54 protein-coding genes and 1 tRNA gene (1 of these 55 only partly in view) are annotated in these 56373 nt (G+C 59.4%); 22 read left to right on the top strand and 33 right to left on the bottom strand.

Features of this window, described 5'->3' with window-relative positions; all coding sequences use genetic code 11:
• The 7 genes in view from J1G35_RS21590 to J1G35_RS21560 are tightly spaced (at most 47 nt apart) and all read left to right on the top strand, a layout consistent with a single transcriptional unit that may run on beyond the window.
• On the top strand, window positions 1-456 hold the 3' portion of the coding sequence (locus tag J1G35_RS21590; protein WP_223015960.1) for a beta-ketoacyl synthase N-terminal-like domain-containing protein. 762 nt of this gene lie to the left of the window's left edge; the window shows 456 of its 1218 coding nt (coding positions 763-1218); its start codon lies beyond the left edge, outside the window; its stop codon occupies window positions 454-456.
• Between the two features lie 42 nt (window positions 457-498).
• Window positions 499-3366: an aminotransferase class III-fold pyridoxal phosphate-dependent enzyme gene (locus tag J1G35_RS21585; RefSeq protein WP_223015959.1), complete on the top strand. Its 2868-nt coding sequence runs from the start codon at window positions 499-501 to the stop codon at window positions 3364-3366.
• 9 nt (window positions 3367-3375) lie between these two features.
• Window positions 3376-4113 carry a 3-oxoacyl-ACP reductase family protein gene (locus J1G35_RS21580; protein ID WP_223015958.1) on the top strand — a complete coding sequence of 246 codons (738 nt, stop codon included), beginning with the start codon at window positions 3376-3378 and terminating at the stop codon, window positions 4111-4113.
• Entirely contained in the window at window positions 4110-4874 is a 765-nt protein-coding gene (locus J1G35_RS21575) for an SDR family NAD(P)-dependent oxidoreductase (protein ID WP_053135870.1), read from the top strand. Before J1G35_RS21580 ends, J1G35_RS21575 begins: the two co-directional genes overlap by 4 nt.
• Before the next feature lie 2 nt (window positions 4875-4876).
• Complete coding sequence (locus tag J1G35_RS21570; RefSeq protein WP_223015957.1) at window positions 4877-6160, top strand: DUF1302 family protein; 1284 nt, start codon at window positions 4877-4879, stop codon at window positions 6158-6160.
• 47 nt (window positions 6161-6207) lie between these two features.
• On the top strand, window positions 6208-7038 hold the full coding sequence (locus J1G35_RS21565; RefSeq protein ID WP_053135864.1) for an outer membrane lipoprotein-sorting protein: 831 nt from the start codon (window positions 6208-6210) through the stop codon (window positions 7036-7038).
• Between the two features lie 35 nt (window positions 7039-7073).
• Window positions 7074-9683, top strand: coding sequence for an MMPL family transporter (locus tag J1G35_RS21560; RefSeq protein ID WP_223015956.1), 2610 nt, complete (start codon window positions 7074-7076; stop codon window positions 9681-9683).
• A 102-nt stretch (window positions 9684-9785) separates the two neighbouring features.
• Here J1G35_RS21560 and J1G35_RS21555 read toward each other — a convergent pair whose 3' ends face one another.
• From J1G35_RS21555 to J1G35_RS21460, 20 genes are all read right to left on the bottom strand, one after another.
• On the bottom strand, window positions 9786-10169 hold the full coding sequence (locus J1G35_RS21555) for a MerR family transcriptional regulator (RefSeq protein ID WP_048727012.1): 384 nt from the start codon (window positions 10167-10169) through the stop codon (window positions 9786-9788).
• Between the two features lie 162 nt (window positions 10170-10331).
• Window positions 10332-10910, bottom strand: a complete 579-nt coding sequence (locus J1G35_RS21550) for an NAD(P)H-dependent oxidoreductase (RefSeq protein WP_223015955.1) — start codon at window positions 10908-10910, stop codon at window positions 10332-10334.
• Window positions 10911-11101: 191 nt separating this feature from the next.
• Window positions 11102-11177 (bottom strand) — tRNA-Lys (locus tag J1G35_RS21545).
• 63 nt (window positions 11178-11240) lie between these two features.
• Window positions 11241-11918 carry a 7-cyano-7-deazaguanine synthase QueC gene (queC, locus tag J1G35_RS21540; protein WP_223015954.1) on the bottom strand — a complete coding sequence of 226 codons (678 nt, stop codon included), beginning with the start codon at window positions 11916-11918 and terminating at the stop codon, window positions 11241-11243.
• Window position 11919: 1 nt separating this feature from the next.
• Window positions 11920-12567: a 7-carboxy-7-deazaguanine synthase QueE gene (gene queE / locus J1G35_RS21535; protein ID WP_053135852.1), complete on the bottom strand. Its 648-nt coding sequence runs from the start codon at window positions 12565-12567 to the stop codon at window positions 11920-11922.
• 164 nt (window positions 12568-12731) lie between these two features.
• Window positions 12732-13580 (bottom strand): tol-pal system protein YbgF, encoded by an 849-nt coding sequence (gene ybgF / locus J1G35_RS21530; protein ID WP_053135850.1) that lies wholly within the window; start codon window positions 13578-13580, stop codon window positions 12732-12734.
• A 6-nt stretch (window positions 13581-13586) separates the two neighbouring features.
• Window positions 13587-14087: a peptidoglycan-associated lipoprotein Pal gene (gene pal / locus J1G35_RS21525; RefSeq protein ID WP_003209827.1), complete on the bottom strand. Its 501-nt coding sequence runs from the start codon at window positions 14085-14087 to the stop codon at window positions 13587-13589.
• A 55-nt stretch (window positions 14088-14142) separates the two neighbouring features.
• Window positions 14143-15423: a Tol-Pal system beta propeller repeat protein TolB gene (tolB, locus tag J1G35_RS21520; RefSeq protein ID WP_043293513.1), complete on the bottom strand. Its 1281-nt coding sequence runs from the start codon at window positions 15421-15423 to the stop codon at window positions 14143-14145.
• Between the two features lie 17 nt (window positions 15424-15440).
• Window positions 15441-16514: a cell envelope integrity protein TolA gene (gene tolA / locus J1G35_RS21515; RefSeq protein WP_053135848.1), complete on the bottom strand. Its 1074-nt coding sequence runs from the start codon at window positions 16512-16514 to the stop codon at window positions 15441-15443.
• Complete coding sequence (gene tolR, locus J1G35_RS21510) at window positions 16514-16966, bottom strand: protein TolR (RefSeq protein ID WP_161793227.1); 453 nt, start codon at window positions 16964-16966, stop codon at window positions 16514-16516. Before tolR ends, tolA begins: the two co-directional genes overlap by 1 nt.
• Before the next feature lie 23 nt (window positions 16967-16989).
• Window positions 16990-17685 carry a protein TolQ gene (tolQ, locus tag J1G35_RS21505; protein ID WP_053135845.1) on the bottom strand — a complete coding sequence of 232 codons (696 nt, stop codon included), beginning with the start codon at window positions 17683-17685 and terminating at the stop codon, window positions 16990-16992.
• 1 nt (window position 17686) lies between these two features.
• The gene (ybgC, locus tag J1G35_RS21500) at window positions 17687-18142 is read right to left on the bottom strand and encodes a tol-pal system-associated acyl-CoA thioesterase (RefSeq protein WP_034100165.1); all 456 of its coding nucleotides are present in this window, start codon (window positions 18140-18142) and stop codon (window positions 17687-17689) included.
• A 140-nt stretch (window positions 18143-18282) separates the two neighbouring features.
• Window positions 18283-19341, bottom strand: a complete 1059-nt coding sequence (gene ruvB / locus J1G35_RS21495; RefSeq protein ID WP_003175801.1) for a Holliday junction branch migration DNA helicase RuvB — start codon at window positions 19339-19341, stop codon at window positions 18283-18285.
• Window positions 19342-19953, bottom strand: coding sequence for a Holliday junction branch migration protein RuvA (gene ruvA / locus J1G35_RS21490; protein ID WP_003175802.1), 612 nt, complete (start codon window positions 19951-19953; stop codon window positions 19342-19344).
• A 68-nt stretch (window positions 19954-20021) separates the two neighbouring features.
• The gene (ruvC, locus tag J1G35_RS21485; RefSeq protein WP_024077147.1) at window positions 20022-20546 is read right to left on the bottom strand and encodes a crossover junction endodeoxyribonuclease RuvC; all 525 of its coding nucleotides are present in this window, start codon (window positions 20544-20546) and stop codon (window positions 20022-20024) included.
• A 158-nt stretch (window positions 20547-20704) separates the two neighbouring features.
• Window positions 20705-21451, bottom strand: a complete 747-nt coding sequence (locus J1G35_RS21480; protein ID WP_223015953.1) for a YebC/PmpR family DNA-binding transcriptional regulator — start codon at window positions 21449-21451, stop codon at window positions 20705-20707.
• 148 nt (window positions 21452-21599) lie between these two features.
• Window positions 21600-23375 carry an aspartate--tRNA ligase gene (gene aspS / locus J1G35_RS21475; RefSeq protein WP_223015952.1) on the bottom strand — a complete coding sequence of 592 codons (1776 nt, stop codon included), beginning with the start codon at window positions 23373-23375 and terminating at the stop codon, window positions 21600-21602.
• A 107-nt stretch (window positions 23376-23482) separates the two neighbouring features.
• Complete coding sequence (locus tag J1G35_RS21470) at window positions 23483-23704, bottom strand: zinc ribbon domain-containing protein (protein ID WP_053135830.1); 222 nt, start codon at window positions 23702-23704, stop codon at window positions 23483-23485.
• Between the two features lie 169 nt (window positions 23705-23873).
• Window positions 23874-24215: a ribbon-helix-helix domain-containing protein gene (locus tag J1G35_RS21465; RefSeq protein WP_223015951.1), complete on the bottom strand. Its 342-nt coding sequence runs from the start codon at window positions 24213-24215 to the stop codon at window positions 23874-23876.
• Window positions 24216-24395: 180 nt separating this feature from the next.
• Window positions 24396-24869, bottom strand: coding sequence for a Dps family protein (locus tag J1G35_RS21460; protein ID WP_003193874.1), 474 nt, complete (start codon window positions 24867-24869; stop codon window positions 24396-24398).
• 429 nt (window positions 24870-25298) lie between these two features.
• On the opposite strand from J1G35_RS21460, the gene J1G35_RS31190 reads away from it, so the two are divergent.
• On the top strand, window positions 25299-25901 hold the full coding sequence (locus tag J1G35_RS31190) for a cold-shock protein (RefSeq protein WP_053135824.1): 603 nt from the start codon (window positions 25299-25301) through the stop codon (window positions 25899-25901).
• Window positions 25902-25971: 70 nt separating this feature from the next.
• Here J1G35_RS31190 and J1G35_RS21450 read toward each other — a convergent pair whose 3' ends face one another.
• Together J1G35_RS21450 and J1G35_RS21445 are read right to left on the bottom strand one after the other, a co-directional pair.
• Complete coding sequence (locus J1G35_RS21450) at window positions 25972-26178, bottom strand: SlyX family protein (protein ID WP_027605535.1); 207 nt, start codon at window positions 26176-26178, stop codon at window positions 25972-25974.
• A 3-nt stretch (window positions 26179-26181) separates the two neighbouring features.
• Window positions 26182-26607 (bottom strand): HIT domain-containing protein, encoded by a 426-nt coding sequence (locus J1G35_RS21445; protein WP_053135959.1) that lies wholly within the window; start codon window positions 26605-26607, stop codon window positions 26182-26184.
• A gap of 742 nt (window positions 26608-27349) precedes the next feature.
• Here J1G35_RS21445 and J1G35_RS21440 point away from each other — a divergent pair.
• A complete protein-coding gene (locus J1G35_RS21440; protein ID WP_053135819.1) occupies window positions 27350-28642 on the top strand; it encodes an OprD family porin in 1293 nt (430 codons plus the stop codon).
• Window positions 28643-28831: 189 nt separating this feature from the next.
• Here J1G35_RS21440 and J1G35_RS21435 read toward each other — a convergent pair whose 3' ends face one another.
• Both J1G35_RS21435 and J1G35_RS21430 read right to left on the bottom strand, forming a co-directional pair.
• On the bottom strand, window positions 28832-29674 hold the full coding sequence (locus J1G35_RS21435; RefSeq protein ID WP_053135816.1) for a mechanosensitive ion channel family protein: 843 nt from the start codon (window positions 29672-29674) through the stop codon (window positions 28832-28834).
• A 135-nt stretch (window positions 29675-29809) separates the two neighbouring features.
• Window positions 29810-30295 (bottom strand): YajQ family cyclic di-GMP-binding protein, encoded by a 486-nt coding sequence (locus J1G35_RS21430; RefSeq protein ID WP_053135814.1) that lies wholly within the window; start codon window positions 30293-30295, stop codon window positions 29810-29812.
• 123 nt (window positions 30296-30418) lie between these two features.
• Here J1G35_RS21430 and J1G35_RS21425 point away from each other — a divergent pair, with 123 nt between their 5' ends.
• The 3 genes from J1G35_RS21425 to J1G35_RS21415 are packed head-to-tail and all read left to right on the top strand — an operon-like array spanning window position 30419 to window position 34000.
• Window positions 30419-31336 (top strand): putative 2-dehydropantoate 2-reductase, encoded by a 918-nt coding sequence (locus J1G35_RS21425; protein WP_223015950.1) that lies wholly within the window; start codon window positions 30419-30421, stop codon window positions 31334-31336.
• A 46-nt stretch (window positions 31337-31382) separates the two neighbouring features.
• Window positions 31383-33419: a HAMP domain-containing sensor histidine kinase gene (locus tag J1G35_RS21420; protein ID WP_053135807.1), complete on the top strand. Its 2037-nt coding sequence runs from the start codon at window positions 31383-31385 to the stop codon at window positions 33417-33419.
• 2 nt (window positions 33420-33421) lie between these two features.
• A complete protein-coding gene (locus J1G35_RS21415; RefSeq protein ID WP_053135803.1) occupies window positions 33422-34000 on the top strand; it encodes a cob(I)yrinic acid a,c-diamide adenosyltransferase in 579 nt (192 codons plus the stop codon).
• Window positions 34001-34066: 66 nt separating this feature from the next.
• Here the strand turns inward: J1G35_RS21415 and J1G35_RS21410 are convergent, their stop codons facing one another.
• The 3 genes from J1G35_RS21410 to secA form a co-directional block, all read right to left on the bottom strand.
• Window positions 34067-35011 (bottom strand): Nudix family hydrolase, encoded by a 945-nt coding sequence (locus J1G35_RS21410; protein WP_223015949.1) that lies wholly within the window; start codon window positions 35009-35011, stop codon window positions 34067-34069.
• An 18-nt stretch (window positions 35012-35029) separates the two neighbouring features.
• Window positions 35030-36247, bottom strand: coding sequence for a bifunctional glutamate N-acetyltransferase/amino-acid acetyltransferase ArgJ (argJ, locus tag J1G35_RS21405; protein WP_053135797.1), 1218 nt, complete (start codon window positions 36245-36247; stop codon window positions 35030-35032).
• 123 nt (window positions 36248-36370) lie between these two features.
• Window positions 36371-39106, bottom strand: a complete 2736-nt coding sequence (gene secA / locus J1G35_RS21400; protein WP_053135794.1) for a preprotein translocase subunit SecA — start codon at window positions 39104-39106, stop codon at window positions 36371-36373.
• A 294-nt stretch (window positions 39107-39400) separates the two neighbouring features.
• Between secA and J1G35_RS21395 the strand changes: the two genes are divergently transcribed.
• The gene (locus J1G35_RS21395) at window positions 39401-39856 is read left to right on the top strand and encodes a DciA family protein (protein ID WP_027605525.1); all 456 of its coding nucleotides are present in this window, start codon (window positions 39401-39403) and stop codon (window positions 39854-39856) included.
• Between the two features lie 4 nt (window positions 39857-39860).
• Here the strand turns inward: J1G35_RS21395 and J1G35_RS21390 are convergent, their stop codons facing one another.
• Window positions 39861-41339, bottom strand: coding sequence for a helicase HerA-like domain-containing protein (locus tag J1G35_RS21390; RefSeq protein WP_053135956.1), 1479 nt, complete (start codon window positions 41337-41339; stop codon window positions 39861-39863).
• 191 nt (window positions 41340-41530) lie between these two features.
• Here J1G35_RS21390 and J1G35_RS21385 point away from each other — a divergent pair, with 191 nt between their 5' ends.
• Entirely contained in the window at window positions 41531-43420 is a 1890-nt protein-coding gene (locus tag J1G35_RS21385; protein ID WP_223015948.1) for a methyl-accepting chemotaxis protein, read from the top strand.
• Window positions 43421-43452: 32 nt separating this feature from the next.
• Here the strand turns inward: J1G35_RS21385 and J1G35_RS21380 are convergent, their stop codons facing one another.
• Both J1G35_RS21380 and purU read right to left on the bottom strand, forming a co-directional pair.
• Window positions 43453-43626, bottom strand: a complete 174-nt coding sequence (locus tag J1G35_RS21380) for a hypothetical protein (RefSeq protein ID WP_172681503.1) — start codon at window positions 43624-43626, stop codon at window positions 43453-43455.
• A gap of 85 nt (window positions 43627-43711) precedes the next feature.
• Window positions 43712-44560: a formyltetrahydrofolate deformylase gene (gene purU / locus J1G35_RS21375; protein WP_015885632.1), complete on the bottom strand. Its 849-nt coding sequence runs from the start codon at window positions 44558-44560 to the stop codon at window positions 43712-43714.
• Window positions 44561-44908: 348 nt separating this feature from the next.
• Here purU and mvaT point away from each other — a divergent pair, with 348 nt between their 5' ends.
• The gene (gene mvaT, locus J1G35_RS21370; protein ID WP_053135788.1) at window positions 44909-45286 is read left to right on the top strand and encodes a histone-like nucleoid-structuring protein MvaT; all 378 of its coding nucleotides are present in this window, start codon (window positions 44909-44911) and stop codon (window positions 45284-45286) included.
• An 89-nt stretch (window positions 45287-45375) separates the two neighbouring features.
• Here the strand turns inward: mvaT and sbcB are convergent, their stop codons facing one another.
• Complete coding sequence (gene sbcB / locus J1G35_RS21365) at window positions 45376-46803, bottom strand: exodeoxyribonuclease I (protein WP_053135785.1); 1428 nt, start codon at window positions 46801-46803, stop codon at window positions 45376-45378.
• Window positions 46804-46970: 167 nt separating this feature from the next.
• Between sbcB and J1G35_RS21360 the strand changes: the two genes are divergently transcribed.
• From J1G35_RS21360 to J1G35_RS21335, 6 genes are read left to right on the top strand one after another with little or no spacing between them, the layout of a single operon-like run.
• Window positions 46971-47663, top strand: a complete 693-nt coding sequence (locus J1G35_RS21360) for an RDD family protein (RefSeq protein WP_053135782.1) — start codon at window positions 46971-46973, stop codon at window positions 47661-47663.
• Window positions 47660-48640, top strand: coding sequence for a stage II sporulation protein M (locus J1G35_RS21355; RefSeq protein ID WP_223015947.1), 981 nt, complete (start codon window positions 47660-47662; stop codon window positions 48638-48640). The genes J1G35_RS21360 and J1G35_RS21355 overlap by 4 nt, the downstream gene beginning before the upstream one ends.
• Complete coding sequence (locus tag J1G35_RS21350; RefSeq protein WP_223015946.1) at window positions 48627-50147, top strand: DUF4129 domain-containing protein; 1521 nt, start codon at window positions 48627-48629, stop codon at window positions 50145-50147. Before J1G35_RS21355 ends, J1G35_RS21350 begins: the two co-directional genes overlap by 14 nt.
• Complete coding sequence (locus J1G35_RS21345; RefSeq protein WP_223015945.1) at window positions 50144-51301, top strand: DUF4350 domain-containing protein; 1158 nt, start codon at window positions 50144-50146, stop codon at window positions 51299-51301. Before J1G35_RS21350 ends, J1G35_RS21345 begins: the two co-directional genes overlap by 4 nt.
• Window positions 51298-52293 carry a MoxR family ATPase gene (locus J1G35_RS21340; RefSeq protein WP_223015944.1) on the top strand — a complete coding sequence of 332 codons (996 nt, stop codon included), beginning with the start codon at window positions 51298-51300 and terminating at the stop codon, window positions 52291-52293. The genes J1G35_RS21345 and J1G35_RS21340 overlap by 4 nt, the downstream gene beginning before the upstream one ends.
• A 7-nt stretch (window positions 52294-52300) precedes the next feature.
• Window positions 52301-53632, top strand: coding sequence for a DUF58 domain-containing protein (locus tag J1G35_RS21335; protein WP_223015943.1), 1332 nt, complete (start codon window positions 52301-52303; stop codon window positions 53630-53632).
• Between the two features lie 74 nt (window positions 53633-53706).
• Here the strand turns inward: J1G35_RS21335 and J1G35_RS21330 are convergent, their stop codons facing one another.
• Together J1G35_RS21330 and J1G35_RS21325 are read right to left on the bottom strand one after the other, a co-directional pair.
• Window positions 53707-54066 carry a PilZ domain-containing protein gene (locus tag J1G35_RS21330; RefSeq protein WP_053135763.1) on the bottom strand — a complete coding sequence of 120 codons (360 nt, stop codon included), beginning with the start codon at window positions 54064-54066 and terminating at the stop codon, window positions 53707-53709.
• 223 nt (window positions 54067-54289) lie between these two features.
• Complete coding sequence (locus tag J1G35_RS21325; protein WP_053135760.1) at window positions 54290-54664, bottom strand: hypothetical protein; 375 nt, start codon at window positions 54662-54664, stop codon at window positions 54290-54292.
• A 175-nt stretch (window positions 54665-54839) separates the two neighbouring features.
• On the opposite strand from J1G35_RS21325, the gene pyk reads away from it, so the two are divergent.
• Window positions 54840-56291: a pyruvate kinase gene (pyk, locus tag J1G35_RS21320; protein WP_053135757.1), complete on the top strand. Its 1452-nt coding sequence runs from the start codon at window positions 54840-54842 to the stop codon at window positions 56289-56291.
• Window positions 56292-56373: the final 82 nt, after the last annotated feature.

Here is a 56373-nt window from a genome sequence, read left to right as displayed (position 1 = left end):
GCCCTGGTCCTGCGCCGTCGCGAGGATCTGGGGGATGGACCCAAGGTCTGCCTGCAGACAATGACCGCCGATGTCGCGATCGAGCACTTGAACCTGCCAGACCAGCAAGCCGACGTGCTGGTGTGCAGCGGTACCGGCACGCCCGATCAAGACCGACAGTTGAGCCTCACGCTGGCCCGAACCGGCGCCGCCCACATCACCAGTGGCGTGCCGCTGACCGGCCTGCTGAGTGCGGCTCCCAGCCTGGCGGACCTGATCCTGGCCCGCTGTGCCCTGCTCGCCCAGCGTGTGCCACCGATTGCCGGATTAAGCCAACCCGTGGCCGCGCAGTTGCCGTTTGTGATGGGGGCTCCCTGCTCGACGCGGCTCGACGATGGCCTGGTGCTCAACCGCGACGACAACGGTTTCAGCGCTTGCTACCAATTGAAGTACAGCGAACAGGCCAACAACGCCTGACGTGTGTGTACACCCCCTCCTCTTTTAAAGGACATGGCTGTGATGGATTACCGTGATTTTGTTCGCCCAAAGTTTGTCGACCTGCTTCAGGCCCTGGGGCTTGAGTGTGAGTTCAAGCGGGCACTGGGCAGCAAATTGTTCTACCACAACCGCCAGGGTGACGAGGTGACTGTCACCGATTTTCTCGGCGGCTACGGCGCCGCCTTGTTTGGTCACAACGACCCGCAGTTCGTCGACCAGCTCTGCACACTGCTGCGCAACGACGTGCCCTTTAACGCCCAGATGTCGATCCGCGCTACGGCCGGTACTCTGGGGCGCGCGTTGAGCGAAGCCTTCAACCGTGAGTTGAAGAACAACGAAGCGTACATCTCGACCTTTTCCAACAGCGGTGCCGAAGCGGTGGAAATTGCCGTCAAGCACGCCGAGTTCCGCCGCCAGAAAAACCTGCAACGCCAGTTCGACGAACTGGACTTTACCCTGGCCCAACTGACCTCCAGCGACCGCGCCTACCGCGAAGTGGATGTGGCTGACCTCGATTTGCCGGCGGGCCTGCTGCCTGCCCACCTGACCACGGCCACGGTGCGTCAGGTGGTTGAGGCAGTGCGTCAGCACAACCTCGCCGAGTTGCACGTCGAGCCGGTGTTCGTCGCGTTACGCGGCAGCTTTCACGGCAAGTTGGTCAACACCGTGCAACTGACCTATGGCCGACAGTATCGCCAGCCGTTCGCGCGCTTCGGCTTGAACGTGGAGTTCATTGACCCCCAACAACCCCATCAACTCCAGGAGCTGCCAGCGCGCCACACCCGCCATTGGCTGACCGTGCAATGGTGCGGTGATCAATTGCTGGTCAAGCGCGATGCGTTCAGCGCGATCACCGCCGTATTGATGGAGCCTATCCAGGGCGAAGGCGGCATCATCGAGTTCGCGGCCGATTTTTATAAAGCCTTGCGCCGCCTGTGTAATGAGCAGCAGTGCCCGCTGATCATCGACGAGGTGCAGTCCGGCTTCGGTCGTACCGGGACCTTCCTGGCCAGCAGCCATTTCAATCTGCAAGGCGACTACTACTGCCTGTCCAAGGCACTGGGCGGTGGCTTAATGAAGATTGCGGCCACCGTGATTCGCAGCAGTCACTATGAGAAAGACTTCAGCTATATCCACAGCTCGACCTTCGCCGAAGACGACGCCTCCTGCCATATCGCCCTGGCGGCGCTCAATCGTCTGTTCGCCGATGATCATGCGATGCTCAAGGACGTACACACCAAGGGCGAATACCTCAAGGCCTCACTGCTTGAGCTGAAGGCGGCCTACCCCGGGGTGATCGCCGACGTGCGAGGTCGCGGCCTGCTGCTCGGCTTCGAACTGCACGACCAGAGCGCCAACAGCTCGCTGGTACAGGCTTCGGCCCAGTACAACGATGCCTTGGGCTACCTGGTTGCCGGCTACCTGCTGCAATTCGAAGCCCTGCGCGTGGCGCCGTCGGGCAGCAACTCCAATGTGATCCGCCTGGAGCCACCCGCCTGCATCAGCTTCGCCGAGATTGACGCGCTGATCAAAGCCTTGCAGAAGGTCTGCGACCTGTTGCAACGCGGCGATGCATTCCCGCTGGCCGCCACCATTTGTCATGACTTGATCCCGGCTGTGGCGCCCCGCGACACCGGCTTCCAGGTCACCGCCCATGCCAATGCCCCAGAAGACACCCCCATCGTCGCCCGCGTGGCCTTTATCAATCATTTGATCGATGCCGACATCCTAGGTGATGTCGACCCTTCGCTGGGCCAACTGAGCACCGAGCAAAAACGTGTGTTCATGCAACGCACTGCACCGGAACGCCGGGCGGCCCCCGTGGGCCCGGTAGTGATCCGCTCGAAATTGGGCATGGCCGTAGAGTTCACGTTGTACCCGCTGTGCATGGACTCCAACGCCATGGCGGACTACATCATCAGCGGCGACCTTGAGGTGATCCGCAAGGAGGTCGGCAATCGCATCCTGGATGCTCGCGCCGATGGCTACCGCGTCGCGGGCCTGGGCATGTATACCTCCATCGTGACCAACAACTGCCAGGCCCTGAAAATCCCGGACATGGCGCTGACCTCCGGCAATGCCTTGACCATCGGCATGGGCCTGGAGGCCATCGAGCAAGGCTGCAAGCAACAGGGGCTGGAGCTGCATGCGCAGACGGCCGCCGTGGTTGGCGCGGCCGGTAACGTGGCGTCTACCTATGCGTCGCTGCTGTCCGCCACGGTCGACCACTTGATCCTGATTGGCAGCGGCCGCGATGGCTCGGTACGCCGCCTGGAAAAAACCGCTCAACTGATCTACGCCGACGCTGCCCGCTCGATTATCAAGGGCACGGCCGCCGAGGATCTGCTGGCGCAGCGCCTGCTCAAAATCGACGGCATCCGCGCACTGCTGCGCGAATACGGCAACAGCACACAGCTGGGGTTGCAGGTCTCGCGCCTGGTGCAGGAACGCCTTGGCGCCAACGCATTCATTACCGTCACCGATGACCTGCAAGCCCTCAAGCAGGCGCGCATCGTCCTGTGTGCGGCAAACGCGGCGCAGCCGTTTCTCGACGCCGGGCACTTTGCCGAACACAGCGTGATCTGTGACATCGCCGTGCCGTTGAACGTTGACCAGGCGATTAACACCCAGCGCAGCGACGTGCTGTACATGCACGGCGGCATCGTCCAGACGCCGTTCAACGATGGGTTGGCGCCGAATGTGCGGGCCTATCTGAAACAGGGCCAGTTGTATGCCTGCATGGCCGAGTCGGTGCTGATGGGCCTGGCGGGGATCACCCAGCATTACTCCTACGGCGACATCAGCCGCGAGCAAGTGCAGCAGATTCGTGCCTTGGCGGCGATCCATGGCTTTGGCCTGGCGCAGTTCAAGACCCACAACTCACTCTAAGGAACGGCCATGACCCCTAAAACAGCGGTAGTCACCGGAGGCAGTCGCGGCATCGGCAAAGCGGTCGTCCTGGCACTGGTCGAGGCCGGCTACCAGGTCGCGTTCAACTACGTGCGTGACGAAGCGGCGGCCCTGGCGGTGCGTGATGAAGTCGAAAAACTCGGCGGCGAGTGCTTCACGGCGCAGTGCGACATCAGTGACGCCCACAGCATCAAGGTGTTTTTCGAACAGGTTGAACAGCGCTTCGAGCGCATCGACCTGCTGGTCAATAACGCCGGCATCACGCGCGATGGGTTGTTGGCGACGCTCTCCACCGAGGCAATCTGCGAGGTGATCCAGACCAACCTGATCGGCACCCTGCTCTGCTGCCAACAGGTGGTGCCCGGCATGATGCGTCAGCGTCAAGGCTGCATCATCAACCTCAGTTCAGTGGCTGCGCAAAAGCCAGGCAAAGGGCAAAGCAGCTACGCCGCCGCCAAGGGCGGTGTGGAAGCACTGACACGCGCCCTGGCGGTCGAGCTGGCACCGCGCAATATCCGCGTCAACGCGGTCGCACCGGGCATCGTCAGCACCGACATGACCGCCGCCTTGCTGGAAACCCACGAGCAGGAAGTGCAGTCGCGACTGTTGATCAAGCGTTTTGCCGTGCCGGGGGACATTGCCGAGGCCGTGCTGTACCTCGCCGAGCGCGCGACCTATGTGACCGGCGAAGTACTGTCGGTCAATGGCGGGCTGAAAATGCCATGAATACACCCAGAACGTTTTTGATTACCGGTGCCGCCAACGGCATCGGCCGGGCAGTGGCGGAACATTTTGCCAACGACCCGGCCCATCGCCTGATCCTGGTGGACCGTGACGTGGCATCGCTGCGGGACTGGGTAGGCGCCGCAACCTTTGCCGCGAGCATCGAGACCCATGGCGTCGATATCGCCGACCTTGCCAGCGTGCAGGGCTTGTTCAACGACCTGTCGGCGCGCCTCGGCTTTATCGATGTACTGGTCAACAGCGCCGGGGTCTGCAACGAGAATGAACCGGAGGACCTGGACAACTGGCACAAGGTGATTTCCGTCAATCTGAACGGCACCTTTTATGTCACCTCGCTGTGCCTGCCACTGCTGGCGGATCGCGGACGCATCATCAACTTGTCGTCGATCCTTGGCCGCATCGGCAAGGTCCGCAACACCGCTTACTGCGCCTCCAAGCACGGCATTATCGGCATGACCAAGGCACTGGCACTGGACCTGGCGCCGCGCCGGATTACCGTGAATGCGATTCTGCCAGCCTGGATCGATACGCCGATGCTGCAAGGCGAGCTGGCGACGCAAGCCAGTATTGCCGGGATCAGCCAGGAGCAGATCCTGCGCAATGCCAAGAAAAAACTGCCCTTGCGCCGGTTTATCCAGGCCGACGAAGTCGCCGCCATGGTGCGTTACCTGGTCAGCCCTGAGGCCTCCGGGGTCACGGCCCAGAGCCTGATGATCGATGGCGGCGCCGGGTTGGGGATGTAGCCATGAACACAGCATTGTTCACGCGCAGCCTGTTGCTCGGCCTGGTCTCGCTGGCGCCGCAATTGGCCGGCGCAGACCTGTTGCCGGCCCATGCCGATGCGGAAGTAGGACTGGCCAGTGCCTTGCGCCTGCACGGCGACGATCCTGTCACCCAGAAGGCGGTGTATTTCAAGGCCAACCTGGAAGACAACTGGGACAGCGGCTACTACAAGGCCAAGGGCCGGGTGCGCTACGACGCGCGCTATGACGGGCACAACCCTTACAGCCAGGAGGCACGGGATGACTACCGCTTCAGTGCCGACTGGCGGCACCTGTACTGGGGCCAGTACCTGGGTGACGGTGAAGTTACCGTAGGTTGGCAGCAAGTGGTCTGGGGTCGCGCCGACGAGTTGCGGGTGCTGGACCAGATCAACCCCATCGACTATCGCGAAGGGGTGACGGCCTTGCTTGAAGACAGCCGCATCGCCGTGCCGATGGTGCGCCTGACCCAGCCCGTGGGCGAGTGGGAAGTGGAAGCCCTATGGATCACCGACTTCCTGAAAAACCAGGCGCCGGCCCAGGGCAGCGAGTTCGACGCGCCGTTGTTCGCAGTCCCGGACCCGGACCTGTTCGTGGTCGGTTCGAAGCCGGACTACCGCGGGCAGAAGGGGTTTTCCTATGGCATGAGCGCCAACGGCAGGATCGGCTCGGTGGACGCCAGCTTTGTGGCCCTCAACGCCCGCCAGCAGGACCCGGTGTATGCGGTCGAGGGCATCGCCGACGATCAGCGCGTCCTCCTGGAACGTCAGTTCCCGCGTTACAGCATGGGCGGCGCAGGCCTGGCGATTGATGCCGGCCACAGCTTCGTGGTGCGCAGCGAGGTGGCCTACTTCGATCGCTGGCACGTCACCAACCCCTACCGCACCCACGGCAGCAGCCAGAGCCCGATGATCAAGTCATTGCTGGGGGTCGACTACCTGCTGCGCAACTGGCTGATCTCTGTGCAATGGCAGGAGCAGCAGTTACTGGACTGGCAAATGGGCATGGTGCAGGACAAACGCCAGCCGCTGTTCACCCTGTCCGCCGAGGGCAACCACCTGCGTGACCGGCTCAAGTCGCGCCTGGTATTGGCCATGTCACCACCGGCCAAAGACGACGCCTTGCTGCAAGGCATCTTCACCTACACCCCGGTGGACTGGCTGAAGCTGGGCCTGGAGGTGGATGTGTTTTTTGGCAAGGAGGACCGCACTTTTGGCCAGTACCGCCAACGCGATCAACTGCGCGTGTCTGCCGGCTACCTGTTCTGAGCCCCGAACTGATCTCAATAAAAACCTCTTCAAGAAAAGGAAATTCTATGTTGCCGCCCCTCAAGGTCTTGACCGCCAGTCTCCTGATGCTGACCAGCATGGGGGCATTGGCCACCCCGAACGCCGACGACATCATTCGTCAGGCCCGTGACCGCAATGACGGCAAGAGTTTCATGTCGCAGGTGTCGTTGATCCTGCTCGACAAGCAAGGCAATAGCCGGGTGCGGGAGTTCAGCTACCTGCAAAAGGATTACCCGGACAGTGACAAGTTCACCATGTACTTCTCGGCGCCCAACGATGTGCGCAACGTCGCCTTCCACATCGAAAACCCCCACGAAGCGCTGAATGCCGAGGACAGCCAGTGGATGTACCTGCCGGTCAGCCGACAGACCCGTCGGATCTCGACCACCGACAAGCGTGGCGCGTTTATGGGCAGCGATTACTCGTACGCGGATCTGGACAAGATCCGCGCCGAAGACTATCGCCAGACACTGGTGGGCGAAGAGACCATGGGCGGGCGCGAGTGCTACGTCATCGAACGCACGCCGGTGTCTGCGCAGATTCTTGCCAAGACCGGCTACAACCAGCTCAAGGTCTGGATCGACAAGCAGAACAACCTGGTCATGCGCCAGGATTTCTTCGACGTCAAAGGCGTGATGTTCAAGCAGATGCGTACGCTGAAAGTCGAGACAGTCGATCAAATCGACAGCATCACCCTCAGCGAAACCGAAGACTTCATCGCCGGCACGCGCTCGCAACTGCGGTTCAACCAGTTGCAGTACAACGTCGAACTGGACGACTGGCTGTTCAACCAGACCGCGATCAAACGCGGCCTGAAAACCGGCGACCTGCCTGAATTTGCCGTATCCGCCCGCTGAATACTGCGCCTGCCTTTCGTGGAACCGATTGAACTATGGAACGATACCTGAACTTCGTTGAGCGCTATGCGCGCGCGATTGTATTTGTGCTGGTGGCGATCACGGCCTACTTCACCTATACCCTCGGCTCGCTGATGTCGGACACCAACCCCTACTTGCTCAAGGAAAGCCACCCAGCGCGCAAAACCATTATCGACCTGCAACACGAGTTCACCGGCACCTATGACTCGGTCATGGTGGCCCAGAGCAATGCGCACAGCGTGTTTAACACGCAGTCGCTGAACGCGCAGTTCGAAATCTCCCAGGCCCTTCGCCGGCTGATGCTGGCCAATGCCGATGATGAAGTCGAGTTGCGCCGTGTTGTCGGCCAGCACGAAGACGACAGCCGCACCCAACTGTTGGCCAGCGATATCCTCGCCGGCGGGTTTAACCAAAACGATTATGCCCAAGCCAAGGCCCTGCGCGATCACGCCCACAGCCAGGGCTGGGCAGAGCGCGACCAACAGTTTCTGACCTTCCTGGCGGAACGGATTAACCCGATCCAGGAAATGGCCTCGATGGCCGACCTGGAAAACATCAGCCTGAGTGCGGATGGCGAGCTGTGGATTCACAAGACCCTGCACGGCCTGGACATGAACCCGCAGGTGGTCGAAGCGCAGATCATGGGCAACGAGCAAATGGTCGGCGGGGTGGTTTCCCCGGACAAAAAAGTCGCGGTGGTGGTGGCCGAACTGGGCACCAAGCAAGACGACGCCCAGGCACAACTACGGGCTTACCAGCAGGTTCGCCAGATCGTCGCTGACTATCAAAGCAAACACCCGCAGTTCACCGATGAAGTGTTTATTGCCGGGACGCCGATTTTCATCGCCGCCCAACAAGAGATCATCGATCACGACCTGGCGCTGCTGTTTCCTATCGTGTTCCTGCTCGTGACCTCCATGCTGGTGTTTTTCTTTCGCAAGCCGCTGGGTGTGTTCCTGCCGCTGTTCAATATCCTCTTCTGCACCATCTGGACGCTGGGGCTGATGGCGTTGTTAAAAGTGCCCATCGACCTGCTCACGAGTGTGCTGCCGGTATTTTTGTTCACCATCTGCTGCGCCGACGCGATACATGTGATGGCTGAGTACTATGAGCAACTCAATGCCGGCAAGACGTACCGCGAGGCCAACCGCGAGACCATGCGCCGCATGGTGGTTCCGGTGGTGCTGACCACCGTGACCACCATCGCCACCTTTATGATCTCCACCACCAACAACATCGTCAGCATCCGAAACTTCGGCGTGTTCATGTCCATCGGGCTGACGGCCGCGTTGATCATCTCGCTGCTGTTGATTCCGGCGTGGATTTCCATCTGGGGCAAAGATCAGCCGCCGCGTAAAACCGTGCACAAAGAGTCGATTATCTCGCGCTACCTGGTGGCTTTTTGTGCCCGCCTGATCCGCTGGCGCAAGCCGGTGCTGCTGGTCAGCTTGCCGTTGTTGGCGCTGATGACGGTGTTTACCTTCATGGTCGATATCGAAGACTCGGGCATCGCCTACTTCAAGAAAGACAGCCCGGTGCGCGTGTCCGATGAGTTCATCAACCGCTCCCGGATCGCGGGCACTTCCCCCGGCTGGATTGCGTTCGATACCAAGACCCCGCGTGGCGCGTTGACCACTGAGACGGTGCAGTTCCTCGACAAACTCGATCATTTTCTCAAGTCCCAGCCCAACGTCAGCTACACCTATTCGGTGGCGGCTTACGTCAAGCGCATGAACCTTGTGCTCAATGATATGAACCCCGATTACCTGCGGGTACCACAGGCCCTGGAGCAAGTGACATCCCTCAACGATGGGGGGCAGGTGGAAACCTTTGAGGTCGACGGTAACGCGCTGATCGAGCAACACATCATGATGTTCGAGAACGGCGGTGGCTCCGATTTGCAGAACGTGCTCAACGCGGACTATTCCAAGGCGTTGACGCTCTACACCATGACCTCGTCGGTGGCCAGCGACTACAAGGCCATGCTCGATCGCCTGGACGCCTGGCTGCTGGTAAACAAGCCGGCCAACCTGCAGGTTACCCATGCCGGTACGCCAAAAATATGGACCGGCATATTGGCCGAGATCACCCAGGGCCAGGTACTGAGCTTCTCGCTCGCACTGCTGGTGGTCACGCTGATGATGATGTTCTGGCTGAAGTCCGTCCGCCTGGGCATTCTGGGCATGCTGACGCTGCTGACCACGTCGGTGACGGTGTATGGCTTTATGTACCTGTTGGGCATCGAGCTGAATATCGGCACGACGCTGGTGACGTTCCTGGTGGTGGGCGTGGTGGATTACGCGGTGCACCTGCTATCGCGCATCAAGCTGCTGGTTCAGCAAGGTATCCACGTGGACGAGGCGATTCTGACGGCGATGCACAGTGTCGGACGTTCGACAGTGGTCAACGTGGTGATTTTCTCCGTGGGCTTCCTTGCCCTGCTGTTTTCCGCCTACAAGCCGGTCATTGACTTGGGAACACTGGTAGCGCTGGCGCTCTTCTCCAGCGGCGTCATGACCATCTTGCTAGTAACCTTGATATCTCCGTGGTTCTTTGCGGCCATTGTGCCCGAGCAACGGGCTGATGAACGCGAACACCCAGAACGCGAGGCCGCCTTGAGCTAGAGGCTGAAACGGGCGACGCCGGCCATAGCCATTAAGTAACCACTGGTTGCCGGCGTTTCCGAACAGCGCACACCGCTTCATGAGGTCACGCAGCAAGTTCGTTCAGGCCGTTTTGGAAAGATGTTCAAACTGGCATTGGTACTGGGCGTCCTTGAGGCTGCTTTCGAACTGCTCCAGGCCGTCGTAGATATTTTGCAAGCCTTCGATCTGGGTTTTCAGTTCCAGCTTTTTATCCGCAATGGCCTGGTTGGCCAAATCCCACGGCAGCTCCTGGCCCCGGTGATCCTGAAGGATCGCCTGCATTTCCTTGAGTTTGAAACCCAGTTGCTGAGCGCATTTGATGAACGTCAGCAGCTCAACGCTTTGCTGGCTATAGACCCGGTACTTCCCTTCGCGCACGGGCGGCGGCAGTAAACCAATGTCTTCATAGTGGCGGATCGTCTTGACTGTCGTGCCCGATAGCTGGGCGGCTTTGCCGATATACATGAAAAGTCCTTTTTTATGGCACAAGAAGAGGCGCGTACTTTGGCGCGCCGCATCTTCACACATGTCTACGGGGTCGGAAACCCGAAGGTGTCAAAAGGCAGTGTATTGGCAGGGATGAAGCCGGCATCGCCTGTTGCGAGGCGATGCTGTGCAACGGCGGTGTCAGCGGCCCGCGATAGCCTGGGCTTGCTTGAGCCACGCTTCGCGCTGTGAGGCGCCGGAACCGAGGATCGGCCCGAAGGTGAGGGTCTTCAACGGTTTGATGCCGCAGAACTCCAGGGTGGTCTTGCGCATCTGGTGCAGGCCCGGCATGCGGTAGACCCACTTGAAGTACCACGGCGGGGTATCCATCGTGACCAGCAGGTGAGCCGTGCGCCCCTTCAAAAGCTTGTCGGGAAAGGCTTTGCCTTCGCGGTACTTGAAGGCAAAACCGGGAAGGAATATCCGATCTAAAAAGCCTTTCATCAAGGCCGGAATTCCACCCCACCAGATGGGATAGACAAACGCCAGGTGCTCAGCCCATGTGATATCGGCCTGCGCCTTGAGCAGATCGGGCTCCAGCAACTGAACCTGTTTGTAGCCATCGTGCAGCACTGGATCAAACCGCAGTGCATCCAGGCGTAACAGACGCACATCGTGCCCGGCATCTGTGGCCGCCTTCACATAGGTGTCGGTCAATGCCCCACAGAAACTGTCGGTTGAGGGGTGCCCCAGAATCACCAGTACTCGCTTACTCATCATCACTTCATCCTGAAAAGTTGAGCGGCCAGGATAGGGTGTGCCCGTAACGGGAGAGTCAACAGGGAGGTTTGCCAAATGCTGGTATAGCTGGGTGCATTGCGCACCGGTAGGTAAGCCCCAAATCACAGGCAAAAAAAAACCCGGAAATCCTCACTTGCGTGGGCCTTCCGGATTTTCTAAACCGCCAAAAATGGTGGGTCGTGTGGGATTCGAACCTACGACCAATTGGTTAAAAGCCAACTGCTCTACCAACTGAGCTAACGACCCGCTGTGTGGTGGCGCGTATAATACTGATTTCTAAGGATTATTCAACACCTTATTTGAAATAAATCAGAAATAACGCGTGGGGTCCGTAATTCCGGCCATTTGGAAGCCCTCTGCACGCAGCCGGCAGCTGTCGCATTTCCCACAGGCACGGCCGTCATTGTCTGCCTGATAGCAGGAAACTGTCAGCGAGTAATCGACACCAAGTCCTACGCCAGCCTTCACGATAGCGGCCTTGCTCATGTTTTGCAGCGGCGCCCGAATGCGAAAACCCTGCCCTTCTACCCCCGCCTTGGTCGCCAAATTGGCCATGCGCTCGAACGCTTCGACGAACGCCGGGCGGCAGTCCGGGTAGCCGTTGTAATCAAGGGCATTAACGCCGATGAAAATGTCGCGGGCATTCAGCACTTCTGCCCAGCCCAGGGCCAGGGACAGGAAGACCGTGTTGCGTGCAGGTACGTAAGTGACCGGGATGCCTTGGGTGGGGCTCTCTGGGACGTCGATGGTGCTATCGGTCAGGGCCGAGCCTCCAATGCCGTCGAGGTTCAGGCCGATCACCTTGTGCTCGACCACTCCAAGGTCCTGGGCAACACGGACGGCAGCCTCCAGCTCGGCGCGGTGGCGCTGGCCGTAGTCGAAGCTCATGGTGTAACAGCTGTAACCTTCGGCGCGAACCATGGCCACTAGCGTTGCGGAATCGAGGCCACCTGACAGCAGGATGACCGCGCGCTTTTGATCAGCCATGTCAGCGCCCCGGTTCGTCGTTCCACAGGTACTTATGCAACTGCAATTGCAGGCGTACGGGCAGGTTATCGGCAACCACCCAGTCGGCCAGATCGCGCGCGTTCAGGTCGTGGTGACTGGGAGAAAACAACACCTCACCGGCACGGCGGTCGAGGCCGTACTGGATCAGCTTGGAGTTGGCCCAGTCGTAGTCTTCACGGGAACAAATCACGAACTTGACCTGATCGTTAGGCGTCAGCAGTTCGATGTTCTCATAGCGGTTGCGGTGCGCTTCCTTGGAGCCTGGGGTCTTGAGGTCAACCACTCGGCTCACACGCGGGTCTACTGCGGAAATATCCAGGGCGCCGCTGGTTTCCAGGGACACCTCGTAACCGGCGTCACACAGCTGCTTGAGCAAGGGAATGGCATTGGGCTGGGCCAGGGGCTCGCCCCCCGTCACACAAACGTAGCGCGGCCGGTAGCTGGCAACTTGCTCCAGGATGTCTTCGAGGGTGCGCACGGTGCCGCCACTGAAGGCGTAGGCGCTGTCACAGTATTGGCAACGCAAAGGGCAACCGGTCAGGCGCACAAAAACTGTGGGCAGGCCAGCGGTTCGCGTTTCACCCTGTAACGAGTAAAAAACTTCGGTGATGCGTAATGTGTCTTGCATAGTCGCCACGGGCGTAACAGCTAAACAGGCTGTCCGCCTCCGTCAGGCACTTCAAGGAACCCCGCCAACGCGCAGGCCCCAGGAAGCGTGTGTCATAAAAGGGCGTGGATTCTAACGAAAAAACCCGCGCCAGGCGCGGGTTTCTTCTAAACGGGCAGTATCGCTTACAAGCGTTGCAGATCCCGTTGAGCCAACTGTGCTGCGGAAGTACCCGGATATTGGGCTACGACCTGCTGCAGAATGCCTTTGACCTTGTCGGTATGACCCAGGCGGCGTTCTACGTCAGCGAGTTTATACAGCGAATCGGGCACCTTGGCGTGCTTGGGGTACAGCTGACTGACCTTGGCAAATGCCTGGCCCGCCCCCTGCAAATCACCCTTTGCCAGATTCACCTCGCCCAACCAATACTGGGCGTTGCCCGCATACTGGCTGTTTGGGTAGCGGCCCAGGAATGCGGTAAAGGCCTTGCTGGCCTTATCGAAATCCTTGGCCTTGATCAGGTCGAAGGCTGCATCGTAATACAGCTTTTCCTTCGCAGGATCACCCGGTTCAGTGCTGGCGGCAGGGGCTTGGCTGGCAGCCGCGCCCCCTGCTGCAGCACCGGCAGCGGCACCACCGATAGCGGCACTGGGCGCGCCACCGGCGGAAGAATTATCAGGAGTAGCGGCAGGTGTGACACCGGCTCCTATACGTCGATCAAGATCCTGGTAACGCTCCAGGCCTTCTTGCTTCAGCTGACGCACCTCATTTTGCAGAACTTCAATGGTGCCTTGTTGCTGCGCCAATTGATCCTGCATGCGTTGCAGCTGGTTGAACAGTTCGCCCTGTGCCGAGGGGGCAGACGTAGCCGCCCCCCCAGCATAGGCGCCGTTCGTGCCATAACCCGCTGGCGGATAGCTGCTCCCGCTATTGTTATAGCCAGAGTTGCTATCTTCCACAGGAACCGCAGCCCACACCGCAAGCGGGGCGAAGCTGAGAGCCAATACAGTTAGAGCACGACGGCACGTTCGCATGACGAATTACTTACGCAGTTCGACGCGACGGTTTTGAGCCCAGGACTGCTCGTCGTGGCCAGTAGCAACTGGACGCTCTTTACCGTAGGAAACCAGTTCCAGTTGGCCTGGAGCAACACCTTGCAGTACCAGGTAGCGCTGAACGGCTTTCGCACGACGCTCGCCCAGTGCCATGTTGTACTCACGAGTACCACGTTCGTCGGTGTTACCTTCCAGAACAACGCGAGCGCCGTTAGCTTTCAGGTCCTTCGCGTGAACGTCCAGAGCGCGCATGGCTTCTGGCTTCAGGTCCGAACTGTCGTATTCGAAGTAGAAAGTGGTGATAGCGCGCAGAGCAGCTTCTTCGCTCAGGGAGCCGTCAACTGCACCAGTGTTAGCGCCGTAACCAGCGTTTGGATCAACAGCTGCGCCTTCACCGGCATTGTCGCCGCCTTTAGACGAGCAACCAACGGCTACGGACAGAGCCAGAGCCAGAGCAGCAAACTTACCAAACTTCAGCATTTCCATCGTGAAACTCCTAATGAACCCCAGTGTGTTAAGTACTTCTTTTTGTAGCGCCGCGTCAGTTCAGGTAAGGGGACCAGGACGGTTCTCTGACTTCGCCTTGTGCGGTAGGAAGCGGGAGCCTTACGCGTCCATTAATGGACACGAGCATCAAGACTCCCCGGCCCTGCTGGCGGGTGGCGTAGATTACCATGGTGCCGTTGGGCGCAACAGTGGCTGACTCATCAAGGTTGGTATCTGTGAGGATTTTTACGGTTCCACGCTGCAAATCCTGGGCCGCAACCCGGAAATTAGTGAACCCATCCTGACGGTGAATCATCACCAACGTCTTTTCATCAGCCGAAAGCTTAGGATTGGCGTTGTAGTTACCGATAAAGGTCACGCGTTCCGCCCCCCCACCGCCAACGCTCGTTTTGTAGATTTGTGGCTTGCCGCCGCGATCGGAGGTGAAGTAGATGGTCGAACCATCCTTACCCCAGAACGGTTCGGTGTTGATGCCAGGGCCGCTGGTCACACGGCTGATCTGGCGCGAAGCCATGTTCATCACGTAGATGTCCGGGTTGCCGTCCTTGGACAGCACGAACGCCAGGCGCGAACCATCCGGCGACCAGGCCGGTGCACCGTTGAGGCCTTCGAAGTTGGTGATCTGCTCACGACGGCCAGTATCGATGTGCTGGACGAAGATACGCGGACGCTTCTGTTCGAAAGACACGTAGGCGATACGCTTGCCGTCCGGCGCAAAGCGCGGCGACAGGATTGGCTCACGCGATTGCAGCAAGGTGACGGCGCGTGCACCGTCATAGTCCGAGCGCTGCAGGGTGTAGCGGGTGTTGTCTACCGAGAAACGCTCAGCCGTTACATAAAGCAGACGCGTCGAGAACGCACCCTTGATGCCGGTGAGCTTTTCAAACGACTGGTCCGAGATGTAGTGGGCCATGTCGCGCAGTTGTTCGGCGGTGCCCGATACGCTGCCGGTCAAGACCTGCTGCTCGGTGGCCACGTTGAACAACGTGTACTGGATCTGCAGGCGACCGCCAGCCGGCGTGATGCTGCCGACCATCAGGTACTGGGCGCCCACGGCTTTCCAATCACGGAAGATGACTTCGCTGGCCTGGGTCGGCTGGCTGATCATGTTGCCTTTCGGAATCGGAGCGTAGTAACCGGAGTTGCGCAGGTCGTCGCTGACGATCTGGGCCATGTCGTCCGGCAGCACGCTGCCGCCCTGCCAGCCAAACGGCACTACCGCGATCGGGGTGGCCCGATCGCTACCGCTGGTGACCAGGATGTTCTTTTCATCCGCCGCCGCTATCCCTGCCATACAGCAAATAACGACAAGCATTCCTCGAAGAAGGTTTCTCACAAGGCTAGATCCTCAGGTGTGAATGTCATCTTGAATGAACGATAGGGAGCGAAGTCACTTGGTTTCATTCCCTGCATCTCGGTCAACCGGCCAATATTCTTGACCGCGGCAACCGCCGAACTGTCGAACGAACCGTCACCACTGGACTTGGCCACGCTGACCGAAGTCACCGTACCGTCCGGCAACATGCCGATCTGCAGCACTACTGTCATGCCTTTGCGCGCCGAAGGTGGACGTGTCCAGCCTTCTGCTGCCCGTGCCCGAATCAGGTCGTCGAAACTGCCCGCGACTTCATCACCACGCTCATCGGCCAAGGCTTGCTGACGCTGCGGCGTGTCGGAGAGCAAATCTGCCAAGGCCTGGGCCTTTTTCTCTTCGGCGGATTTACGCGCTGCTTCCTGGGCCTTTTTCTTGGTGGCATCGGCGGCAGCTTTCTTCTTCGCGTCGTCGGCGATTTTTTTCTTCGCCTCGTCTGCTTCAGCTTTTTTCTTGGCGTCTTCGGCGGCTTTCTTCTTCGCGTCTTCGACTATCTTTTTCTTGGCGTCTTCAGCGGCCTTTTTCTTGGCCTCTTCTTCGGCAGCCTTTTTGGCTTCTTCTTCAGATTTCTTCTTGGCTATATCAGCCAATTGTTTCTCTTCAGCTTTTTTAGCTTCGGCAGCTTTCTCGGCTTTCTTGGCTTCATCAGCCTTTTTCGCCTCGTCGGCCTTCTTGGCTTCGTCAGCCTTTTTCGATTCCTCGGCCTTTTGAGCCGCCTCTTCTTTCTTTTGTTCCGCAGCAGCCTTCACCGCTTCCTGCTCGACCTTCTTCTGTTCCATCTGTTCGACTTCAGTCTGGCGCGCAGCCGACTTCTGGGCCTCACCCGCAATCTTCTGATTGGTCTGGGTAGTGGCCTGGCTTTTCGATTTCAGCTGATACAGGGTCGCCTGCACGATCGGCTTGGCTGGCGGCAGGTCCGGGGTCATGGCAAAGCTGACGAACAGCATGCCAAATACCAGGACGTGCAGGGCAATTGCCCAGACGCTAGGCCAGAAGAAGCTTTCCGAGGCGGACGGCTCTCGCTGTTGGTGCATCAGGGCGCCTCGGTAATCAAGCCAACGTTACCGACGCCGGCCTTCTGCAGCCCGCCCATAGCGCCCATGACGGAGCCGTAGTCGACCGACTTGTCGCCGCGGATGAACACCTGGGTGTGCTTGCCGCCTTCGTTGCCGGAGCGAATGATCTTGGTCACCGCGTCGGTCATCGCCGGCAGGGTCAGGGCCTTGTCCTGCTGCTTCTGAGTGTCGACTTCGCTGCCAAGGTTCCAGTAATAGGTCTTGTCAGCCTTGATCGAAATGGTCAGGACCTGAGTGTTGTTGTCTTGCGGCAAGGCTTCACTGGAAACCTTGGGCAGATCAACCTTCACGCCCTGGTTGAGCATCGGCGCGGTCACCATGAAGATCACCAGCAGCACCAGCATCACGTCGATGTAGGGCACTACGTTCATCTCGGCGACCGGCTTGCGCTTTTTGCGAGCTCGAGCGATTAAAGCCATTGGGAATTACCTGCTTATTCTTCGCTGGTGTGCACTTTACGGTGCAGGATCGCCTGGAATTCATCGGCGAAGGTGTAGTAACGGCTGATCAACGTTTCGCTGGTTGCAGCAAAGCGGTTGTAGGCAATTACTGCGGGGATAGCGGCGAACAGGCCGATCGCGGTGGCGATCAGGGCTTCGGCAATACCCGGTGCCACGGTGGCCAGGGTCGCTTGCTGGGCCTGGGCCAGGCCGCGGAACGAGTTCATGATCCCCCACACCGTACCGAACAGGCCGATGTACGGGCTGACGGAACCGACGGTAGCGAGGAACGGCAGGCTCTGCTCCAGTTTCTCTTCTTCACGGGAAATGGCGACGCGCATGGCACGGGCCACGCCTTCCATGACCGCTTCCGGATCCACACCCGGCTGCTGGCGCAGGCGCGAGAATTCCTTGAAGCCGGCGCGGAAGATCTGCTCGACGCCCGAGTCCGGGTCCGGGTTGCTGCCGGCCTGGCGGTACAGCTTGGACAGGTCGATACCCGACCAGAAGCGCTCTTCAAAGCTCTCCAGGGCACGTCGACCGGCACGCAGCAGGTTGCTGCGCTGAAAAATCATGACCCAAGAGGTAACCGATGCGGCTACCAGGGTCAGCATCACCAGTTGAACCACGACACTGGCATTGCTGACCAGGCTCCACATGGAGGAATGGTCGACGACGGTAGGTTCCACGCTAAATCTCCTGCTTTGATTGTTTACCCGCGCCGCTCACGGCGGCAAAGGCCACACGTAGAGTTTCGGGAATGGCCCGAGGTTTCAAACTGTTGGTGCGCACACACGCCACCAGGAACTGCCCCTCACAGAGCAGCGTTGCATCCGTTGCCCGCCTGACCTGCTGCTTGAAACGCAGGCTGGCACGGTTCAATTCGATTACTTCAGCGCTGACCAGCAACTCGTCGTCCAGTCGCGCCGGTGCGTGGTAACGCGCCTCGCTGGAATGCACGACGAATAACAGGTCCTCCCCTGCCAGCTGGGATTGGGCAAAGCCCAGCTCCCGTAGCCGCTCGGTTCGAGCCCGCTCCATGAACTTGAGGTAATTGACGTAATACACGATGCCGCCGGCATCGGTGTCCTCGTAATAAACGCGACAGCGATGTGCGAACGACTGATCCCCGTTTTGCGCGCGCATACTCTAGTGCTTACTCCTCAGGTTGCCAATCCGGCTGGGCAACTGTTTTTTCATTCTCGAAAAACATATCCAGTGACTGAATGACGACGCCAGCCACTAGGACAGCACAAACATCGAATAAATCGACTGGCGTGAAGCTTTTAATCGTCTACTGCATCAAGGAATTCGTCTACCACGGGCATCTCACCCAATCGTGACGGAATGTTTAGCCCGAAGTGCAGATAGGCATGGCGCGTCACCACCCGCCCCCTTGGCGTACGCATGATATAGCCCTGCTGGATCAGGTACGGCTCCAGCACATCCTCAATGGTATGACGCTCTTCGCTGATAGCCGCCGCCAGGCTGTCGACCCCGACCGGGCCGCCGTCGAACTTCTCGATCATGGTCAAGAGTAGACGTCGATCCTGATGATCGAAGCCGTGCTCGTCCACATCCAACAGGTTCAAGGCCAGGTCCGCCACGGCCTTGGTGATATGCCCCTTGGCCCGCACTTCGGCAAAGTCACGCACGCGACGCAGCAGGCGGTTGGCAATCCGTGGCGTGCCCCGGGCCCGACGGGCAATTTCGAACGCCCCTTCCGGGTCCAGGGGCAAGCCGAGAATACTCGCCGAACGGCTGACGATGGTCGCGAGGTCTGCGGTGCTATAGAACTCCAGACGTTGAACGATGCCGAAACGGTCTCGCAGCGGGTTGGTCAACATACCCGCGCGCGTGGTCGCCCCCACCAGGGTGAAAGGTGGCAAGTCGAGCTTGATCGAGCGGGCCGCCGGGCCTTCGCCAATCATGATGTCGAGTTGGAAGTCTTCCATCGCCGGGTACAGCACTTCCTCGACAATCGGCGAAAGCCGGTGGATTTCATCGATAAACAACACATCATGCGGTTCGAGGTTGGTCAACAACGCCGCCAAGTCGCCTGGCCGTTCCAGCACCGGGCCGGAGGTGGACTTTATCGACACGCCCATTTCCTGGGCAATGATGTTGGCCAGGGTGGTTTTACCCAATCCCGGCGGACCGAAGATCAGGGTGTGGTCCAAGGACTCACTGCGCCCGCGCGCGGCCTGGATAAACAGCTCCATCTGCTCGCGCACGGTGGGCTGGCCGATGTAGTCGGCCAGGCTCAAGGGGCGGATGGCGCGGTCCTGGACTTCTTCACGGTCGCGCGGGCCGGTGGCCGCGATCAGACGATCAGCTTCAATCACTTAAATCATTCCCTTCAGGGCTCGGCGGATCATGTCTTCGCTGCTCAGGTTCTTGTCCTTGATGGCCGATACCGCTTTGCTGGCCTCCTGCGGCTTGTAGCCCAGGGAGATCAGTGCACTGACGGCGTCGCTTTCAGCACTCGCAACCTGGCCCGCCGGCATATCCGGCTGGTTCGGCACCAGGGCGAACATGCTCGGCACCACTTCCCAGGCCTTAAAGCGGTCCTTGAGCTCTACCAGCAGGCGCTCGGCGGTTTTCTTGCCCACGCCCGGCACCTTGGTCAACGCCGAGGTGTCCTGGGCCGAAACCGCACGTACCAGCTCATCCACTTCCAGGCTCGACATCAACGCCAGGGCCAATTTAGGCCCCACGCCATTGAGGCGAATCAGTTCGCGGAAGAAGTCGCGGTCGCGCTTGCCAATGAAACCATAGAGTAGTTGCGCGTCTTCGCGTACCACCAGATGGGTATGCAGTGTTATCGGTTCACCGACCGACGGTAGGCGGTACAGGGTGGTCATGGGCACTTCCAGCTCATACCCCAGCCCGTTTACATCCAGAATCAGGTGCGGCGGCTGTTTCTCAGCCAGGGTGCCGCGCAAGCGTCCAATCACGGTTCAGATCCTTAAAGCTTGGGGGTCAGATCGAGGCCTGACCGGAAATAACGATTGCGCTGATGCTATCAGAGACGCAGGCGCCCGCCACGACTGCGTGCCGTGCCCAAGCCATGAGGCAGCAGGCTGGAACGAGTGTGCGCATGGCAAATGGCAATTGCCAGGGCGTCGGAGGCGTCGATCTGCGGTTTTGAGGTGAGCTTGAGCATATGCATGACCATCATCTGCACTTGCTCTTTGTTGGCCGCGCCGGTGCCGACCACGGCCTGCTTGACCTGGGTCGCGGTGTACTCGGCGATCTCCATGCCCTCCTCGGCGCCGGCGACGATGGCGGCGCCACGGGCCTGGCCGAGCTTCAACGCCGAATCGGCGTTTTTTGCCATGAACACCTTTTCGATGCCCATGGTGACCGGACCGTAGGTCTGGATCACTTCACGCACGCCGCGATAGACGATCTGCAGCCGCTCGGCCAACTCGCCCGCACCGGTACGGATGCAGCCCGAGGCCACGTAAACACAGCCGCGCGGGGTGTGTTGCACCACGCCAAAGCCGGTAATACGCGAACCGGGGTCGATACCTAGGATTAAAGTCATAATGCCTGCGGGTTGGATAAATACATTTTTTGATACACCGTAGCTCTAATGTGGGAGGGGGCTTGCTCCCGATGGCGATCGTCCAGTTAGACGTAAGCTGACTGACTACACCGCCATCGGGAGCAAGCCCCCTCCCACATTTGGATCTACGTCATTCTTCAGCCTAACTGTTCGGCCACGGATTCCGGGATGTCGGCGTTGGAATACACGTTTTGCACATCATCCAGGTCTTCAAGCATATCGAGCATCTTCAGCACCTTCTGTGCGCCGTCCAGGTCCAGTTCGGCACTGGTGGTCGGCAGCATCACGATCTCGGCGTCGGAGCCTTTGAAACCGGCCGCTTCCAGGGCGTTACGCACGGCGTAGAAACCAGCGAACGAGGTAAACACGTCGATGGAGCCATCTTCGTTGGTCACCACGTCGTCGGCATCCGCCTCCATCGCCGCTTCCATCAGCGCATCTTCATCCACGCCCGGCGCGAAGGAGATCTGCCCCTTGCGTTCGAACAGGTAAGCCACCGAACCGTCAGTCCCCAGGTTACCGCCACACTTGCTGAACGCATGACGCACGGCGGCGGCAGTACGGTTGCGGTTATCGGTCATGCATTCGACCATCACTGCCACGCCACCCGGGCCGTAGCCTTCGTAGCTCAACTCGACCATATCGTCGGTGTCGGCAGCACCCGCGCCACGGGCCACGGCACGGTCGATAATGTCACGGCTCATATTGGCGCCGAGAGCCTTGTCCAGCGCCAGGCGCAGACGCGGGTTGGAGCCCGGGTCACCACCGCCCTGGCGGGCAGCAACCGTCAGCTCGCGAATCCACTTGGTGAAGATCTTGCCTTTCTTGGCATCCTGACGCTCTTTGCGGTGCTTGATGTTCGCCCACTTGGAATGGCCAGCCATAACACAACTCCGAAATTCTTTAGAAACCTTGATCAAACCCGCCGGGCGGGCCCATCTCTTCAAAACAAGGCGCTTTAACGCAAAGGCGCATCCGAAGATGCGCCTTTTTGACTGCGTAAAAACCCTAGAGCGCTTTCACGCAGCAGCCTTACTCAGCCTTCGGCGTCTCGCGCAGGCGGATATGCAGCTCGCGCAATGCCTTGGCATCCACCACACCTGGAGCCTGGGTCATGACGTCCGCAGCACTCTGGGTTTTCGGGAAGGCGATCACTTCACGGATCGACTGGGCACCGGTCATCAGCATCACCAGGCGGTCGAGGCCGAAAGCCAGGCCACCGTGGGGCGGCGCGCCGTATTTCAGGGCGTCGAGCAGGAAGCCGAATTTCTCTTCCTGTTCCGCTTCGTTGATGCCCAGCAGGCGGAAGACCGCTTGCTGCATCTCTTTGCGGTGGATACGGATCGAACCGCCACCCAGCTCAGTACCGTTCAACACCATGTCATAGGCGCGGGACAGAGCGCCTGCCGGGTTGGCTTCCAGCTCTTCAGGCGAGCACTTCGGCGCGGTGAACGGGTGGTGCAAGGCGCTGAAGCTGCCGTCGTCGTTCTCTTCGAACATCGGGAAGTCGACGACCCACATCGGAGCCCACTTGCAGGTCAGCAGGTCCAGGTCGTGGCCCAGCTTGATCCGCAGGGCGCCCAAGGCTTCGCTGACGATCTTGGCTTTGTCGGCGCCGAAGAACACGATGTCGCCATCGACCGCACCGACGCGATCCAGGATCACATTGAGGTTGGCTTCGGGAATGTTCTTCACGATTGGCGACTGCAGGCCTTCAATGCCCTTCGCGCGCTCGTTGACCTTGATGTACGCCAGGCCCTTGGCACCGTAGATGCCGACGAACTTGGTGTAGTCGTCGATCTGCTTGCGCGGCATGCTCGCGCCGCCAGGCACGCGCAGGGCGGCGATGCGGCATTTCGGGTCGTTGGCCGGGCCGCTGAACACCTTGAAATCAACTTCAGTGAGCTGGTCGGCCACGTCAACCAGTTCCAGCGGGTTACGCAGGTCTGGCTTGTCGGAACCGTAGCGGCGCATGGCTTCTTCGAAGGTCATGTGCGGGAACTCGCCGAACTCCAGGTCCAGCACTTCCTTGAACAGGTTGCGGATCATCTGCTCGGTGATGCCCATGATCTCTTTTTCATCGAGGAAGCTGGTTTCGATGTCGATCTGGGTGAATTCAGGCTGGCGATCAGCACGCAGGTCTTCGTCACGGAAGCACTTGGCGATCTGGTAGTAACGGTCAAAGCCGGCCACCATCAGCAGTTGCTTGAACAGCTGTGGCGATTGCGGCAGGGCGAAGAAACTACCGGCGTGGGTACGGCTAGGTACCAGGTAGTCACGCGCACCTTCCGGGGTGGCCCGGGTCAGGATAGGGGTTTCAACGTCGAGGAAGCCGTTCTCGTCGAGGAAACGGCGGATGCTGGTGGTCATGCGCGAACGCAGGCGCAGCTTCTCGGCCATTTCCGGACGACGCAGGTCCAGGAAGCGGTAGCGCAGGCGGGTTTCTTCGCCAACGTCGGAGTATTCGTTCAGCGGGAACGGCGGGGTTTCCGACTCGTTCAGTACTTCCAGCTCGTAGCCCAGCACTTCGATCGCACCGGACGCCATGTTCGCGTTCACGGCACCGGCCGGACGCAGGCGAACCTTGCCGGTGATCTTCACGACGTACTCGCTGCGCACGCGATCGGCAGCGGCGAAGCTCTCGGCGCGGTCCGGGTCGAACACCACCTGGGCCAGACCATCACGATCACGGATATCGAGGAAGATCACCCCGCCGTGGTCGCGGCGACGGTGAACCCATCCGCAAAGGGTGATTTCCTGACCATCCAGGGTCTCGTTCAGTTGGCCGCAATAGTGGCTGCGCATCATGGTAGTGGTTTCACTTCTCGTAATTCGAAATTCGGTGGAGGCCCGCCTCGTCACCGTACATTAAAGCAGGGGACGGATAATGCAGGAGCCTGCGCGTAGAGTTCAACTCAGTCTGCTTTGTCGCCGCCCGCAAGATTCTTCTTCGTGCCGGTCTTGAAGTCGGTCTCGTACCAGCCGCTGCCGCTCAGGCGGAAGCCCGGCATGGACAACATCTTCTTGAGCTCCGGTGCCTGGCAGGCCGGGCAATCGACCAGCGGCGCGGCGCTGATCTTCTGAATGGCTTCCAACTGATGACCACAGGAAGCACATTGATAGTCGTACATGGGCATGGAGATGTCTCGGCGATCAGATCGTTACTGCGCCACGCCTGACCAGGGATACAGCCCCGGCATGCGCAGCAAAGCGCGGGATTATATCTGGTAAATCAAGGCAGCGCAGCCGCCTTTCTGCCCGGAGCCTCGCCCACCTCGACGGCAGGCCGGCCCCGGTGCCCGTTGACTACTCAGGGTTCGGCGAGGTCACCCGACCTTTTAATACGTGAACGACACATACCACCCTGACCAGCCCACTGAAGTTCTTCACACCTCCGTAGCGCAAGTGCACTTCCCGATCAACATAAGACAACAACGCACTGACCGAACAAGCGTTGATCCTGGCTATTTCCGTGAGGATATTCCAATAAATCTGCTCAAGTCGCAGACAGGTGGAAAACCCATTGAGCCTTACCGATCGGGACAGTGGCTTGGCCAGTCCCATATCAAACCCCTTAGCGAAGGGGTCGACGTTTATCTTATGAAAACCGCCGATTTCCATCACTCCAACATCCACTCCACGTGACATACACCTGACACTCCATTGCCAAACAGCAGCCCATGGGTTCTCCCAATGGACAGTGGAGCTATAAAACAGCAGGACGGGGCAGGCAGCCAGAAGACGGGACGTTGATCAGCGTAGGACAACGCCAGGAAATGCGCGGAAACAAGCGAGTGGCGCCAAAACGGCGCCACTGCGGGTCAACGTTTACTGGTTTTCGAGCAGGGAGCGCAGCATCCACGCGGTTTTCTCGTGAACCTGCATACGCTGGGTCAGCAGGTCCGCAGTCGGCTCATCGCTGACTTTGTCGAGCAGCGGGAAAATGCCACGCGCAGTACGTGTGACCGCCTCCTGGCCTGCCACCAGTTGCTTGATCATCTCTTCGGCGCTGGGCACGCCCTCTTCTTCCTTGATGGAGGAAAGACGGGCGTAGATCGAATAGGCGCCCGGTGCCGGGAAACCCAGGGCGCGGATACGCTCGGCAATGGAGTCCACCGCCAGCGCCAGTTCGTTGTACTGCTCTTCGAACATCAAGTGCAGCGTACGAAACATGGGACCCGTGACGTTCCAATGGAAGTTGTGGGTCTTCAGGTACAGTACATAGGTATCGGAAAGCAGTCGTGAAAGCCCATCGACGATGGATTTACGATCTTCTTCACTGATACCGATATCGATTGCCATGTTTATCCCCTTCAATTGACAAGCATTCATTGATCAGGTGCAAGGCCACTCTAGCAAGAGCACCGCAGATACGCAGCCCGGCGCGCTAGGGCGACATGCGGCAAATCGCCCCTGCACGACCTGTCAGCCCGTGCAGGACAAGCCTTTGGGGCGCATAGGAAATTTCCTTTAAGTCCGCCTGAAACACCTGCACATGTCTAGGACAAGCGTTTCCCGCAGAAATGCCGTACCCCTTTCACCCCCCGCAAATGCTTGATTTGAGTAGGCACGGCCTTTGCTGTTAAATAGGCAGCGTGTCGCCGCCGTTATTTCCCACGGCAAGCGGCATAGGCTGATGCCCGCGCACGTGCCCAACGCCTCCCATTGTTCAGAAGCGAACCGTGCCAGTCAGCTCTTCCTTGTGATCCGTCTTAACGTGAGTTAATCAAAATGTTGAAAATCGTCCACCTGCTAACGGGCGTTGCAGCTTTGCTGCTGTCCTTTATCCCGACCCTGCAGCCTGAAAGCCTGCCCTACCTGCAACAACACGACGCTCTGTACCTGGCCTTGTTCGGCCTTCTTAACCTGACGCTCGCTCCCGTAATCCCTTACTGGAACAAAGGCACACGTCATCAACTGCAAAACCTGGTCAGCGCACTGCTGGTACTGACCGTTGTCGTACAAACCCTCACCCTCCTGGCACCTATGCCTGAAGTGGGCGGCCACCCGGCCATCCTGCTCAGCCTGGTGATTGCTGTGGTCGCCATCGTTCTTCATCTGGCCATCAGCTTCTACCGTTCGTCCCCGGCGGCCGCGTCGCAAAACTACGACATGACCAATCGGGATACCGGTACCGTCAAGTGGTTCAACACGTCCAAAGGCTTCGGCTTTATTTCCCGTGATTCGGGCGACGATATCTTCGTCCACTTCCGGGCCATTCGTGGCGAAGGCCATCGCGTCCTGGTGGAAGGCCAGCGCGTGGAGTTCTCCGTGATGAATCGCGACAAAGGCCTGCAAGCCGAAGACGTGATCGCGGCCCTGCCGCGTCGCTGATACCCGCCTTCGCAGGGAAAAAAAACCGCGATCCAGCCTGGCTGGATCGCGGTTTTTTATTGCACGGGGATTAGTAGTGCGGCGGCGGCGCCTCTTCTTCGGACGTCTCGAACTGACCGCCCATCTCTTCCTGACGCTTGAGCAGCGCGGTCATCTGCAGTTGCAGGCGTTCAACCGCGCGCTGCTGGGCGACCAGGATGTCATTGAGGGTCTCGATAGTGTCGTCCTGAAAGGCCAGGCGGCTTTCCAGATCGGTGACGCGGTCTTGCAGATCCATGATTCAACCCTGGATAAAAATGAAGTCAGCCGGCAACAGCTCGCGCAAACGCGCGCGAATCGCCGTCACTTGCTGGTCTGTGTAAGGCACGGCCGGCTGCTTGCCCCACACTGGCGCTGGCCAGGCGGCATCGTCACGCTTACGTACGATCACATGCACATGCAATTGGCTGACAACGTTACCCAGCGCACCAATATTCATCTTGTCGGCGGCCAGGCCTTCGTTCAGCCACTGCGCCAGGGCCGTTGTTTCCTGCCACAGCGTTTGTTGATCTGCGACACCCAACTGAAACACCTCGCTGATACCGTTGATACGCGGCACCAGGATGAACCAGGGGTAGTTCGAGTCATTGGACAGCAGCAGACGGCACAACGGGAAGTCCCCGATGACCAGCGTGTCTTGTTGCAGGCGTTGATCTAAGGCAAACACCACGGGCGCTCCGTTCGGCAGGTCAAGTTCAGGCGCCCAGCATACCGTTGAATGCCTCAGGCTTCACGGCGATTGCGCAGAGGTCTGCGCAATCCGACAAAAAGCCTGCACCCTTTCGATGCAGGTATTTATTTGAGCTACGCTAATTCGGGCCTCACCGGGCTGCACCAAAATGACCCACTTGTGCTTCAAAGAGATCCGCTAGTACCCACTCAGAGGGGTGGTCCGGTAACGTTTTTCTCCGGTACAGCTTTTTTGCACCTGCGAACAGGGGTAACACACGGGCGTCAAGCCCAAACCAAACGGCGTAAAAAGCCCGTGCTTATGCGGTTTTTACAGGCTCTTCACGTTTTTCACGAAAAAATGACATTCGATTATCAGTTTGGGCGCGCTTGTTGCATTCACCCCCCTATCGTCGACAACGACACCGATTCGGACGCCGGTGTTTCGCGATAACAGAACAGCAGCGTTTCAATGCATCCCACGGAAGAATTCAAACTTCGAAAGGCGTTTGAAAACAGCATTGAAGTTGTCAGTCCCGTTACATTCGGACTGTGAATTTGCGACATGGAGCTAGCAATTTACGACAGCCTCGTAAAGAAGCTGAAAGGAAAGTTGGGTAAGTATCGTCAATAGGGTCTGCGTGATATAACTTTGCGCCGACACAAAAAGAAAGAGCCGCCCAGATAAAAATACAGGTGGGACGGCAGTACTCTTCCTAAAACCAAAGGAGCAAATCACGATGCGCGTGATGAAGTGGAGCATGATTGCCCTGGCTGTTTCAGCAGGCACCTCGCAGTTCGCAATGGCGTCCGCCCAGGACGATTCCAAGGGCTTTATCGAAGACAGTACCGCCAGCATCCTGACGCGTGCCTTGTACTTCAGCCGTGACCGCCGCAACCACGATGCAGAACAAAGCCGTATCGAAGAAACCGGTCTCGGCTTCCACGGCCTGTTCAGCTCGGGCTACACCCAAGGCACCATAGGTGTCGGTGTCGACGTGATCGGCCTGCTCGGCGTCAAGCTCGACAGCGGCAAGGGTCGTGCCGGTACCGGTCTGTTCCCTGAGGGTTCCGACGGCCGTTCGCAGGACGACTATTCCAAAGCCGGTGCTGCCGTTAAGTTCCGTATTTCCAATACGGTCCTGAAGGTCGGTGATCAATACACCACCGCTCCAGTGTTCGCCTCCGATGACAGCCGTTTGCTGCCGGAACTGCCGCAAGGCGTTTCCATCACCAGCAACGAAATCAAAGATCTGAAACTGGAAGCCGGTCACTTCACCTCGATCGTTGCCCAGGATCAAACCTACCGCGACAGTATCGCCAGCTCCGAACCAGGCTCAAAACGTGGCCTGCGAGACGCCAACTTCCTGGGCGGCGTGTACTCCTGGACCCCAGAGTTCACCACCAGCCTCTACTACTCGAAAGTGGAAGACTACTGGAAGAAGATCTACGCCAACGTCAACTGGACCCACGCGCTCAGCGATGACCAGTCCGTGGCTGTCGACTTCAACATCTACGACACCAAGAGCGACGGCGCCGGCCTGGTCCGTGCTGACAAAGACAGCACCACCAAGCTCGACAACCGTGCGTTCAGCCTGCAAGGCGCGTACACCATTGGCGCTCACACCTTCACCCTGGCAGCACAGAAGGTCAGCGGCGACGGCCAGTACGGCTACGGCGTAGACGGCGGCGGCACGATTTTCCTGGCCAACTCCATCGCCCGTTCCGACTTCAACGCTGAAGACGAGAAGTCCTACCAGGCTCGCTATGACCTGAACATGGCGACCTTTGGCATCCCAGGCCTGAGCTTCATGACTCGTTATGTGAAAGGTACTGGCGCCAACACCTCGACCACTAACAACGGTAAAGAGTGGGAACGCGATATCGAAGCCAAATACGTGATCCAGAGCGGTCCAGCCAAAGACCTGAGCCTGCGCGTACGTCAAGCGACCTATCGTTCGTCTGACCAGGTTTACTCGGGTTCTCTCGACGAACTGCGTCTGATCGCGCAATACCCGCTGAACATCTTGTAATTGCCCGTTCAATTACAACGATGACTTAAGGCCTCGGCCTTAAACAAAAAAGCCGCTCCCCTGTTTACAAGGGAGCGGCTTTTTCATTGCAGTTTTATTTCAGCGAAGAATAACTAGCAAGCTAACTAACGAGATACAGGTGATACGTTTAACCTGACCTTTCGGCCAACTCAAACGTAACTGTTGAACTTACTTCGGTGCTGCTTCCTGCATGACTCGAATAACCCGCTGCGGAAAAGGAATATCAATATTCGCGGCCTTCAAACGATCACGCGCCAGTTCATTGAGCATGAACACCACGTCCCAATAATCCGACGTCTTGGTCCAGCAACGCAGGGAGACGGTGATCGAGCTATCGCCCAAGGTCGACACCACGGCCACAGCGGCAGGATCGGCCAGCACGCGCGGGTCTTTTGCCAGCTCCAGCAGCACTTCACGGGCTTTCTGCAGGTCCGCCTCGTAGTCCACACCCACGTCAAACACCACCTTGCGGGTCGGCTGACGGTTGGTGTTGGTGATGATGCCGTTGGACAGGATGCCGTTAGGCACGATCACAGTCTTGTTGTCGCCGGTTCGCAGCACAGTGTGAAAGATCTGGATGCTATCGACAGTCCCCGAGGTGCCCTGGGCTTCGATCCAGTCACCAATGCGGAACGGGCGGAACAACAGAATCAGCACACCACCCGCGAAGTTGGCCAGGCTGCCTTGCAACGCCAGGCCGATGGCCAGGGTAGCAGCACCGATGGCAGCTACGAACGAGGTAGTCGCCACGCCGATCATCGACGCCACACTCACAATCAGCATGACTTTCAGCGCGATGTTCGCAAGGCTGGTGATGAAGTGCTGCAGTGCCAGGTCCGCGTTACGCAAGGCCAGCAGGCGGCCCACTCGGTGGGTCAATACGTTGATCAGCCACCAGCCAATGGCCAGGGTGATCACCGCCAGCAACACCCGGCTGCCGTATTCCATGATCATCGGGATCCACGACTGCGAGGTCTTGATCAAGTGATCCATTTCAGCGTTTAAATCCATGTAGCTTCTCCTGTATGGCGGATGTGCGGCTTTATTGACTGCTTAAAATGCAAATGAGCCCCGTAGGGCTCAAGTGAGGGCGCAGGTTGTGGGGCGTGGGACGCCGAAAACGCCCGCAGGTTCCCCAATGTGCCATCAGTCGCGGAAGTTATTGAACTGCAGCGGCATGTCGAAGGTCTTGGCGCGCAGGGCCGCGATAGCGTCTTGCAGGTCATCACGTTTTTTGCCGGTGACGCGAACCTGCTCACCCTGGATGGCAGCCTGGACTTTCAGCTTGGCATCCTTGATATGGGCGACGATCTTCTTCGCCAGTTCCTTGTCGATGCCTTCCTTGAGCACGGCTTCCTGCTTCATCAGCTTGCCGGAGGCGTAGGCATCCTTGATTTCAAGGCACTGCGCGTCGATCTTGCGTTTGACCAGCGACAGCTTGAGGATCTCGATCATCGCTTCCAGCTGGAAATCGGCTTCGGCGGTCAGGTTGACGGTCAGTTCCTTTTCCTTGAATTCGAAGCTGCCCTTGCCTTTCAAGTCATAGCGACGGTCCAGCTCCTTGACGGCGTTCTCGACGGCGTTGGTGACTTCGTGTTTGTCCAGTTCAGATACCACGTCGAACGAAGGCATGTGATTTCTCCAATATAAGGGGCGGGCTCAGTAGAGATGGAGCGCGCCCGAGCTAAAATGCCGAGGCATTATAGCGGTTCTTTCGTCGCGTTCACTGTGAGCGATCCTACGGAGCAAAAACTGATGTCGACCACCTGGCATATTCTCGGCGCCGGCAGCCTGGGCACACTGTGGGCCACCCGCCTGGCGCGCGCCGGTGTGCCCGTCAGGTTGATCCTGCGCGATGCTGCGCGCCTGGCCAGCTACCGGGCTACACCAGGCTTGACCCTGGTCGAGCACGACGTCGCCCACACTTACCCAGTGATCGGCGAAACACCCGACAACCCAGATCCCATTCATCGCCTGCTGGTAGCGTGCAAGGCCTACGATGCCCAGAGCGCTGTCGCACAACTGCAACATCGCCTGGCACCGGACGCCGAGCTGATCCTGCTGCAAAACGGCCTCGGCAGCCAGGACGCGGTGGCCGCCCAACTGCCCCAGGCCCGCTGCATGTTTGCCTCCAGTACCGAAGGCGCATTTCGCGACGGTGACTGGCGCGTGGTATTCGCCGGCCATGGCTACACCTGGCTGGGGGACGCGAGCCACCCTACCCCACCGTTGTGGCTGGACGACCTGCACGCTGCGGGCATCCCCCACGAATGGAGCACCGACATCCTCACCCGCCTGTGGCGCAAGCTGGCGCTCAATTGCGCGATCAACCCGCTGACAGTGCTTTACCAGTGCCGCAACGGTGAACTGCAACACCATCAATGTGAAGTCGCGACCCTGTGCGCCGAACTTGGCGAATTGCTGGAATGCTGTGGCCAACCCGCCGCCGCGCAGGATCTGCAGCACGAAGTGGAACGGGTGATCCAGGCCACCGCCGCCAACTACTCCTCCATGTACCAGGACGTGGTCAACGCCCGTCGCACCGAAATCAGCTACTTGCTGGGCTATGCTTGCCAGGCGGCCGCTCGTCACCAATTGAGCCTGCCGCATTTGCAACAGCTGCAAGTGCGCCTGGTTGAGCACTTACTTGCACGCGGATTGCCCCGCGACTGAGCCACGCGCTACCCTGCCCGCCTGTCTATCACCTGGGAAAACCCTGATGCCGCTGCGCCAGCGTCTAGAAAACCTACCAGTCGGGCAGAAACTGCTGGCCGCCCTGCTGGTGCTGCTGACCACCGTCCTGCTGGTGGCCAACCTGACCTTTATCAGTGCCGCCTATTGGATCTCCCAGGAAAGCATGGCCCCCCAGGCCTTGCAGGCCATTGGCCGGCTGGTGTCCAACCCGGCCCTTGCCGCCGAAGCCCTCGAATCCCCGACCAAGGCTGACGCGCTGCTGAATGAACTGACCAGCTATTCGCCTTTGCGCGCCGCCGCCTTGTACGACGGCGAAGGCAATCTCCTGGCGCAGATGCAACACGGCGATCGCCTGCACCTGCCGGACAACTACCGGCATATCGAAGCCTGGCGGGTGACCGAATTTCGCAGTAACCAGATCATCACCCTGCCCCGCCCCGGCCAACCGTCCGGCCACCTGCTGCTGGTGGCCAGCAGTGAGCTGCCGATGGCCTTCTATACCGGCACATTGACAGCCAGCCTGGGCATCCTGATTTTCAGTGTGTTGCTGTGGATGATCATCGCCCGGCAGATCAAACGCCTGATCACCCGGCCGATCCATGAGCTGGAAGAGTTGTCACGCCAAGTGACCCGCGAAGAGAACTACGCCCTGCGCGCCAGCCGGGGCAACCACGATGAAATCGGCAGTCTGGCCGAAGCCTTCAACACCATGCTGTCGCGTATCGAAGCCCGTGAGCAGCAGCTCAAGCGCGCGCGGGATGACTCACAAGCGGCCTACGACCAGGCACAAGGTCTGGCGGAAGAGACGCGCCACACCAACCGCAAGCTGGAGCTCGAAGTCCAGGTGCGCAGCAAGATCGAGAAAAAGCTCACCGGTTTCCAGAACTACCTCAACAGCATCATCGACTCGATGCCTTCGGCACTGATCGCCTTGGACGAACAGCTCTACGTCACTCAGTGGAATCAAGAGGCCACGGCCTTGTCCGGCACGCGCCTGGATGAAGCGCTGAATCAACCGATCTACCTCGCCTTCCAGCCGCTCAAACCGTACCTGCCGCAGATCAAGGCCACGGTGGAACAACACACGGTGGAGCGCATCGAGCGCGTCACCTGGATCAAGGACGACGAGCCCAAGCATTACGCCCTGACCTTCTATCCACTGATGGGCGGTGCCGGGCGCGGTGTAGTGATCCGTATCGACGACATCACCCAGCGTCTGTCACTGGAAGAAATGATGGTGCAGTCGGAAAAAATGCTGTCCGTCGGCGGGCTTGCTGCCGGCATGGCCCACGAGATCAACAACCCGCTGGGGGCGATCCTGCATAACGTGCAGAACATTCGCCGGCGCCTGTCCCCAGACCTGCCCAAGAACCTGGAACACGCCGAACAAGTGGGCGTTGAGCTGGGCATCGTCAACCGCTACCTGCAAAGCCGCGAAGTGCCGCAACTGCTCGACGGCATTCAGCAGGCGGGGGCACGGGCGGCAAAAATCGTCACCCACATGCTCAGCTTCAGCCGTCGCAGCAACCGCCAGATGGCTCCTTGCGACTTACCGGCACTGATCGACCAGGCCGTAGAAATCGCCGGTAACGACTTTGACCTCGCCATTGGCTTCGACTTCAAGGGCCAGGCGATCATCCGTCAGTTCGACCCGCAACTGGGCCCCGTACCGGGCACCGCCAACGAACTGGAACAGGTGCTGCTCAACCTGCTGAAAAACGCCGCCCAAGCCATTCACCTGCGCGAAGACGACAGCGAGCCGGGGCGCATCATCCTGCGCACCCGCCTTAACCCGCCGTGGGCAGAGATCCAGGTGGAAGACAACGGCATCGGCATGAGCGAGAACGTGCGCAAACGCACCTTCGAGCCGTTCTTTACCACCAAGGAAATCGGCCAGGGCACCGGGCTTGGGCTGTCGGTGTCGTATTTCATCATCACCAACAACCATAAGGGCCAGATGGAGGTGCATTCCACCCTCGGCCAAGGCACCTGCTTCACCCTGCGCCTGCCCTTGGCCGGCAGCCAACTGCCACCTTACGAACTTACCCAACTGGAGCACTGACCATGGGCTTTCGCCTGTCGAAGATTTACACCCGTACCGGTGACAAAGGCGAAACCGGCCTCGGCGACGGCCGCCGCGTGCCCAAGGACCATCCCCGGGTGGAGGCCATTGGCGAAGTGGATACGCTGAACAGTCAGCTCGGCTTACTGCTGGCCTATCTCGAAGCCCTGGGCGGACAGCATCCGGGCTTGCAGGACGTGGTCGAGGTGCTTACGCCTTGCCAGCATCGGTTGTTCGATCTGGGTGGCGAGTTGGCTATGCCGGAGTACAAGGCACTGAATGCGGCAGAAGTGGATCGGCTGGAAGCCGCGATTGATCGCTGGAACGAGGAAGTCGGACCGCTGGAAAACTTTATCTTGCCCGGTGGTTCAGCGCTGATTGCCCAGGCCCATGTATGCCGCAGCCTGGCGCGCAGTGCCGAGCGACGCTGTCAGCATTTGAATGCGGTTGAACCGTTGGAAGGGGTGGGGTTGGCGTATATCAATCGTTTGTCGGATTTGCTGTTTGTGGCGGCGCGGGTGATTGCCAAGCGCCAGGGGGTTGCTGAAGTGTTGTGGCAGGCGGCGGCAAAGCCACACTGATGATGATTCGGTGACTGACAGGGCTTCACCGGGGGCAAGCCCCCGATAGGGCCCTTCAGAGCACCATCAAACCTCAGGCCAGAACGCCCGAATCCCTGCGACACCTTGAGCGCCGGCTTCCCACGCCTGCTCCCGCTGCGCAGGCCCAACCCCACCCAACAGAAACACCGGTTTGCTGAACCCACGGATCAACTCTGCCGCCTGCTCCCAGCCCAACGGCTGTGCATCAGGATGGGTCTGGGTCGGCTGCACCGGCGACAGCGTGACAAAATCCACGTCCATCAATTCCGCCAACGCCAGTTCTTCCGCGTTATGGCATGAAGCCGCCAACCAGCGGTCCTTCGGCAATGGCCGGCCTTTGCTCGCATATTTGCGCAGTTGGGCCGAGGTCATATGCCAGCCGGCCGCCGGAAAGTCCCCGAGCCATTCAAACGGTCCCTTGAGCATCAACTGCGCCTTACCGGCGCACAGGCCCACCGCATCTACCGCAAGGTCGCGGTATTTGGGGTCATAACCGTTGGGCGCCCGCAGCTGGATCAGCTTGATGCCACCGGCGATAGCCTTCTGAATCCCGCGCAGGAGCGTGGGCGTTTCCAGCTCGCCCGGAGTAATCAGGTAGTCGGCGGGCAAGCGTGCAGCAGCCACAATCGGCGCATTGGCTGCGGGGAACTCATAGTTGGGCAGATCACGCGGGGCCACCCATTCCAGCGGTTGTCCCTCGGCGCCGTGGGGCTCGCCGGTAAAGGCCGAGACTTCCCAGACATCCAGCAATACCTGCTTGTCCGGGTAGTCATGCTGCACCTTGATCAGCGGTCGCGCCGTGGTGACCTGGATCCCCAGTTCTTCCTGCAACTCACGGGACAGGGCCGTGGCGACCGACTCATCGGCCTCCACCTTGCCACCGGGAAACTCCCACAGGCCGCCCTGATGCTGGGTATCGGCACGGCGCGCCAGCAGGATCCTGCCGTCGACACTGCGGATCACCGCTGCTGCTACATGCACTCGTTTCACCGCGCTTATCCTCTTCTATCAGGTACGGTATTCCGCATTGATCTTCACGTACTCGTGGGACAGGTCGGTGGTCCAGATGGTTTCGCTGCACTCACCGCGACCGAGTTCGATGCGGATGGTGATTTCTTCCTGCTGCATCACCGCCGAACCCTGGGCTTCGGTGTAGGTTTCGGCACGGGCGCCACGGCTGGCGATGCACACGTCGCCCAGGAACACGTCGATCTTGCTCACGTCCAGGTCCGGCACGCCGGCACGGCCGACGGCGGCCAGAATACGGCCCCAGTTCGGGTCGGAGGCGAACAGCGCAGTCTTGATCAGCGGCGAGTGGGCCACGGTGTAGCCGACATCCAGGCATTCCTGGTGATTGCCGCCGCCGTTGACTTCAACCGTCACGAACTTGGTCGCGCCTTCGCCGTCACGCACGATGGCCTGGGCGACTTCCATGCACACGTCGAACACCGCTTGCTTCAGCGCCGCGAACAGCGGGCCGCTGGCGGAGGTGATTTCCGGCAGGTCGGCTTTACCGGTGGCGATCAGCATGCAGCAATCGTTGGTCGAGGTATCGCCATCGATGGTGATGCGGTTGAACGACTTGTTGGCGCCATCCAGGATCAGGCTGTGCAGTACGTCACGGGAGACTTTGGCGTCGGTGGCGATATAGCCAAGCATGGTGGCCATGTTCGGGCGAATCATGCCTGCGCCCTTGCTGATACCGGTCACGGTAACCGTCACACCGTCGTGCACGAACTGGCGGCTCGCGCCTTTTGGCAGGGTATCGGTGGTCATGATGCCGGTGGCGGCAGCTGCCCAGTTGTCCACAGACAAGTCATCCAGCGCGGCTTGCAGGGCGCCTTCAATTTTCTCGACCGGCAGCGGCTCACCGATGACACCGGTGGAGTACGGCAGCACTTGGCTTGCGTCCACACCGGCCAGTTGGGCCAGCTTGGCGCAGGTGCGCGCAGCGGCGACCAGCCCTGGCTCGCCGGTACCAGCGTTGGCATTACCGGTGTTGGTCAGCAGGTAACGGATCGGGCCGGCAACGCGTTGTTTGGCCAGGATCACCGGCGCGGCGCAGAAGGCATTGAGGGTGAACACGCCTGCAACGGTCGAGCCCTCGGCACAGCGCATCACCACTACATCCTTGCGCCCTGGGCGCTTGATGCCGGCCGAAGCGATACCGAGCTCAAAACCGGCAACCGGGTGCAATGTGGGCAAAGGACCAAGACCAACAGCCATGAATGCGCTCCTTAAAATTAGATGATGTCTGTGCCGTCGTGATCGACGGTGAAATTAATGGCAAAACGCCGCGACGGCAGAGGCCGGTCGCGGCGCGGGGTGTTGCAGCGTCAGGCGAAAATCTTATTCGATCTGGCCGTGGCAGTGTTTGAATTTCTTGCCCGAACCGCAATAGCACAGTTCGTTGCGGCCCAGCTTCTGCTCGTTGCGCACCGGGGACTGGGCCAAGGCCACATCGACCTCTTCGCCCAACACCTCAGGCGCTTCCAGACCCGGGGCTTCGTCGTGCTGGAACTGCATGCGCGCCGCCAGTGCCTCGGCTTCCTGACGCAGGCGAGCTTCTTCCTCGATCGGGTCTTCGCGACGCACCTGAACGTGGGACAGCACGCGAATCGAATCGCGCTTGATCGAATCCAGCAGCTCGGAGAACAGCGTGAACGACTCGCGCTTGTACTCCTGCTTCGGGTTCTTCTGGGCGTAGCCGCGCAGGTGGATACCGTGACGCAGGTGGTCCATGGTCGACAGGTGGTCTTTCCACAGGTCGTCCAGCACGCGCAGTACGATTTGCTTCTCGAAGGTGCGCAGTGCTTCGGCACTCGCCTGCTCTTCTTTCTCGTTGTACGCGGCCAGCAGCTCGGTCATGAGCTTCTCGCGCAGGGTTTCCTCGTACAGGTGGTCGTCTTCGTCGAGCCATTGCTGGACCGGCAGATCGACACCGAAGTCGTTCTTCAACGCAGCTTCCAGACCGGCGACATCCCACTGCTCAGGCAACGACTGCGGCGGGATATGGGCGCTGACGGTGGCGTTGAGCACGTCCTGACGGAAATCAGCGATGGTCTCGCCAATGTTGTCGGCGGCCAGCAACGTGTTACGCATGTGATAAATCACTTTACGCTGTTCGTTGTTGACGTCATCGAACTCAAGCAGTTGCTTACGAATGTCGAAGTTACGACCTTCTACCTTGCGCTGTGCCTTCTCGATGGCGTTGGTCACCATGCGGTGCTCGATCGCTTCACCGGACTGCATGCCCAGGGCTTTCATGAAGTTCTTCACCCGATCCGAGGCGAAGATGCGCATCAGGCTGTCTTCCAGGGACAGGTAGAAACGGCTGGAACCGGCGTCACCCTGGCGACCGGCACGGCCACGCAGTTGGTTGTCGATACGACGGGATTCGTGGCGCTCGGACGCAATCACCTGCAAGCCACCGGATTCCAGCACGGCCTGGTGGCGTTTCTGCCAGTCGGCCTTGATCTGGGCGATCTGCTCAGGGGTCGGGTTGTCCAGCGAGGCCACTTCCACTTCCCAGTTACCGCCCAACAGGATGTCGGTACCACGACCGGCCATGTTGGTGGCGATGGTCAGCGCGCCTGGGCGACCGGCCTGGGCGATGATCTCGGCTTCTTTTTCGTGGAACTTGGCGTTAAGGACCTTGTGCTCGATGCCTTCCTTGTTGAGCAGGTTGGAGACGTGCTCGGAAGTTTCGATGGTGGCGGTACCCACCAGGATCGGACGACCCTGGGCCATACCGTCCTTGATGTCGTTGATGATCGCCGCGTATTTCTCTTCGGCGGTCAGGAACACCAGGTCGTTGAAGTCTTTACGGGCCAGCGGCTTGTTCGGCGGGATGACCACTACCGACAGACCGTAGATCTGGTGGAATTCGAACGCTTCGGTGTCAGCCGTACCGGTCATGCCGGACAGCTTGTTGTACAGGCGGAAGTAGTTCTGGAAGGTGGTGGACGCCAACGTCTGGCTTTCGGCCTGGATGTTGAGCACTTCCTTGGCTTCGATGGCCTGGTGCAGGCCTTCGGACAGACGACGACCCGGCATGGTACGACCGGTGTGTTCGTCAACCAGTACAACCTGGCCGTCCTGCACGATGTATTCGACGTTGCGATGGAACAGCTTGTGGGCGCGCAGGCCAGCATATACGTGGGTCAACAGGCCCAGGTTGTGGGCCGAGTACAGGCTTTCGCCTTCAGCCAGCAGGCCGATCTGGGTCAGCATGTCTTCTACATACTGGTGACCGGCTTCGTTGAGCTCGACCTGACGGGTCTTCTCGTCGATGGTGAAGTGACCTTCTTTGGTCACCACGCCTTCCACTTCCTCGATGTGCTGCTCAAGACGCGGGATCAACTTGTTGATCTCGGTGTACAGGCGCGAGCTGTCTTCGGCCTGGCCGGAGATGATCAGCGGGGTACGGGCTTCGTCGATGAGGATGGAGTCGACTTCGTCGATCACGGCAAAGTTGAGTTCGCGCTGGAATTTTTCTTCCATGCTGAACGCCATGTTGTCGCGCAGGTAGTCGAAACCGAATTCGTTGTTGGTGCCGTAGGTGATGTCGGCGGCATAGGCCGCACGCTTCTCTTCCGGCGGCTGGAACGGCGTTACCACGCCGACGGTCAGGCCGAGGAATTCATACAGCGGGCGCATCCAGTTGGCGTCCCGGCGAGCCAGGTAGTCGTTCACCGTCACAACGTGCACGCCCTTGCCGGACAGTGCGTTGAGGTAAACACCCAGGGTGGCTACCAGGGTCTTGCCTTCACCGGTACGCATCTCGGCAATCATGCCTTCATGCAAGGTCATGCCGCCGATCAACTGGACGTCGAAGTGGCGCATGCCCATGACACGCTTGCCGGCTTCACGGGCAACCGCAAAGGCTTCGGGAAGCAGCTTGTCGAGGGTTTCACCTTTGGCTATGCGGGCCTTGAACTCTTCGGTCTTGGCGCGCAATTGCTCGTCCGACAGGGCAACCATCTGCTCTTCGAAGGCATTGACCAGCTGCACCGTCTTGAGCATGCGTTTGACTTCGCGCTCATTCTTGCTTCCAAAAAGTTTCTTTAACAAAGGCGCAAACATATCGGCAGGTTCTTCCACACATAGGGATGGAGGGCGCACCGTGAGTGGCCCGAGCAGCCCTCACGGCCGCATGCGAACGCGCATTCTACCCGGAATCGTGGGTGAGGAAAGTGGCGTTGTTCCCCGATGCTGGCATGGTGCTGTGAGAGGGCTTGTTTAAAATAAGGGCTTTTGCGCGAACTTCAACCCGTGGAGTCGATTGATTTTGTGGATAAAGTCCCGGCAATGCATTGCCCGGGGCCGTGCAGACGCTTTCTGCTAAGATGGCCGCTCTGTTACTTAAGGTGTCCAAACATGGCATTTCGCCCTCTTACAGCCCGCGCGCCCAGCGTGTTGCTTCGCGAAGCCAAGCCGTTGAAAGCCATCTTTGGCCATGCGCAACGCTTGGGCCATTTGCAACGCCTGCTCGAAAGCCAACTGCAACCAGCCGCCCGCGAACACTGCCATGTGGCGTCCTGGCGAGAAGGCAACCTGCTGCTGATTGTCACAGACGGCCATTGGGCCACCCGTCTGCGCTATCAGCAAAAACGCCTGCAGCGTCAATTGATGGCATTCGATGAGTTCGCCAGCTTGACGCGCATCCAGTTCAAGGTACAACCACCGACCGTGCAACAAGGCGCGGCAGGCCACACCATGGACTTGTCGGAGACGGCGGCCGAGACGATTCAGGCCACGGCCGACGGCATCAGCGATCCGGGCTTGCGCGCAGCACTTGAGCGGCTGGCCGCCCATGGCAAACCCAAACCCTGAACCGCTACTTGCGCTTGCTGCCCCCCAGCAAAGACCCCAACAAACCACGTACCAGTTGGCGCCCCATCTGATTGGCCGCCTGCTGCATCGCTGATTTCAATGCCTTGCCTGCGGTGGTTCCCAGAAACGCCCCAGCCTTGTCAGCAAAGCTAGGCTCCTCGGCGGCCGGCGTGGCCTCCTCGGCGGGTCCAAGCTCCTTGCGCGCCATCAATACTTCATAGGCCGACTCGCGATCAATCGGCTTGTCATAGCGCCCCTGCAACGGCGAACTGGCCACCAATGCGGCGCGTTCAGCCGTGCTGAGTGGCCCGATTCGCGATTGCGGCGGCGCGACCAGCACGCGCTGGACGACTTCCGGCGTGCCTTTTTCCTGCAAGGTGCCCACCAATGCCTCACCCGTGCCCAACTCGGTCAAGACCGATAAAGCATCAAACGCGGGGTTCGGCCGGAATCCATCGGCTACCGCCCGCAAGGATTTCTGTTCTTTCGTGGTGAACGCCCGCAGGCCGTGCTGGACGCGCAAACCGAGTTGCGCCAGCACCGTGTCCGGCAGGTCGCCCGGCGATTGGGTGACGAAATACACTCCAACCCCCTTGGAGCGAATCAGCCGCACCACTTGCTCCAAACGATCTTGCAAAGCCTTGGGCGTGTCGGCGAACAGCAAATGCGCCTCGTCGAAGAACAGCGCCAGCAGCGGTTTGTCAGCATCACCGCGCTCTGGCAGTTGCTCGAACAATTCCGCCAGCAGCCACAGCAGGAAGGTCGCGTATACCTTTGGCGCCTCATGCACCAGGCGACTGGCGTCCAACAGGTGGATACGCCCGCGCCCATCGCTGGTGGGCTGCAAGATGTCTTCAAGCTGCAGGGCCGGCTCGCCAAACAAGGCTTCGGCGCCCTGCTGCTCCAATACGGCCAGACGCCGCAACAGCGCCTGACTGGAGCCGGTGGTCATCAGCGCCGCGTCTTCGCCGAGCAACTGCGGGTGATAACGCAGGTGGTTGAGCAGTGCCTTGAGGTCTTTGAGATCCAGCAGTAACAGACCTTCGCGATCCGCCACCTTGAATGCCGCATAGAGGGCCGACTGCTGACTGTCAGTGAGCTCCAGCAAACTGCCGAGCAACAGCGGGCCCATTTCGCTGATGGTAGTGCGCAATGGATGGCCGGACTGCCCGTGGATGTCCCACAGCGTTACGGGGTAGGCCTTGGCCGTGTAATTAAGGAAAGGCATGCCGGCGATACGCTCGGCCACCTTGCCCTCGGGGGTGGCGGCAGCACCCAGGCCACAGAGGTCACCTTTGATATCAGCCGCAAATACCGCCACGCCCGCATCACTGAAGGCTTCGGCCAGGCGTTGCAGCGTGACCGTCTTGCCCGTGCCGGTAGCGCCGGCAATCAACCCATGACGGTTGGCCAGGCGCATGGCCTGGGCAATGGGCTGGCCATCAAGACCGGCACCGATAAGGAGTTGCGTGGAGTCAGGCATTTTGTCACCCATGGTTAATCTTTAGTGTCGCCAGGTCGATAAGACAGGTGTGAGACCCACAAAGTCTAAAAATCGCTCAGATAGTTCCTACATGGACCAACGGGAATATCAAAGCTTTTTTGACACTACCCTTTCGCGTGTTCCACAAGGACACGCTTCGGATATTAAGACCTTAGCGGACCCTTCAAGCTATGAATAAAAATCTACGTTTCAGCCATAAAATCCTGCTTGCAGCCTCCCTTATCGTCATCGCGGCCTTCGCACTGTTCACCCTCTACAACGACTACCTGCAACGCAATGCCATTCGCGACGACCTTAACAATTACCTGCATGAAATGGGCGATGTCACCGCCAGCAACATCCAGAGCTGGCTTAACGGGCGCATTGCACTGGTGGAAAACGCGGCACAAAACATCGCCATCAACCCCGAGCCGTCGACCGTTGCCAGCCTGCTGGAACAGAAAACCCTGACGTCGTCCTTCATGGCTACCTACGTGGGCGACAGCAAAGGGGCCTTCACCATCCGCCCCGACACCAAGATGCCAGATGGCTTCGATCCGCGTGTTCGCCCCTGGTACAAGGGTGCCCAAAGCAGCAACGGCTCGACGCTGACCGAACCGTATATCGATGCCGCAACGGGGCAACTGATCATTTCCATCGCGACCCCCAGCGCCAAAGGCGGCCAAAGCATTGGCGTGGTGGGCGGCGACCTGAGCCTGCAAACCCTGGTGGATAACATTGGCGCGCTGAACTTCGGCGGCATGGGCTACGCGTTCCTGGTCAGTGCCGATGGCAAGGTGCTGGTACACCCGGACAAAAGCCTGGTGATGAAAACCCTGGCCGACATGTATCCAAAAAACACGCCGAAGATCAGCGGCGACTTCAGTGAAGTCCAAGCCAATGGCAAGGACAACATCGTGACCTTTACACCGATCAAGGGCCTGCCGTCGGTGAACTGGTACCTGGGCATTTCGGTGGATAAAGATAAATCCTTCGCCATGCTCAGCGAATTCCGCACCTCGGCGGTGATCGCCACGCTCATTGCTGTGGTGATCATCATTGCCTTGTTGGGCATGCTGATTCGCGTCCTGTTGCAACCGCTGCACGTGATGACCCGTGCCATGCAAGACATTGCCGATGGCGAAGGCGACCTGACTCGCCGCCTGACCATCCAGAATCACGATGAGTTCGGCACCCTGGGCACTGCATTCAACCGCTTCGTGGAGCGGATTCATACGTCCATCCGCGAAGTGTCCTCGGCCACCCAACAGGTCAACGAAGTCGCACTGCGGGTGGTCAGCGCGTCCAACTCGTCGATGGTCAACTCAGACGAACAGGCCAACCGCACCAACAGCGTTGCCGCCGCGATCAACGAACTGGGCGCCGCCGCCCAGGAAATCGCCCGTAACGCCGCACAAGCCTCCAACCAGGCCAGCGATGCACGGCACTTGGCTGAAGACGGGCAACAGGTGGTTGAACGTAATATCAAGGCGATGACTCAGCTGTCGGCAATGATCAGTGCCTCAAGCAGCAATATCGAAGCACTTAACAGCAAGACGGTGAATATCGGCCAAATTCTCGAAGTGATCACCAGTATTTCCCAGCAAACCAACCTGTTGGCACTGAACGCCGCCATCGAAGCCGCACGTGCCGGTGAAGCCGGGCGCGGGTTTGCGGTAGTTGCCGATGAAGTGCGTAACCTGGCTCATCGCACCCAGGAATCGGCACAGCAAGTACAAAAAATGATCGAGGAGTTGCAAGTCGGTGCGCGGGACTCGGTCAGCACCATGAGCGAAAGCCAGCGCCACAGTCATGACAGCGTGGAAATCGCCAACCTGGCCGGTGAGCGCCTTAACAGCGTGACCCAACGCATTGGCGAGATCGACGGCATGAACCAGTCGGTTGCCACCGCAACCGAAGAGCAGACCTCGGTAGTGGAGTCGATCAACATGGACATCACCGAGATCAACACCCTCAACCAAGAAGGCGTCGAAAACCTGCAATCGACGCTGCGCGCCTGCGCCGACCTGGAACAGCAGGCGTCACGGTTGAAACAACTGGTGGGCAGCTTCCGGATCTGATCCAGGCACCCGTCGCTGGATTCAGCGGCGGGTTATGTTTCTTCTTTGGATTGGGACTTTTCCTGTTCCTGCTCCCACAACTCGGCGGCACCTGGAAAGTCGGTGCCATCCTCACTGTCCAGGTCATCCGGGTCATACCGGCTCAAACACCCCTCCCCCAGTGTCGCGGGTGCTTTGGAGGTGGCTTTGTCCAGGGGATCACTCATGGGTCAATCCTCAGCGGCAGGCAAGAAAAAGGGCCTGCCGCGATTTAACGCCCAGGCCCTCCATTCTTCAATCCAAACGCGTTGATCAGAACACGACAGTCTTGTTGCCGTGCACCAGCACGCGGTCTTCCAGGTGATAACGCAGGCCACGGGCCAGCACCATCTTCTCGACATCCCGGCCAAACCGCACCATGTCTTCAATGCTGTCGCTGTGGCTGACGCGCACCACGTCCTGCTCAATGATCGGCCCGGCATCCAGCTCTTCAGTGACGTAATGGCAGGTTGCGCCAATCAACTTCACGCCACGCAGGGAAGCCTGGTGGTAAGGCTTGGCCCCCACGAACGAAGGCAAGAAGCTGTGGTGAATGTTGATCACCTTGCCCGCGTATTCGCGGCACAGCTCCGGTGGCAGGATTTGCATGTAGCGCGCCAGCACGACCACGTCGGCCTCATGCTGCTTGACCAGGCGAGAGACCTCGGCGAACGCCGGCTCCTTGTCCTGCGGGTTGACCGGCACGTGGTAGTAAGGGATGCCATGCCACTCGACCATGCTGCGCAGGTCGTCATGGTTGGAGATCACGCAAGCGATCTCGCAGTCCAGTTCATCGCTGTGCCAGCGGTGCAGCAAGTCGGCCAGGCAGTGGGATTCGCGACTGGCCATCAACACCACGCGCTTTTTCTGCTCGGTGTCGGTGATGTGCCAGGTCATCGAAAACTCTTCTGCGATGGGCGCAAATGCCTCGCGGAAAGCCTCAAGACCAAAGGGCAGCGTGTCGGCACGGATTTCGTGACGCATGAAGAACCAACCGCTGAGATTGTCCGAGTGATGGCTCGCCTCGGTGATCCAGCCGTTGTGGGAGGCCAGAAAGTTACTGACTTTGGCAACGATGCCAACCCGGTCCGGGCAAGCAATCACCAGCCGAAAAGTGCGCATTAGGGGGGAACTCCAGAACTTCGCAAAGGCCGCCATTCTAGCGATTGTGCAGAAAAACTGCAGTATTCGATGAGGGTTATTCTGATCCGACGTCCTGGCCACATCCCTTAATAGCGTATGGTTTTACCGCAGCTATATGAACGAACAGCGCAAGCTCAAGCAATTATGAAGAAATTAAGGACATTATTTTCCGCGTAGCACCTAATAATTAACTCGATTGCATAGCGCCTCCACAAACATTCAAACTAATTCACCTAAATGCGTCCTTAAATGTTTACTTGGGCAAACCGCCTGACTATTATTGGGCCACTATCCCTGTCAATCAGCGTTCTACATAAGGTAGTCCACATGTCTCTGATCAACGAATACCGTGCCACCGAAGAAGCTATCAAAGAGCTGCAAGCTCGTTTGAAGAACCTGTCCCAAGATGACAAACTGAAAACCGAGCTGGAATTCGAAGGCAAACTGCGCACCCTCATGGGGGAGTACTCCAAATCCCTGCGTGACATCATTGCGCTGCTGGATCCAGAGTCGAAAGTTAAAGCACCACGTGGTGGCGCCGTGAAAACTACCGGTACCAAGCGTGCTCGCAAGGTCAAGCAATACAAAAACCCGCACAATGGCGAAGTGATTGAAACCAAAGGCGGCAACCACAAAACCCTGAAAGAGTGGAAAGCCAAGTGGGGCGGTGATGTGGTTGAAGGCTGGGCTACCCTGCTGGGCTAAGCTTCGCCAGGTCTGCGCTTGATACGCGACCCATTAAAAACGCCAGCTTGCTGGCGTTTTTTATTGATCGTCTTTTCTACAGCCCGCTATTACGTATTCACACGAGCGGCTAAAGCGTCAGCATATTCCTGCCACTGCTCCAGCACCTGCTGCTGAAACGGCGTCGCACTAACGGCCAACTCCTGCCGAGCTTGATTAAATGCCTCCAGGGTATTCGGCGCACCGAATTCAGGTTTTTCCAAACGTTGCTGACAGAAAAGTTTCCAGCGCTGTTGCTCCTCGCTGTTCAGCGTATCGGGGAAGTTACGCGCCCGGTAACGAAACAATAATTCAGGCAAACGGTGATCATCAAAAGGCCACTGCTGGCTGGCTAATTGTGCAGGCTCAGCCGCCCGGACTTGCTCGCATAACCGTCGATCACGATCCCCGATAAAACCGTCGTAAAGCTGCTGTTCCGGGTCTGCACTCGGGGCAAAATCTTCCTCAGCGTAAATGAGCGCCAACTTATCGCGCCAAAGTTCCTGTGCGTCAGTTAGCCGCAGAGCCCGCGACTGATACATATCCATATCCAACTGCAGGCGTTCACGATCTTCGGCCCGCAGCACGTTCAAGGGCGCGACCACGGGGCAACGGTTGATATGCACCAATTTGAGCGGTACCGGCAGCTCACCTTCGGCCAGGTCATCACGACGGGTGTACAGGCGTTGACGCAAGGCAGCGGCATCCATGTCCAGCAGCGCCTGGGGATCGAGCCCAAGGTCGCAGACAATCAGCGCATTGCGGTTGCGCGGATGCCAGGCCAAGGGCAGTACAACCCCCAGGTAATGACGCTCGGCGGAAAAACGCCCGGAGATATGCACCATCGGCTGCAGCAAGCGCACTTGATCCATCACGCGTTGTTTACTGCGTAGCTGAAACAACCAGTCGTAAAGCTTGGGCTGCTTCTCGCGAACCAATCGAGCCAGGGCGATCGTGGCACGCACGTCGGATAACGCATCGTGGGCCTGGCCGTGGTCAATGCCGTTGGCGGCGGTCAAGCGCTCAAGCTTGAGGGTCACCCGCCCGTCCTGCTGCGGCCACTCGATGCCTTCCGGGCGCAGGGCGTAGGCGGTGCGAACCACATCGATCAGATCCCAACGGCTGTTACCGCCCTGCCATTCCCGTGCGTAAGGGTCGAAAAAATTGCGATACAGGCTGTAGCGCGTCATTTCATCGTCAAACCGCAAGGTGTTGTAACCTGCACCGCACGTCCCCGGGGCCGCCAGTTCGGCATGTACACGGGTCATGAAATCGGCCTCGGCCAGGCCTTTTTCCGCCAGTATTACAGGGGTGATCCCGGTAATAGCACACGCCGCCGGATGGGGCAGGATGTCGTCGCTGGGCTGGCAGTAAAGATTGACCGGCGGACCGACCTCGTTGAGATCGAGATCCGTACGAATGCCGGCAACCTGGAGTGGGCGATCGCTGCGCGGATTGATGCCGGTGGTTTCATAGTCGTACCAGAAAATGGAGGTCACGGGCTATTCCTGTGCTGAAGATCGACAAAGTCTAGGCGTTGAGCCGTGTCCGGGGCCAGCACCAAATAGACTGTACAAACATCCAGCAAAACCTCGAATAGTTGCTTCCATCGCCGACGCTGTTAGCATCCGTGTCTCCCAAACGCTCTGCACTGCCAAGGATCGCGATGCCATCAGCCCCATTGGATACCCGCTACCAGATCGAGACCCCGGAGGGTATCGACCTGCCACTGCGTCCAGCCGGCCTGGTGCCACGGGCGCTGGCATTTGCCTTCGACCTGGGCGCACGCGCGGTGGTCATGGGCGTGCTGCTGGTGCCATTGGCGTTGCTCGGCAATATTGGCATCGGCCTGGGCTCGCTTCTGCTGTTCCTGGTCAGTTGGTGGTACATGGTGTTGTTCGAGGTACTCAACCAGGGCTGCTCACCGGGCAAGCAGGTCATGGGCTTGCGGGTAGTGCAGGATGACGGCACACCTATCGGTTGGTCAGCATCGTTGATCCGCAACCTCCTGCGGTTTGTCGACATGCTGCCTTTCGGCTACTTTCTCGGCGCAATCAGTTGCCTGCATCATCCTCACTTCAAACGCCTCGGCGACCTGGCCGCTGGCACCTTGGTGGTCTACCGCGAACAGCCCCTGGCACGTCCCCAGGTACCGCAAGCCGCACCATTGCGCTTACCCTTCGCCCTGGAACTGAGTGAGCAGCGAGCGATTCTTGGCTTCGCGGAACGCCAGGGTGAGTTGTCCGCCGAACGGGTACACGAGCTCGCCTCGATCCTTGCGACGCCGCTGCAAGTGTCGCCGGCCCGCGCCGTGGAGCAGCTCAATGGCGTGGCCCGCGGCCTGTTGGGGCCGACATGAAGCAGAGTCTCTTTGAAAGCCGTTACCAATCCCAGTGGCAATCCTTCGCCGAAATACTGGGGCAGTTGGAACAAGGCAAGGCCAAGGCCAATGACGTGGCCGATTTCCCACACCAATACCGGCGTCTATGCCAGCACCTGGCCCTCGCCCAGGAACGCGGCTACAGCAGTTACCTGGTGGACCCCCTGCAACAACTGGCGTTGCGCGGCCATCAACAACTTTATCGCCACCGCAGCCAATTGGCGGCGAATGTGCTGAGTTTCATACTGGCCGACTTTCCACGACTGGTGCGAGAACAGTGGCGCTTCGTGTGGATTGCCAGCCTGCTGTTCTTTGGCAGCCTGTTGGGCATTGCCCTGCTGGTCTACCTGTTTCCCGACCTGATCTACAGCATTGTCAGCCCCCAGCAGGTGGCCGAAATGCAGGGCATGTATGACCCCGATGCCAGCCGGCTGGGGCGTGCTGCCGAACGCGCATCGAGCGAAGACTGGATGATGTTTGGCTACTACGTCATGCACAACACCGGTATCGCTTTTCAGACATTTGCCGCCGGTTTGCTGTTCGGTCTGGGCAGTGTGTTTTTCCTGATATTCAATGGGCTGATCATCGGCGCGATTTCCGGGCACCTGACCGAAATCGGCTATGGCCAGACCTTCTGGTCATTTGTCATCGGCCATGGGGCTTTTGAGTTGACGGCCATTGCACTCGCCGGCGCAGGAGGCTTGCAACTGGGCTGGGCGTTAATCGCACCGGGGCAACTGACCCGTGGTGAATCCCTACGCCTCGCCGCTCGCAAGAGCGTGCAACTGCTGTGCGGTGTCATGGTGTTCCTGCTGATTGCGGCATTTATCGAAGCCTACTGGTCCTCCACCACCCAGATCGCCCCTTGGGTCAAATATCTGGTGGGCGCTGCACTTTGGCTGCTGGTGGCGACTTACCTGACCTTTGCCGGACGGACTCGCCATGCGCCTGAGTGATGCCAGCGTGGCGATTCGCCCGCGTACCGCATGGGAGGCCATGGACCTTGGGGTATTAATGGCCCGCGAGCATCGCCTGCTGCTTATGAGCAGCTGGGCGCTGGTGACCCTGCCGGTTTTTGCCTTGCTCACCGCATTGCTATGGAAATACCCATCTGCCGCCATGTTCCTGTTCTGGTGGTTCAAACCGGCCTTTGACCGCTTGCCTTTATATATCCTCTCCAAAGCCCTGTTCGGCGAAACGCCCAGCCTCAAGCAGGCTGTACGCCAATGGCCAAGATTACTTAACCACCAACTGCTGGCGAGCCTGACCTGGCGCCGATTTAGCCTCAGCCGCAGTTTTGTGATGCCGGTCAGCCAGCTCGAAGGCCTGGACGGCGAGGCGCGCCAGAAACGCCTGGGCGTGCTGCAGCAGCGCAATGCCGGTGCCGCGCGCTGGTTGACCACCGTCGGGGTGCACCTGGAAATCGGGTTGTGGTTCGGCTGCATGGCGCTGTTCTATCTATTCATTCCGCAACAACTTGAACTGGACTGGGATTGGCAAAGGCTGGCGCTGGCGACGGGCTCTGAAGGGGTCTGGCTGGAACACTTGAGCAACGCCTTCTACGCCTTGATCCTGGTGTTTTGGGAGCCTATCTATGTCGCCTGTGGTTTCAGCCTTTATCTCAATCGTCGCACCGTACTGGAGGCATGGGACCTGGAGCTGGTGTTCCGCCGCCTGCGCCAACGCCTGAGCAATGTGGCCCCACTGTTACTGCTGGTGATCGGGCTGACATGGCTGTCATTCAACTCGCCCGCAATGGCGGATGAGGCCAAACCACTGCCCCCCCAGAATGCCAGCCAGTCCATCAAGTCGCTGCTGGACAAGCCTCCCTTCAAAAATCCGGAAACCGTCACCCGCTATCGCTTTGACAAAGAAAAACCCGTCGTTAAAAACAAGGCACACAGTGACGGCAAACTTCCGGCGTGGCTGCAGGCACTGCTGGACAACTTCAATAGCAATACTTTCAAACATGTCGCCCAAGGCATGGAAGTACTGCTATGGAGCCTGCTTGTCGGTGGCCTGGCCTTGTTGGTGTGGCGTTATCGGGACTGGTTGCGCACGTTTGTCGGCCAGCGCGGGGCACGCATGCCCAAAGCGGCCAAACCAGTGCCCGCGCAATTATTCGGCCTGGAACTGGGCACCGAGACCCTGCCTGAGGATATCGCCAGCACCGCCGAGCAACTCTGGTCTACCCAGCCACGGGAAGCCCTCGGCCTTTTGTATCGTGGCCTGCTGAGCAGGTTGCTGCATGACTTCAACCTGCCCCTTAAAAGCGCTGACACGGAAGGTCAGGTCCTGCAACGCATTCACCAGTTGCAGCAGCCGCAGTTACTGGCCTTCAGTGATGAATTGACTCGGCACTGGCAAAACCTTGCCTATGGCCATCACCTGCCCCCGGTCTCAGCCCAGCAGAAATTGTGCAACGATTGGCGCGCCCTGTTCAGTTCGGGAGGTGCCCGATGAACCGGCCATTACTGTGGGTGGGCCTACTGGTGGCGTGCCTGATTGGAGCGGGCGGCTATTACGCGTGGAGCAAAGCGATCCCCTATGAAGAGGTCGTGGACCGCGGCCCCTCCCCGGAAGCCATGGCCAACCCTTACCTGGCGGCCGAACACTTTCTGCGCCAGCAAGGCCTGGCCGTGGAGCACGCCAATGGCCTGGAACGCCTGACTACCCTGCCCGCCAGGGGCAACAGCCTGTTGCTACTGGGCGAACGCGGCAACATGTCGCCACGCCAGGTAGGGCAACTCCTGGACTGGGCCAAGTCCGGCGGCCATCTACTGGTAGTCGCCGAGGCCCTGTGGGATGAAGAAACCGGGAAGAGCGGCGACCTGCTGCTCGATCGCCTGCATATCCACCAAGCCCTCAGCGACGAACCCGATGACCCCGCCCCGGCCCGCAAAAACAAAGCACCGGACCTGACCAAACTGTATGTCGACAATGACACCGCCCCGGTCTATTTCAGTTTCGACACCGACTTCAATCTCATCGACCCCAAGCACCTGGCACAGTTTTCAGCCAATAGCGCCAGGTCGAGCCACCTGATGCAACTCGACCTCGGGCAAGGCCGCGTAACAGTGATCACCGACAGCGACCTGTGGAAAACGCCCGACATTGGCAAACACGATAATGCCTGGCTGCTGTGGTATCTGAACCAGGGCACCGCCGTGACCTTGTTGTTCAACAGCGACGTGGATGACCTGTTCACGCTGCTGTTGCGTTATTTCCCCCAGGCGCTGGTGACGCTCATTGCCTTGCTTGCCCTGGCACTCTGGCAGGCCGGCATGCGCCAGGGCCCCATCCATGCGCCCGCCCCCAAGGCCCGTCGGCAGTTGCAGGAACACCTGAAAGCCAGCGCCGACTTCCTGCTGCGTCGCAGCGGCCAAGGCACCCTATTGCAGGCGTTGCAGCACGATATCCTGCGCACCGCACGGCGGCGCCATCCCGGCTTTGAACATCTCGACAACACGGAACAATGGCGAGTACTCGCACACCTGACGCGCCAACCCTCTCACGTCATCAGCCAGGCTCTCGGCCCACTTCCGGCAAAACGGCTTTCCAGCGCCGATTTCAGCCGACAGGTGGCATGCCTGCAAACTCTCAGGAATGCCCTATGAGCGAATTTCCAAGCGCTACCGCTTTGACCAGCGAAGCCCTGCAGCGCGCCAGTCAGCAAGCCCAGGCCCTGCGCGTTGAACTGCGCAAGGCCGTAATCGGCCAGAACCAGGTGATCGATGATGTCTTGACCGCGTTGATCGCCGGCGGCCATGTGCTGCTCGAAGGGGTGCCTGGACTGGGAAAAACCTTGTTGGTGCGGGCACTGGCGCGTTGTTTCGACGGCGATTTCGCACGTATCCAGTTCACCCCTGACCTGATGCCCAGCGATGTCACCGGCCACGCTGTCTATGACCTGCACACCGAGCAATTCAAGTTGCGCAAAGGGCCAGTATTCACCCACCTGCTGCTCGCCGACGAAATCAACCGCGCCCCGGCCAAGACCCAGGCGGCCCTGCTCGAAGCGATGCAGGAACGTCAGGTCACCCTGGAGGGCGAGGCATTGCCCATCGGCCAGCCGTTCATGGTGCTGGCGACCCAGAACCCGATTGAGCAGGAAGGCACCTACCCGTTGCCGGAAGCAGAACTGGACCGCTTCATGCTGAAGGTTCGCATGGACTATCCCGACGCCCAACAGGAGCTGGAGATGGTGCGCGAAGTGACGCGTTCGTCCCGGGCCGACATGCTGGATGTTCATCCCCTGCACAAGGTGCTGCAGGCCGAAGACATATTGCAGCTGCAGCAGATCGCCAGTGAGCTGGCCCTGGATGAGCAGGTACTCGACTACGCCGTACGCCTGGCACGCGCCACCCGCAGTTGGCCAGGGCTGGCGATCGGCGCCGGCCCGCGGGCCTCCATTGCGTTGGTTCGTGGTGCGCGTGCGCGCGCCTTGTTACGTGGTGGCGAGTTCGTCACCCCGGATGACATCAAGGGATGCGCCCTGGCAGTCCTGCGCCATCGGGTACGCATTGCGCCGGAACTGGATATCGACGGGCTGGAGGTCGACCAAGTGCTCCAACAGTTGCTCGACCAGATTCCGGCACCCCGGCAATGACGCGCCCATGAAACCATCCCGTCTGCTGTTGATCTGGCTTGGCGTACTGCTGAGCTTGAGCATTCTGCTGGGTGCTGCACAAGCGTTGCAGTTCAAGGTGCCCGATACCTTGCACTCCGTAATGTGGGGCTTGCTCCTGGCACTGTTGCTGCTGTCCATGCTGGATGCCCTGCGACTGCGTCGCCGGCCATCCCCACGGCTGCGACGGCAGATGCCCGGCAGCCTGGCGCTGGGACGCTGGGGAGAAGTGCGCCTGAGCCTGGAACACGACTATCCACAACCATTGACCGTGCAGGTGTTCGATCACGTCCCCGACGGGCTGACCGTGGAGAACATGCCCCAGGCCATTACGCTGCGCCCCGGTGTACGCAGCGAGCTGGGCTACCGCCTTCGCCCTGTGCGCCGCGGGCACTTCAGTTTCAGTCGCTGCGAGTTCCATCTGCCAAGTCCGTTAGGCCTGTGGTCGGCACGACGTTTTATCGAGGCCAACGATGCCACCCGCGTCTACCCGGATTTCGCCCGCCTATACGGTGCACAGCTGCTTGGCGTGGATAACTGGCTGAGCCAACTAGGCGTACGCCAACGTCAACGGCGAGGGTTGGGGCTGGAGTTTCATCAACTGCGCGAGTTTCGCGAGGGTGACAGCCTGCGACAGATCGACTGGAAGGCCACCGCCCGACAACGCACCCCCATCGCTCGGGAATACCAGGATGAGCGCGACCAACAAATCGTATTCATGCTCGATTGTGGCCGACGCATGCGCAGCCAGGATGACGAGCTCTCCCATTTTGACCACGCCCTCAACGCCTGCCTGTTACTCAGCTATGTCGCCTTGCGCCAAGGTGATGCGGTGGGGATGTGCACCTTCGCCGGTGACGCGCCACGCTACCTGGCGCCGGTAAAGGGTAGCGGCCAGCTGAACCTGTTGCTCAACGCGGTGTATGACCTGGACACCACTCGACGAACAGCCGATTACCAGGCGGCAGCAAGCCAGCTGTTAGCCCGGCAGAAACGTCGCGCGTTGGTGATCGTGGTCACCAACCTGCGCGATGAGGACGATGAAGCGCTGCTGACCGCCGTCAAGCGCATCAGCCGCCAGCATAGGGTGCTGGTGGCCAGCTTGCGGGAGGAGGTACTCGATCAACTGCGCCAATCTCCAGTGCAAACCTTGCCCGAAGCGCTCGCCTACAGCGGCACCGTCGATTACCTCAACACTCGGGATGAACTGCATGACCGCCTGAGCGCCCATGGGCTGTCGGTGCTGGACACCTCGCCATCGGGACTGGGAGCGGCCTTGGTGACACGCTACCTGGGGTGGAAGAAAGCCGGCGTATTCTAAGCGACGCGCTGAAAAAGAGCGCACGACCACGGCCAGGGCAACAACCTCAAAGCCGGGTCGACAACGCGCTGTCTCTAGGCCGAAGCCTGCAAGGGATCAAAACTGAAGTACTGCAACAACACACTGATCAACTGCCCGTATTCCTCGGGCGCATGGCGCACGCTGAACCCGGAGTCGTAATGCTGGGGGTTGATATCTTCATGGCTCCACAGGCAAGTGGCCGTCAGGTCAATAGCGTGGAAGGTGTCATCAGCTCCAGGAATCTTCAAGCGTAGCTCGAAGTCCACGTCGACCATCATGGGCAACTGGCTGATTAACATCAGCCCATCTTCCGAGACATTCCCCAAGAAGCCGATGGGTTTGTCGGTAAGGCGATTAAACACTTGAAGGAAGTAAGGTAGCTGATGCCGCTCGATCCGTCGGTCGGTAAACATGGTGAGATCGCCATCCAATGGCCATGACTCTGGCCGTACCAGTGATTCGGAACGAGCATATACGCTCGCTCTCCTGGATCTCGGTATGACAACAGACAACGCTTGTCACTAGGCAGCTGCCGAATCCAGACCCCGCATTCGTTCGGATAGAAACTTATACAAACGAACATCCAAAGAATAGCCCAAGACTGGCAACGGGCCAGTTATTAAATGACGAATATCATCACAATGACGCCGGACGCGGCTGAGCAGCGCTGGCGCCTTTGTAGTACCCCAGTTGCTGGAGGGTATCGAGCCTCGCGCGAGCACGATAGGCATACTCACTCGACGGGTACTGATTGATGATGAATTGATAGGTTTGCACCGCATCAACGAACAATTTCTGCCGCTCCAGGCATTGCCCGCGCAGCATCGAAACCTCTGGCTGCACATAACGCCGGGTTCGGCTTTCGCGGTCGACCTGGGACAATTCCAGGGTAACGCGCTGGCAGTCGCCGACCCCATAGGCGCGGTAGGCGTTGTTCAAATGATGGTCCATCGACCAGCGGGTGCAGCCGACGACACTGACGGCGAGGGCAGCAATGAGCAAAATTCGCATGAGGGTTCTCCTGTCTTGTGCAGTGTATCGACCCCACGTCGAAAATCTTCAAGGATGTTCGTCTATTCGATCAACGCGAAAACAAGCGATTGGTCGATAAGTAGTGCAAACGAACAATGACTACAACCAAAGAGCATAGTAGCCTTCCTCAGCGCTTGAACTCAGGAGTCTGTGCATGTCCGTCCGTCGTACCAAAATCGTCGCCACCCTTGGCCCGGCCAGCAACTCGCCGGAAGTCCTCGAACAGCTGATTCTGGCTGGTTTGGACGTTGCCCGTCTGAACTTTTCCCACGGCACCCCGGACGAGCACAAGGCTCGCGCCAAGCTGGTGCGTGACCTCGCCGCCAAGCACGGCCGCTTCGTCGCACTGCTGGGTGACCTGCAAGGCCCGAAAATCCGTATCGCCAAATTCGCCAACAAGCGTATCGAGCTGAAGATCGGTGACAAGTTCACCTTCTCCACCAGTCACCCGCTGACCGAAGGCACCCAGGACGTCGTGGGTATCGACTACCCGGACCTGGTCAAGGATTGCGGCGTCGGTGACGAGCTGCTGCTGGACGACGGTCGCGTTGTGATGCGCGTCGACACCGCTACACCGACTGAATTGAATTGCACCGTGATCATCGGCGGCCCGCTGTCCGATCACAAAGGCATCAACCGTCGCGGCGGTGGCTTGACCGCCCCGGCCCTGACTGAAAAAGACAAGGCCGACATCAAGCTCGCTGCTGAAATGGAAGTGGACTACCTCGCCGTGTCCTTCCCGCGCGACGCCGCCGACATGGAATACGCCCGTAAACTGCGCGACGAGGCCGGCGGTACCGCCTGGCTGGTGGCGAAGATCGAACGCGCCGAAGCCGTGGCCGATGACGAAACCCTCGACGGCCTGATCAAGGCGTCCGACGCCGTGATGGTTGCCCGTGGCGACCTGGGCGTGGAAATCGGTGACGCCGAACTGATCGGTATCCAGAAGAAGATCATCCTGCACGCACGCCGCCATAACAAAGCGGTAATCGTCGCGACCCAGATGATGGAGTCGATGATCCAGAACCCGATGCCAACCCGCGCCGAAGTGTCCGACGTGGCCAACGCCGTGCTCGACTACACCGACGCCGTGATGCTCTCGGCCGAAAGTGCCGCCGGCCCGTACCCACTGGAAGCCGTGCAGGCCATGGCGCGTATCTGCGTCGGTGCCGAAAAGCACCCGACCAGCAAGACCTCCAGCCACCGCATCGGCAAAGTGTTCGAGAGCTGCGACCAGAGCATTGCCCTGGCAGCCATGTACACCGCCAACCACTTCCCGGGCGTGAAGGCGATCATCGCCTTGACCGAAAGCGGCTATACACCGTTGATCATGTCGCGTATCCGTTCTTCGGTGCCGATCTACGCGTTTACTCCCCACCGCGAAGCCCAGGCCCGCGCGGCGCTGTTCCGCGGCGTATACACCATTCCGTTCGATCCGGCTTCACTGGCGCCGAACGAAGTCAGCCAGAAGGCTATCGACGAGCTGGTCAAGCGCGGCGTCGTAGAGAAAGGCGACTGGGTCATCCTGACCAAGGGCGACAGCTACCACACCACCGGTGGCACCAATGGCATGAAGATCCTGCACGTGGGCGACCCGCAGGTCTGAGTTAAACGCTGAAACACCACTGTGGGAGGGGGCTTGCCTCCTCCCACAGTGGTGTTTCAGCGTTTAACTCAGACCTGCGGGT

The sequence above is a fragment of the Pseudomonas sp. SH10-3B genome, from assembly GCF_019891415.1.
Lineage (GTDB): Bacteria > Pseudomonadota > Gammaproteobacteria > Pseudomonadales > Pseudomonadaceae > Aquipseudomonas.
Note: the sequence above shows the minus strand (reverse complement) of the source record. Positions and strands in the feature narration are given on the sequence as shown.

What these genes read in the sequence shown, in the direction of transcription:
- J1G35_RS21565 (WP_053135864.1), top strand. Translation starts at nt 6,208, where the DNA reads ATGTTGCCGCCCCTCAAGGTCTTGACCGCCAGTCTCCTGATGCTGACC.
- J1G35_RS21470 (WP_053135830.1), bottom strand. Translation starts at nt 23,704, where the DNA reads ATGCCCATGTACGACTATCAATGTGCTTCCTGTGGTCATCAGTTGGAA.
- J1G35_RS21575 (WP_053135870.1), top strand. Translation starts at nt 4,110, where the DNA reads ATGAATACACCCAGAACGTTTTTGATTACCGGTGCCGCCAACGGCATC.
- pyk (WP_053135757.1), top strand. Translation starts at nt 54,840, where the DNA reads ATGTCCGTCCGTCGTACCAAAATCGTCGCCACCCTTGGCCCGGCCAGC.
- queC (WP_223015954.1), bottom strand. Translation starts at nt 11,918, where the DNA reads ATGGCTGATCAAAAGCGCGCGGTCATCCTGCTGTCAGGTGGCCTCGAT.
- J1G35_RS21555 (WP_048727012.1), bottom strand. Translation starts at nt 10,169, where the DNA reads ATGTATATCGGCAAAGCCGCCCAGCTATCGGGCACGACAGTCAAGACG.
- J1G35_RS21390 (WP_053135956.1), bottom strand. Translation starts at nt 41,339, where the DNA reads ATGCCTGACTCCACGCAACTCCTTATCGGTGCCGGTCTTGATGGCCAG.
- J1G35_RS21340 (WP_223015944.1), top strand. Translation starts at nt 51,298, where the DNA reads ATGAGCGAATTTCCAAGCGCTACCGCTTTGACCAGCGAAGCCCTGCAG.
- J1G35_RS21380 (WP_172681503.1), bottom strand. Translation starts at nt 43,626, where the DNA reads ATGAGTGATCCCCTGGACAAAGCCACCTCCAAAGCACCCGCGACACTG.
- J1G35_RS21435 (WP_053135816.1), bottom strand. Translation starts at nt 29,674, where the DNA reads ATGGATTTAAACGCTGAAATGGATCACTTGATCAAGACCTCGCAGTCG.
- J1G35_RS21580 (WP_223015958.1), top strand. Translation starts at nt 3,376, where the DNA reads ATGACCCCTAAAACAGCGGTAGTCACCGGAGGCAGTCGCGGCATCGGC.
- J1G35_RS21480 (WP_223015953.1), bottom strand. Translation starts at nt 21,451, where the DNA reads ATGGCTGGCCATTCCAAGTGGGCGAACATCAAGCACCGCAAAGAGCGT.
- J1G35_RS21460 (WP_003193874.1), bottom strand. Translation starts at nt 24,869, where the DNA reads ATGGCAATCGATATCGGTATCAGTGAAGAAGATCGTAAATCCATCGTC.
- J1G35_RS21450 (WP_027605535.1), bottom strand. Translation starts at nt 26,178, where the DNA reads ATGGATCTGCAAGACCGCGTCACCGATCTGGAAAGCCGCCTGGCCTTT.
- J1G35_RS21560 (WP_223015956.1), top strand. Translation starts at nt 7,074, where the DNA reads ATGGAACGATACCTGAACTTCGTTGAGCGCTATGCGCGCGCGATTGTA.
- mvaT (WP_053135788.1), top strand. Translation starts at nt 44,909, where the DNA reads ATGTCTCTGATCAACGAATACCGTGCCACCGAAGAAGCTATCAAAGAG.
- J1G35_RS21350 (WP_223015946.1), top strand. Translation starts at nt 48,627, where the DNA reads ATGCGCCTGAGTGATGCCAGCGTGGCGATTCGCCCGCGTACCGCATGG.
- J1G35_RS31190 (WP_053135824.1), top strand. Translation starts at nt 25,299, where the DNA reads ATGTTGAAAATCGTCCACCTGCTAACGGGCGTTGCAGCTTTGCTGCTG.
- secA (WP_053135794.1), bottom strand. Translation starts at nt 39,106, where the DNA reads ATGTTTGCGCCTTTGTTAAAGAAACTTTTTGGAAGCAAGAATGAGCGC.
- J1G35_RS21385 (WP_223015948.1), top strand. Translation starts at nt 41,531, where the DNA reads ATGAATAAAAATCTACGTTTCAGCCATAAAATCCTGCTTGCAGCCTCC.
- J1G35_RS21395 (WP_027605525.1), top strand. Translation starts at nt 39,401, where the DNA reads ATGGCATTTCGCCCTCTTACAGCCCGCGCGCCCAGCGTGTTGCTTCGC.
- J1G35_RS21325 (WP_053135760.1), bottom strand. Translation starts at nt 54,664, where the DNA reads ATGCGAATTTTGCTCATTGCTGCCCTCGCCGTCAGTGTCGTCGGCTGC.
- argJ (WP_053135797.1), bottom strand. Translation starts at nt 36,247, where the DNA reads ATGGCTGTTGGTCTTGGTCCTTTGCCCACATTGCACCCGGTTGCCGGT.
- pal (WP_003209827.1), bottom strand. Translation starts at nt 14,087, where the DNA reads ATGGAAATGCTGAAGTTTGGTAAGTTTGCTGCTCTGGCTCTGGCTCTG.
- ybgC (WP_034100165.1), bottom strand. Translation starts at nt 18,142, where the DNA reads ATGCGCGCGCAAAACGGGGATCAGTCGTTCGCACATCGCTGTCGCGTT.
- J1G35_RS21550 (WP_223015955.1), bottom strand. Translation starts at nt 10,910, where the DNA reads ATGATGAGTAAGCGAGTACTGGTGATTCTGGGGCACCCCTCAACCGAC.
- aspS (WP_223015952.1), bottom strand. Translation starts at nt 23,375, where the DNA reads ATGATGCGCAGCCACTATTGCGGCCAACTGAACGAGACCCTGGATGGT.
- ruvC (WP_024077147.1), bottom strand. Translation starts at nt 20,546, where the DNA reads ATGACTTTAATCCTAGGTATCGACCCCGGTTCGCGTATTACCGGCTTT.
- tolB (WP_043293513.1), bottom strand. Translation starts at nt 15,423, where the DNA reads ATGCTTGTCGTTATTTGCTGTATGGCAGGGATAGCGGCGGCGGATGAA.
- ybgF (WP_053135850.1), bottom strand. Translation starts at nt 13,580, where the DNA reads ATGCGAACGTGCCGTCGTGCTCTAACTGTATTGGCTCTCAGCTTCGCC.
- J1G35_RS21355 (WP_223015947.1), top strand. Translation starts at nt 47,660, where the DNA reads ATGAAGCAGAGTCTCTTTGAAAGCCGTTACCAATCCCAGTGGCAATCC.
- J1G35_RS21440 (WP_053135819.1), top strand. Translation starts at nt 27,350, where the DNA reads ATGCGCGTGATGAAGTGGAGCATGATTGCCCTGGCTGTTTCAGCAGGC.
- J1G35_RS21345 (WP_223015945.1), top strand. Translation starts at nt 50,144, where the DNA reads ATGAACCGGCCATTACTGTGGGTGGGCCTACTGGTGGCGTGCCTGATT.
- J1G35_RS21425 (WP_223015950.1), top strand. Translation starts at nt 30,419, where the DNA reads ATGTCGACCACCTGGCATATTCTCGGCGCCGGCAGCCTGGGCACACTG.
- purU (WP_015885632.1), bottom strand. Translation starts at nt 44,560, where the DNA reads ATGCGCACTTTTCGGCTGGTGATTGCTTGCCCGGACCGGGTTGGCATC.
- J1G35_RS21465 (WP_223015951.1), bottom strand. Translation starts at nt 24,215, where the DNA reads ATGTCACGTGGAGTGGATGTTGGAGTGATGGAAATCGGCGGTTTTCAT.
- J1G35_RS21360 (WP_053135782.1), top strand. Translation starts at nt 46,971, where the DNA reads ATGCCATCAGCCCCATTGGATACCCGCTACCAGATCGAGACCCCGGAG.
- J1G35_RS21335 (WP_223015943.1), top strand. Translation starts at nt 52,301, where the DNA reads ATGAAACCATCCCGTCTGCTGTTGATCTGGCTTGGCGTACTGCTGAGC.
- J1G35_RS21585 (WP_223015959.1), top strand. Translation starts at nt 499, where the DNA reads ATGGATTACCGTGATTTTGTTCGCCCAAAGTTTGTCGACCTGCTTCAG.
- J1G35_RS21415 (WP_053135803.1), top strand. Translation starts at nt 33,422, where the DNA reads ATGGGCTTTCGCCTGTCGAAGATTTACACCCGTACCGGTGACAAAGGC.
- J1G35_RS21430 (WP_053135814.1), bottom strand. Translation starts at nt 30,295, where the DNA reads ATGCCTTCGTTCGACGTGGTATCTGAACTGGACAAACACGAAGTCACC.
- queE (WP_053135852.1), bottom strand. Translation starts at nt 12,567, where the DNA reads ATGCAAGACACATTACGCATCACCGAAGTTTTTTACTCGTTACAGGGT.
- tolA (WP_053135848.1), bottom strand. Translation starts at nt 16,514, where the DNA reads ATGCACCAACAGCGAGAGCCGTCCGCCTCGGAAAGCTTCTTCTGGCCT.
- J1G35_RS21330 (WP_053135763.1), bottom strand. Translation starts at nt 54,066, where the DNA reads ATGTTTACCGACCGACGGATCGAGCGGCATCAGCTACCTTACTTCCTT.
- J1G35_RS21570 (WP_223015957.1), top strand. Translation starts at nt 4,877, where the DNA reads ATGAACACAGCATTGTTCACGCGCAGCCTGTTGCTCGGCCTGGTCTCG.
- J1G35_RS21420 (WP_053135807.1), top strand. Translation starts at nt 31,383, where the DNA reads ATGCCGCTGCGCCAGCGTCTAGAAAACCTACCAGTCGGGCAGAAACTG.